This window comes from Yoonia sp. I 8.24 (assembly GCF_022096995.1).
Classification (GTDB): Bacteria; Pseudomonadota; Alphaproteobacteria; order Rhodobacterales; family Rhodobacteraceae; genus Yoonia.
Map to the genome: position 1 here is coordinate 57672 of NZ_JACXGQ010000007.1, position 56429 is coordinate 114100.

The following is a 56429-nucleotide window of genomic DNA, read 5'->3' on the forward strand; positions in this document are numbered from 1 at the left end:
CGGTGCTTGCAGCGGCCGAGCTTGACCAAGAGCTTGATACCCAACTCGTGATTGACGACATGTTCGAAAAAACCGGGTATGGTGATAATGTTTTGACCACAACAATTGGTGGCGACTCAGTGACATCGCGCTCCGTTTCTGTTTCGACACGACTTGATGTAAACACGTTCTATCTTCGTCTAGCAGGTATCGATACGCTTTCTGTCCCAGCCCAATCCGGCGCGATTGAAGGCGTAGGAAACGTTGAAATCTCGCTTGTCTTAGATATCTCCGGATCGATGGGCTTTGACGGCACTGACGCGGATGGGAATACCGTAGATCGCATTGATATTTTGCAACCTGCGGCGAAAAGTTTCGTTACTGCGATGCTGACAGATGAGCTCGAAGACCGCGTATCCATTTCCTTGGTTAACTACTCAGAAAACGTAAACATCGGTGATTATATTTTTGATAGATTGACGTTACAGCAACCAGAAACTTGGTACGAAATTCCCGCCGACGAATTCCTACCCGAAGATGAGCAAACGGGTGGTGTAACGACGAACTTAAGCCGCTGTGTTGATTTTGATGACGACGAATTTGCAACAACCGTATTTGATACCACGCGTGCATATTATCAGGTTGAGACATTTGATTATACCAGCAGCAAAAAGACCTCTACGATAAATACTCCCCGTTGCCCAACTGAAAGACCGGGCGACTTCGAACCGCAAATCATTCCGCTGTCACAAGACCTTACCGAATTGACGGATGCGATTGACAGCCTGGAGCCGACGCTCAACACTGCTATCCATAAAGGTATGAAGTGGGGAGTATCACTGCTTGACCCGTCAATGCGTCCAATTTTTGATGATACCAGCGGCGAAATTGACCCCGTCTTCGCTGGCACGCGTCCTCTGGACTACACTGCGTCTAGTGATGGCATATCAACCGTTAAATATGTTATTCTGATGACTGATGGGCAAAACGTAGCCGGAACCCGTCTTGATCCAACGAACTACGACTCGTACGAAGAACGCGCAGTATTTAGTACATATCCGATGAAATACTGGATAGAAAACTGGAACAAGATTGAACCGGAGGTCGACCGTCCGAACAACAACAATTACGCGAACCTACTGTACACAAAGTATTCCGCGTCGGATGCGAATACGCTACTTGACAACATTTGTGACGAAGCAAAAGCACAAGACATCATTATTTATACCATCGCGATGGGCGCTACGAGTTCGCAAATGCAGGATTGTGCATCGTCGGATGCGCATTACTTCAACACTCAGGGCGGTGAATTGGAACAGATCTTCGCTGATATTGCGGAACAGATCACGCAATTGCGGTTGAGTCTATGATGATGCGTTTAAGAAAATGGGTCAGGACATTCGTCGCTGACGACTCTGGGGTTGTCACCGTTGAATTCCTGATCGTGTTTCCAATCTTTTTTGGCTTCTTTCTGATGACCTATGAGATGGGCATAATTTCGGTGCGCAATGTCATGCTTGAACGTGGCATTGACATGGCCGTGCGCGAAGTACGGATCGGCGTGATGGCCGAGCCAACAAGTGCCCTTCTCAAGGAAAGCATCTGCGACTACGCAAAAATTCTGCCAGATTGCGAAAACCAGCTAGAATTGGAAATGCTTGTCCGTGACGTGCGTGCATGGGTGGATATTCCGACAGATGTTGCGTGCGTTGACCGAAGCGTGGTAACACAAGCTGCCGTTGAATTTTCAAACCTTGGAAACAACGATATCGTGTTTTTGCGGGCCTGTATTCGTATCGACCCTATGTTGCCAACAACAGGGATTGGTAAAGCCATTGTTGACGCGGCAGAAGGCGACGACGCGGCAGGATCATCATATGCATTGATCGCATCAGCCTCATTTGTAGTGGAGCCATTCGCAGATGAAGATTAAGTCACTCCTGCAAGATTTTCGTGATGACGAAAGCGGCGTTATCGCCATCGAGCTATTGCTCGTCGTTCCAATTCTTGTTTGGGCTTTACTGTCAACACTTGTCTATTTCGACGCGTTTAAGACTGAGTCAATCAGTACACGCATGAGCATGACAATCGCAGACATGTTCAGCCGTGAGGTCGAAGTCGACAACACGTTTATCAATGGCGCACATGACTTGCTTGAGGCGCTTACACCCTCTGCGGACGCACCAGACATGCGCATTACAGTCTATACATTTGACGAAAGCGACGACCAGTACGACCGTGTCTGGTCACGTAACAGGGGCAGCTACTATTCCAACCATACGAACGCCACGCTGCGCGCAGAATCTGATCGCTTGCCTATTTTGTCAGATGGTGACAACGCGATTCTTGTTGAAACACACACTGAATATTCGGCGCCATTTTCGATCGGGATCGGGCCGTTTTTAGAAACGAACTTGGACGATCTCAGCTTTGACACGTTCACAGTCATTCGCCCCCGTGACGGAAACGTTTGTTTCATACAAAACAACGGTGGCTCAGTCTGTAGTAACTAAAGCCTCGCGGCGGTGATACGTAGCGCGATTTGTTCCGCCATGAATTTAGCTTGCCCCGCCGACGTCACGCCACCAACACCGACCCGGCGTCCAAAACGCCACCAAAGCCCCGGAGCCCAAGCCCGGGGCTTTTGGTTTTTTAGTTTCAGGGTAAACCCGTTGGATGGCTTAAACGCGAACGCCCCACGATCAACGGCCACAATTTCATCCATACGTGCCAAGACAAACCCGTTAGTGGCCCGCAGTTCCGTATCAGTCAATTCGATTACCCAAAGCGTACTGCGGCGCATCGTTTCCGCCAGCCAAAGCATCGCGACACCAAAGGCCAGCATAAACACCAACCAAACCGGAGATGGCGGCTGCACAAGCGCCGTGTAAATCACCAATCCGCCCAATCCGAGCAAAACCCCAAAGGCGAAAATGCGGCGCACCGCAGAGGCTTGCACAGTCGCGTAAACATCGTTTGTTTCTGATTGAGACATCGTAAACCCCTGTTTTGTTAAACCTGATCTAACCGATGTCTCTGCGATTGCCTAGTTGCGCTGAGCGGCACGGAATGCAAAACATCTTACCATGCGTTTTATGCCTCTCTTCTTTGTCGTTCTGATCGGTTGTGCGGAATTTCCGGCGCTCGACGGCACGATCAGTGATGCCGCCCGTGCGGCCCCCTACCCGACGCTGACGCAGCTACCGCAAAGCACAACAATCGAAAGCGTCGTGGATGCAGGGCTTTCTGCCCGCGTTGCGGCCTTGCAAGCCCGTGCCGCCCGGTTACGCCAGATCGACATCGCCGCGTTGCAGTAGCCCGCCCGTTTCGCTAGTACGGCGGTAAGACAAACCAACGATGGACGGACCCCGATATGACGACACCACTACGCCTTGGAATTGCGGGTCTGGGCACCGTTGGTGTTGGCATCATCAAGATCGTCCAAACCCATGCCGATCTATTGGCGCAGCGGGCCGGACGCCCCATCGTGATCAGCGCGGTCTCTGCCCGCTCAAAGGATAAAGATCGCGGCGTTGATCTGTCTGGCTTTGCTTGGGAAGATGACCCTGTTGATCTGGCCAAACGCGACGATGTTGATCTGTTCATCGAGGTCATGGGCGGCCATGAAGGCCCCGCCAAAGACGCCACCGCCGCCGCAATCATTGCGGGCAAAGATGTTGTGACTGCCAATAAGGCCCTGCTCGCCATTCACGGGCAAGCGCTCGCAGAATCAGCCGAGGCCGCAGGGCGAGTGATCCGCTTTGAAGCCGCGGTTGCTGGGGGTATCCCCGTTGTAAAAGCCCTGACCGAAGGGCTTGCCGGCAACGAAATTTCGCGCGTCATGGGCGTGATGAACGGCAGCTGCAACTACATCCTCACCCGCATGGAAAGCGCCGGGCTGAGCTATGATGCGGTCTTTGAAGAGGCGAATAACCTCGGCTATCTCGAAGCGGACCCCGAACTGGACGTCGGCGGGATCGACGCCGGGCATAAGCTGGCGCTTTTGGCGTCCATCGCCTTTGGCACACAGGTCGATTTCGACGCGGTTGAGCTTGAAGGGATCGGCGCGATCACCATCGAAGACATCAACCAAGCCGCCGATATGGGCTATAAAATCAAATTGCTTGGCGTGGCACAATTGACTGGCCGCGGTCTCGAACAACGGATGTCACCCTGCCTTGTGCCCGATACATCACCTTTAGGGCAGCTGGACGGCGGCACCAATATGGTTGTGCTTGAAGGCGACGCAGTTGGTCAAATCGTACTGCGCGGTCCCGGCGCTGGCGAAGGCCCAACCGCAAGTGCGGTGATGGGCGATGTGATGGATATCGCGCGCGGGATGCGCATGTCGACATTCGGTCAACCTGCAAACACGTTGCGCAACGCGCGTGCGGCGCGTGCAGCGGTGCCGGCACCCTATTATTTGCGGATGCAATTGGTCGATAAGCCCGGCGCATTGGCCAAAGTCGCCCATGCGCTTAGCGAGGCAGGCATTTCCATCGACCGGATGCGTCAATACGGGCACCAAGAAACCGCTGCGCCTGTGCTGATCGTGACCCATAAAACCACCCGCACCGCGCTTGAAGAGGCCCTTGCCGATTTCGCGACAACCGGTGTTGTTTCTGGCACACCCGTCGCGATCCGGATTGAACAGGTCTAAACCCGCCGCAAACTCTACCCTTCCCCGCCCAGTGGGTTAGCGCAAACAGTCTTGCAGCCATGCGCTAGACACGGTTTAGGGGGATTATTCATCAAAGGATCCAGACCGTGACCAAAGCCGCAGATTTCAACGACCGCTCACTCTCGCTAGGGCTTGCCCGTGTTTCCGAAGCTGCGGCCATTGCCTGCACGCCCCTGATCGGCCGTGGCGATGAAAAAGCCGCCGACCAAGCCGCGGTTGACGCGATGCGCACCCAGCTTAACAAGCTTGATATTGCTGGTGTCGTCGTCATCGGCGAGGGCGAACGCGACGAAGCCCCGATGCTTTACATCGGTGAAGAGGTCGGGACCGGGACAGGCCCCGGCGTCGACATCGCGCTTGATCCGCTTGAAGGGACAACGCTGACCGCCAAAGACATGCCAAATGCGCTCGCGGTAATCGCCATGGGGCCGCGTGGGTCTATGCTACATGCGCCGGATGTCTATATGGATAAATTGGCGATTGGCCCCGGTTATGCCGACGGCGTTGTCACGCTTGATATGTCGCCCAGCGAACGGGTCGCCGCATTGGCCGCCGCCAAAGGCTGCACCGCGCGCGATATCACCGTCTGCGTGCTTGAACGGCCCCGGCACGAAGACATGATCGCCGAACTGCGCGGTACCGGTGCCGCCATTCGGCTGATCACGGACGGTGACGTCGCTGGCGTCATGCACTGCGCAGAACCTGACGTGACAGGCATCGATATGTACATGGGCTCTGGTGGCGCGCCCGAAGGCGTGCTGGCAGCCGCCGCGCTCAAATGTATGGGCGGACAGATTTTAGGTCGCCTGATGTTCCGCAACGATGATGAAACGGGCCGCGCGACAAAGGCCGGAATCACAGATTTTGACCGCGTTTACACCCGTGACGATCTGGTGACCGAAGACGTGATTTTTGCAGCCACAGGCGTGACCGATGGGTCGCTGGTACATGGTATCAAACGCGAAGTCGGCTACGTCACCGCCGAAACAATCTTGATGCGGTCCAAAACCGGCTCCGTACGGCGGATGATCTACCGCAACCCAGTCGCATAAACCCGCGTCTAAAAGCTATAAAAAACAAACCGGACATTCACGCACACCGCAGCAAGTGTCTGGTTTGAGCCCAAAATGACCGATGCTGCGTTGTGCACGAATGGCAGCTTTGGCAAATGACCTTTCGCTAGAAGCTTCAAATAACCGCTAGAATGCAACCAACAGCAACAAGAAGAAGGGCGCAAATACCTGTCTGCGTCCATATCGCTCGGTCAAGTTTTTGCGAGTATGTAAGCTGATCGCTGTCTGATAGTTTCAGCAGCCAGAGATAATGACGATGGGGCAATGTACTCCGTTTCTCATGCACTTCCAAGATTGATTGCCCTGAAATTCTTTCAAGATATCTGTCTTGTAGTAGTACGATAGTCGAAACCAATCTGAGTCGCGGCGGTTGCCATTTTGGACGTGCAAAGGAAAAACCTGACGCCCAAGCCGATAAGACTACACCAAATATGCCAACACATAACATCCAAGGCCAAGAACTATTTTCCATGTACTTCGATCGAACCCTTCTTTGCTTACTTTGCTTACTTTGCTTACTTTGCTTACTTTGCTTATAAAGAATGTAGTGAGCTAAAGCAGACTTAAATATAGAAGGAAATGAGAGCAGCAAAGTCCGCTTAGCGTTCTTTGCTACCAGCTACGCTAGAGGTCCGGTGTGGTGCCTTGGGGGACTGCCGAGAGCTCGTTTACATGAAAGGCTTTCAAAAACCCAAAAGACACGCTGCAATATCTGAAATGGACGTGGTGCTAGCGGCTGATTTTCATTACTGTCCCGCGGTATGACACAGTCCAAAGCATTTCTTGACGTCGCCCAATCTGCAACCGGACGGCGGTGGGTCGGCCCCTCTATCGAAGAAGACCGCCTTTCAGAGGCGATGACCCAATCCACGGGGCTGCCTGCCCCTTTGTGCCGAACCTTGGTGCGGCGTGGTGTGGCTGATGACGCGACCGAAGCCTTCCTCTCCCCGACCCTACGCGACCTTCTGCCGGACCCGCATGATCTGCGCGACATGGAAAAAGCCGCCACGCGGTTCCTGAAGGCCGTGCAGGCACGCGAACGCATTGCGATTTTTGCGGATTACGACGTCGATGGCGGCACCTCTGCCGCACTGCTAATCAATTGGCTGCGTGACATGGGGCTAGACAGCACGCTCTATATTCCGGACCGCATCGACGAAGGTTACGGCCCCAATGATGACGCGATGGCGATGCTGGCCAAGGACCACGATCTGATCATCTGTGTGGACTGTGGTACGCTTTCACACGGACCAATCGCTGCGGCCGCCGGGGCCGAGGTTATCGTGCTTGATCACCACCTTGGCGGTGAAACCCTGCCCGATTGCGTGGCGGTGGTGAACCCAAACCGCCAAGACGAAAGCGGTGATCTGGGGCATCTTTGTGCCGCTGCTGTCGTATTTTTGATGCTGGTCGAAGCCAATCGACAAATGCGGGCCGCCGGGGCCAAAGGGCCGGACCTGATGGCGATGCTTGATCTTGTGGCGCTGGCGACGGTTGCCGATGTCGCCCCGCTGATTGGGGTGAACCGCGCTTTTGTGCGCCAAGGTTTGACCGTCATGGGGCGGCGGCAACGGATCGGGTTGACCGCACTCGCCGATGTAGCAGGACTAGACCAAGCGCCGACCAGCTATCATCTTGGGTTTTTGTTAGGACCGCGGGTGAACGCTGGCGGGCGGATCGGGCAAGCAGATCTTGGTGCGCGGCTTTTGGCAGCGACAAACCAGCACGAGGCCGAAGCCATGGCCAGCAAGCTCGACCAGCTCAACACAGAACGGCGCGAAGTCGAAGCACAGGTCCGCGATTTGGCGCTTGAGCAGGCGACGGCCCGCGGGCTTGATGGGCCGCTGGTCTGGGCGGCTGGCGAAGGTTGGCACCCCGGCGTTGTTGGCATCGTCGCGTCGCGGCTTAAAGAAGCCACCAACCGCCCCGCGATTGTGATCGGGCTCGACGGGGACGAAGGCAAAGGGTCAGGGCGTTCTGTGTCCGGCATTGATCTTGGCGCGGCGATTCAACGCGCCGCCGCCGATGGGCTTTTGATCAAAGGGGGCGGGCATAAGATGGCCGCCGGCCTGACCGTCGCCCGTGACCAGCTAGACGCTGCGATGGAGCGCATTGGGGCGCTTTTGGCGAAACAAGGGGCCGCCGATATTGGCCCCGCTGATTTGCGCCTTGATGGGCTATTGATGCCGGGGGCTGCGACTGTCGAATTGGTCGAACAGATTGAAAAGGCAGGACCATTTGGCGCAGGTGCCCCTGCCCCTCGGTTTGCGTTTCCGGATGTGCAAATCCTATTTGCCAAACAAGTTGGAGCCAACCATCTGAAAGTCACCTTTGGGGACGGGCTGGGCGCGCGGATCGATTCTATTTGTTTTGGCGGCATGGATGGGCCGATGGGGTCGATGCTTATGGGGCATAAGGGCGCGCGGTTCCATTTAGCTGGTCGGCTCGAGATTAACACATGGCGCGGGCGGCAATCCGTGCAACTGCGCCTCGAAGACGCCGCACCCGCCCACTAAAGACATTCCGCGCAAAAAGTAAAAATAAATCAAAATACCTCTTGCGCCCTACGCGCAGTTTTTCTAAAAGCGCCACACACCAAGTGCGGTCCCTTCGTCTATCGGTTAGGACGCCAGGTTTTCAACCTGGAAAGAGGGGTTCAATTCCCCTAGGGACTGCCATTGGTGTGAAACTTCCCCCGCTCACAAATTGTCGTTTGCCTTATCCTTCCCAGGGTTTAGGTTTCTGCGTGATACATCACGAAGGAACAAACTGATGCCACTCAAATATCTGCATACAATGGTGCGGGTCAAAGACCTTGAAAAAACCATGGCATTCTTTACCCTACTTGGACTGAAAGAAACCAAGCGTCACGATGTTGAGGCTGGACGTTTTTCCCTGATCTTTATGGCCCCTGAAGGCCAAGAGGATTGCCCAGTAGAGCTGACATATAACTGGGATGGCGATGATGAATTGCCGTCCGACAGCCGCCACTTTGGGCATCTCGCCTATGAGGTCGACGATATTTACGAAACCTGCCAGCACCTGATGGATAATGGCGTGACGATCAACCGCCCGCCGCGCGATGGCCGCATGGCATTTGTGCGTTCTCCCGACAATATTTCTGTCGAGCTTTTACAAGCAGGCGACAACCTGCCAAGCGCGGAACCATGGGCAAGTATGGAAAACACGGGCCATTGGTAAGAGCCGCCCTCTTTGCCGGGTTTTGCATCTTTGCGAACCCGGCTGAGGCCTGCCGCCTTGCGCTCGTCTTGGCGGTAGATGTGTCGTCTTCGATCGATGCCGCCGAAGACAAATTGCAACGCGCGGGGCTTGCCGCTGCCCTGGTCGCGCCCGATGTACAAACCGCCTTTATGGCCAGCCAAGACCCGGTCGCCTTATTTATTTTTGAATGGAGCGGGCGATACAACCAAGATGATATCCTGCCCTGGACCATCATCACCGGCCCCGATGACCTGTATTATGCCGCGCAAACCATTTTGGATAGCAGCCGCGGTCATGACGACTTCCCGACCGCAATGGGATATGCGCTAGGCCATGCGGCGATCCAGCTACAAAACGCGCCAACTTGCGATTTTCATACCATCGATGTTGCGGGCGACGGTATTAATAACGAAGGGTTTGGTCCCGCGCAGGCTTATGCTGCCTTCCCATTTGATGGGATCACGGTAAACGGCTTGGTCGTTGAAAACAGCGCCGGCAGCGTCGATGCGGACCCACTGACTTTCTACCGAGATCAGGTAACCCGTGGGCCCGGAGCATTTGTCGAAATCGCCAATGGTTTCGCAGATTATGAAAACGCGATGCGTCGCAAATTGATCCGCGAGGTCACGCCGCTTATCGTGGGTGAGTCAGCGCATGAATTGCAAAGCATCGCGATTTTGTCGCCCTAATAAATATAGCGGATTTGCTCGGTCCAGTACCGTTCGACCCGCCGCAGTGATGCGGTGATCATGTCCAAACCGTCGTGATCAAGCACTTCACGGTCAACCAGCCCATCGGCATGTGTCAAAAACAGCTTTGCGACGATAGCGCGGACATTGCGCCCCTTTTCCGACAGGCGCACGCGTACGGACCTGCGATCAATTTCGCTGCGTTGGTGATGCATATAGCCAAGATCAACCAGCTTTTTCAGATTATATGATACGTTGGAGCCTTGATAATAGCCGCGTGTTTTTAATTCTCCCGCTGTGACCTCATTATCGCCGACGTTAAACAGCAAAAGCGCCTGAACCGCATTAATTTCGAGGATACCCACGCGTTCGAATTCATCTTTGATCACATCAAGCAACAAGCGATGGAGCCGTTCAACCAGTGTTAATGCGTCCAAATAGCTTGCCATGAAGCTGGCACTACGCGCGGCCGCAAGCCCTGACGGATTTGGACCATCAATGTCGGTATGAATGCTCATCTTGTCTACTCCGTCTTCAGCTTGGGTACTTGGCTAAAACAAAATAAAAAACATTCAGTTAAATGCTAAAATTGTAACGATTTTTCAAAATACAAACTCAAGGATGCTGCTCTCTGATCGGGCGCACCCCATCATCAAATTGCACATGACGTCGGCGAAAAACGCGCTCTGCGACGCAGCTTGGATCAGTGATGCGATCCATGCGGAAATGACGAAAACCGTTGCGGGTCGGATCCCAAGACACCAAATACCAAAGCGGCGGCAGGATCAGCATGGCTTGCGGTTCAACCTCTCTTTGCGTGACCGCCCCTTTTGCATCGCGATATTGAAACCGAAGATATTGCCGTTCAAGAAAAGCCGTTTCAAATGCGGGCAGTAACGCAGGGTCCATCGCGCCCATGTCCGCAATATTCACCTGTGGCGCAAGCGGCCCAACGTAAAGGCAATCCAAAAACCGGCGCAGGTCGCGGATTTTATCCGAAGGCAGCGCCTTTTCGATCTTCGCAAGCCCCGCGTCGGCAAGCCCCGCAAACGGCAGGTTCCCAGCCGCGCGCATCGATGCCACGCTGATCAGCAACGCAAAGACCTCTGCCACTGACAGCCGCGCCGTGGTCTGCAATGATTGCGGATCAAGCTGAAGCCCGCCGCCGCGCCCCGGTTCAGAATGAATGACGAACCCCTCATCGCGTAGCGCGCAGATATCGCGTAACACAGTCCGCCGCGAAGCGCCGACCTCTTGTGCAAGCTCAGCAATCGTTGCGGTGCCGTTGCGGCGCAGGCTGCGCACAAGTGTATCTTGTCGATGACGCGGGTTCATTTTTGCAGGTTACCAACAATTGGTGCCAAAATTTGGCACTAATTCAATTTAGATCTTCGTGCATGATGCAAGCAAGGAGAAATGACATTGCAAACTTATCCAACTGACTTTCCGGCACCGACCCAAATTCACGTGAATGGGGTGGACCTTGAAGTCTTTGAAGCAGGCCCCGAGAACGCGGGAAACCCCATTGTGCTGTGCCACGGCTGGCCCGAGCACGCCTATTCTTGGCGCTATCAAATCCCCGCACTTGTGGCCGCCGGTTACCACGTCATTGCACCCAATCAGCGCGGATACGGAAATTCATCCTGCCCAGATGCGGTCGAGGCTTATGACATCACGCAGTTGACCGGGGACCTGATCGGCTTGCTTGATCACTTTGGCTATGAGAACGCGATATTTGCCGGACATGATTGGGGGGCGAATGTCGTCTGGGGGTTGGCATTGTTGCACCCCGCGCGGGTGCGCCGGATCATCAACCTCGCCCTGCCATACCAAGCGCGCACCCCGGTGCCGTGGATCGCCTTTATGGAAGAGTTCTTTGGTGGCGACCATTATTTCGTCCACTTTAATCGCCAACCCGGCGTTGCCGATGCCATCCTTGACGCGAGCCGCGCGCAGTTCTTGCGCAACTTGTTTCGGAAAAACCTGCCCCAAGCGGCACCCGAACCGGGTATGATGATGATTAATCTTGCACAGGCAGAAACAGCGCTTGGCGAGCCTTTGATGGGCTCGGATGATCTGGAGGTCTATATCAATGCGTTTCACCGATCCGGTTTTACAAGCAGTATCAACTGGTATCGCAATCTGGACCGGAATTGGCACCAATTGGCCGATGTGCCCCCAGTGATCAAAGTTCCAACCTTGATGATCCATGGGGACCACGACCTGATCCCGCAGTCAGAAAACCTATCTGAGTTTGTACCAAATGTTGATGTGGTCAGCTTTGATTGCGGCCATTGCATTCAACAAGAAAAGCCGTCCGAGACAAATGCAGCAATGCTGGATTGGCTGGCCAAATCATAAAATCTGCGCCCGCTGGCCAAAACCGGCGGGCGTGACTTTATGCAGGGCGTGTCACCCCATGCGCGCCTTTGGTGATCTGCGCGATCAGCGCGGTATAACGGTCAGGCACAGCGAACTGCCCCCCGACCCATCCATAGATATCATGGTCATTTTCAGCCAGCAAAGCATCATAAAGCGCCAATTCCGCGTCAGACATATCGCCCAGATGCACATCAGAGAAGGCCGATAGGATCAAATCCATTTCTTTGATCCCGCGCCGCATTGACCGCATCCGCATCCGTTTGATCATGGCCTCACGTGTTTCGGTCATGACTGTTCCTTAATCGCTGTGCGCAGTCGTTTTTCGAGCTGCCCCAGCTTTTTCGCGGATTGGCTCATCTGCGAACGTAAAAGGCGTATTTCAGACAAAAGGTCAATCAGATCAGACGATATCAGCGTTGCGTCTTCGGGGGCATCGGGGCCTTCGCCTTCGCCCGTCAGAAGCCAGCTAAGCGACACCCCCAGCAAACCTGAAAGCATCTGCAAGCGGTTCGCGCGGGGTTCTTTCGTGTCATTTTCCCAGCCTTCAATCACCGAGGTTTTCACCCCCAAACGGCTTGCCAATGTCTTTTGCTTTAGTCCTGCCGCTTCGCGTGCGCCCGCAAGCCGATCACCAAATGTTGCCGCATCCTCACCGAACCAATCATCATTTACGTCTGTCATTTGCAATATCCTTGTTGCTTGCGCTCATAGGTTGCCCCATCCTATGACAGGCATAACCACAAATTACCACCGGATGACCACTATGACCTTTCTTTCAGCGACCCTTGACCGTGTGAAGCCGTCCCCGACAATCGCCGTCACCACCAAAGCCGCCGAACTCAAAGCGGCTGGGCGCGATGTCATCGGGCTTGGCGCCGGTGAGCCGGATTTTGACACCCCACAAAACATCAAAGACGCAGGCATTGCCGCGATCAATAATGGTAAAACAAAATACACAGCCGTCGATGGCATTCCAGAGTTGAAGCAAGCGATCTGCGCAAAATTTATCCGCGACAATGACCTGACATATACCCCCGCCCAAGTGACCGTCGGCACGGGTGGGAAACAAGTGCTTTACAACGCCTTTATGGCCACGTTGAACCCCGGTGACGAGGTGATCATCCCTGCCCCCTATTGGGTTAGCTACCCTGATATGGTGCTGCTTGCGGGTGGCGAACCGGTCACGGTTGCGGCATCGCTGGAAACCAATTTCAAAATCACGCCTGAACAACTAGAGGCGGCGATCACCCCCCAAACCAAATGGTTCTTGTTCAATTCGCCCTCAAACCCCACCGGTGCGGGCTATTCTTGGGATGAGCTAAAAGCGCTGACAGATGTCTTGGTGCGCCACCCGCATGTCTGGGTGATGACCGATGATATGTATGAACATCTGGCCTATGGTGATTTCAAATTCTGCACGCCCGCACAGGTAGAACCGAGCCTCTATGACCGCACATTGACCGTCAACGGCGTTTCCAAAGCCTATGCGATGACAGGCTGGCGTATTGGCTATGCCGCCGGACCAGAGCCATTGATCAAAGCGATGCGCAAGGTGCAATCGCAATCCACATCAAACCCCTGTTCCATCAGCCAATATGCGGCGGTCGAGGCTTTGAATGGAACCCAAGATTTCCTTGCGCCCAATAATGATATGTTCGTGCGCCGGCGTGATCTGGTTGTTGATATGCTCAATGCCGCGCCCGGCATTGTCTGCCCCAAACCCGAGGGCGCGTTTTATGTCTACCCTTCGATCGCGGGCTGTATTGGCAAAACAACTGCCGCTGGCACATTGATAGACAACGACGAAACCTTTGCGACCGCCTTGCTTGAAGAAACCGGTGTTGCGGTGGTGTTTGGCGCGGCCTTTGGCCTATCGCCAAATTTTCGGGTCAGCTACGCCACATCAGACGCCGCATTGACTGAAGCCTGCACACGCATCCAAACCTTTTGCAAAGGGCTTTCATGAACGATCTGCCGCCATACTACTTTCGGGTCCGCGACAACGGGGCGGCTGTGTTTCGGCTTGATACCGCAAACCGACAGCGCCGGATTGAGATGGAGCAGATCGCGGTCGTGAATACCAATCGCGGCGATTACAAAGCGCATGGCGACTATCGTTTGACCGCCGAAGATAGCGCGGCAATTGATGACTGGTTGGCACAGCGCCGCGCGTTGCTCGCCGCACGCGATATGGATGATATCCATCGCACGATTGATCAAATGAACATTGCAACGCAATGGGCGCAGTCAAAAGCCAGCGACGATCAGCTTGAGGCCGTCACTGATCGGTTCTTGCTCGCGATGCATGATCTGCGCAGCGTGCTGGTACGCAAAAAAGCGGATCGCCTCAAAAAGCCCGGCGATTAAACCGCCTGTGGCAAGGGCCGGCCTTCGTCCCATGCGATAATATTATCAAGCGCCATTTGGCCCATTGCTTCGCGCACTTCCAACGCGGCCGTACCAAGATGCGGCAACAGCACCACGTTTTCCATCGCACGAAACGCGTCGGGCACTCTGGGTTCTTGCGCAAAAACATCAAGCCCTGCGCCCCCGATCTGCCCCGCTTGCAAAGCGGCGATCAAGGCTGCTTCGTCAACCACATCCCCACGGGCAATATTGATGAAAACCCCGCGCGGCTTCATCTGCGCCAAAAGGGTTGCATCGATCATATGGGTATTCGCACCACCACCGGGTACGGTCACCACAACGATATCCGCCTGCGACATCAACGTAGCAAGGCTATCCACCTGCTGCGCCGGGAAATCAACGGTCTTTTCTGAGCGGTTGAAATAGACCACGGGCATCTCAAAACCGAAATGACAGCGCCTTGCCACGGCCTGCCCAATGCGACCCATCCCAATAATACCCACAGTCTTTCCGGTGACATGCGTGCCTAGCATCTGCGTCGGCGCCCAGCCGTCCCATTTGTCAGCGCGCACAAGACGTTCACCTTCACCCGCGCGGCGGCAGGTCGAGAGGATCAAAGTCATGCCAATATCGGCAGTGGCATCCGTGACCACATCAGGGGTGTTCGACAACGCCACACCCGCAGCCTTAGCCGCACCTGCATCGATATGATTATAGCCCACACCAAAGTTCGCGAGCACCCCACAGCGCAACGCGCCGTCAAAAGCGGGCGCACTAAAATCATCGCCCAATGTCGTCAGGATCGCGTCATAGCCCTTCAACGCCGCGTTGGCCTCGACCGTGGTCATGCCTGTAGCGACATCGCGAAGGGTCACATCATAGCGCGCCTTGGCCGCGTCAATCGTAGCCTGTGGAAACTTGCGGGTCAGCAGTAGTTTTTTCAATGTAGGCGCCCCCCCACGGGCACATTTTGATCCGGCCCAACCAAAACAATCGCGCCACTGTCATCCGGCATCCCCAACACGAGAACCTCAGACATGAATTTACCGATCTGACGCGGCGGGAAATTCACCACGGCCAAGACCTGTTTGCCGATCAAGGCTTCGGGCGTGTAATGCACCGTGATTTGCGCCGATGTTTTCTTTTCGCCGATGTCGCCGCCAAAATCGATCCAAAGCTTGATCGCAGGTTTGCGGGCCTCTGGATAGGCTTCGGCGCGCAGCACGGTGCCGACACGCACATCGACCTTCAGAAAATCGTCAAAGCTGATCTCATCCACGGCTCAATTCCTTTGACCGATCCGCAGCCGCCGTCACGGCACGCTGTAACAGCGCTGGAAAACCAGCGTCTTTATCCATCAAGACCTCAAGCGCGGCTTGGGTCGTTCCATTGGGCGAGGTGACATTGACGCGCAACTGGCTGGGGTCTTCCTCAGCGGTTTCGGCCAGTTCGCCTGCGCCGCCAACGGTCGCTTTGGCCAATGCCAGCGCTAAATCGGCTGGTAACCCTTCGGCTTCGCCTGCCGCGGCAAGGGTTTCAATCAGATGGAATACATAGGCGGGGCCCGATCCTGACACGGCGGTCACCGCATCCATTTGATCTTCGCTGTCCAACCGCACAACTTGGCCTACCGCAGCAAGCAAAGCGTCGGCCAGATCCATATCCGCATCATTGGTGGCGGTATTCCCAACAAGCGCTGTAATCCCGCGCCCAATCGCAGCCGGGGTGTTGGGCATTGCGCGCACAATCGGGGTGGTGGCGCCCAGCATGTCTTCGAAAAGGCCCAAGGGCGTCCCCGCCGCGACCGAAATCACCAATGTCGCGCCGCCGCCCAATGATGTGACATCTGGCAGCGCCTCGGCCATCATCTGCGGCTTGACAGCAACCACAACAATCGCAGGGGATTCCGGCAGGTCTGCGCCGATATTCACGCCCTGCATTTTCAACCAGTCCGACGGGTTCGGGTCGATCACCCAAACTGACGCAGCGGGCAATCCATTGCGCAACCAACCCGCAAGCATGGCCGAGCCCATCTTGCCACATCCCAAAAGAACAAGGCCGCGCTTTGCGACGTCATGCATATCCATCATCTGTACCTAACTGTTTGATTGGCACAAGATTACGCAAAGCGGCGCAGACGTGAAACCCCCAAACGCGCCAGACTTAGGCGCGCCCGTAGGCCCCACCAATGGCAATCCGCACCGCCTCTGCGGGGGTGTTATCCGCCCATGTGACCAGTTGAATGGCCGGGTAATACTGTTCGCAGGCATTCACAGCAGCGTTGATCATTGTGTCGATCTGATCGGGGCCGGCCATCTGATCACCCGCAAGCATCAAGCCATACCGATAAACCATCAGCTTTTGCTCATCCCACCAGGTAAATGATCCCGCCCAGCAACGATCATTGATCGTATTGAGCGTCTCATACAATGCAGGCAAACGGTCCGTCGGCGGCTCCATCTCATAGGTGCAAATCAGGCGCAGCGTTTCGTCATAGGCGGACCAAGCAAGCGTAATGGAGTAATTGCGCCATTGCCCACACACCAGCATCGCGATCTGGTCATCATGTACGCGATCGAACTCCCATTGGTGATGCTCTGCAATATGTTCCACCAGATCAATCGGGTGGGCATCTTCGGCCTCAAGATAGTGCTCGGAAAGTGCCATTGTGCCTGCCTCGCTACGTTGGCGCAAAGGTAATGGCAGTCACCTAGCGCTATGTACCTACTCAAGGGGCTGTGTTGTTCATGTTTATCCCCTACTACATATCGTTGCAGCGGATTCAGATTCTGTAAAGCAATTTGTCGGGGATAAGTCGCATCACGGCAGGATTTCTTGTGGATAGTTCGCATTTATTTCCAAGGTGCGTGCGTCAACTCACCGAACTACGCGGCTTGTGTCTTTACGACAGGTCAACACACGCGAGATAGTCTGCGTCACATTCCAAGAGGCCCATACATGTTTCATCGCGCGATCGCTCGTAACCCGGCTGCGAACCGGCCTGTCTCTCCGGCCCGGCCAGACAGCCGCAGCAAACACATGCAGACAGCAAAAAACTGCCCGACCGTGGGTCACCTTTCCGCACTGCAAAAACAGGCAAATAACGCGCCAACGGTCCAAAGACAGATCAAAATTCAAGGCGATGCGCGTAAATTCGAGACCAAAGGGGGCAAGGCGACACGCGACCTGATCGAAGAAATAATGCCGCAGTCCTATAATCTTGCCCGCGGCTGGATCAACGGCGTGTATAAGATGGCGGGCGACACCCAGAGCGACGGCTCGCCAATTGTACACAACTATGCAAGCGTGTCGGACCTGATCGTGGCGCTGCAGGGTCTCTATCCCAAAGTTGAAACCGCAGGCCCCTACGACCGGCCTAATTTTTCGTCCGCCGCTTATTTTCTCGCCAAGGTCGTAGCGTCGCTGAATAGAGGGCAGGATTTAATGGGGCTGGCGTTGGGAGACAACGATCTGGCGCTGCCGCACCGGATGTCGTTCCGCGATATTCGGGAAAGCACCAGACGCTTTGTAGAGGGCACCGAAACCCAAGGCGATCTGACGCGATGGACTGACAGGCTCATTCAAGCCACATTGGATCGCATCGCGATGAGCACGGATAGATTCTCGCAAATTGCAGCACGTCTGAGTGCGATTGGGCCTTCGGCACCGGAAGCAATCGGTCTAGGTAACATCATGGCGCACGAAAGCGACTATTTGGCCAAGGCGCAGGCCTCCGTGGCGTTTGCAAGCCAAAGCCGGGCAAAACTGACCGTAGCCGTCGCAGGTCAGAACGATGCCGCAAAGACAGCTGCGCTCAAAATTTTCCTCAAGGCATTCAACGAAATCCACGGCAATATTCCTGACGTCGGACAGCATGTCGCCATCAACATCCCCGTCAGCAGTGCAGGGCATGCACATTTCCTTGCGTCCGCGACGGCCAATGCAGCGCCACCCCCTTCTCCGGGAACGAAGGCGCTTTTGGCCCAATCTCCGCACCGTATCCCCGACGGCATCGCGACAACAAGCGACGGCAAATATATCATCGGCCCACAAGGTCAACTGATGGATAAGCTCGACATCGGTCAAAGCGCATTGGATGCAATAAAAAGTTTGGGTTCAAAGCCCACAAGCGTGACCCGCGAAAGCCGCAACCAAGATTCACACAAGCGCAGCGCGGAAGGCAGATTTGATCCATCGCTTGCGCAAGAACAGAAGAAACAACCCGCTCCACCTTGGTGAACGCCAGCTGTCGCCTAACAGAGCAACGCAGCAGCATTGGTGGTTGCAAATTCCCTGTGCCGCAATCAATCTGCTGCAAAAAAGGACCGCCACATGAACATCGACCTCCTCAAACGCCTGTGTGAAATCCCCGGCGTCCCCGGCAATGAAGACCGGGTGCGTGACCTCATCACATCCGAAATCGACGGGCTGTTTGATGCGGTAACAGTTGATCCGATGGGATCTTTGTTGTGCAAACGGGATGCCACTGGGGATGACCCGCTCAAGATTATGCTCTTGTGCCATATGGATGAAATCGGCTTTTTGGTCAGCCATATCGACAAGAACGGCTATCTTTACTTGCAGCCTGTTGGCGGATTTGATCCGCGCAACCTGTTTTCGCGCCGCGTTTTGGTGTGCACCGACGACGGCGACTATAAGGGTGTGATGAACCCGGGCGGTAAACCGGTGCATATTGCATCGCCCGAGGACCGCAAGAAAATCCCCGCTGTGGGCGAATTTTTTGTCGATCTCGGCATGGGGGCCAAGGCCCATGACGTGGTGAAGGTCGGTGATTTTGTCGTGATGGATGAACCGTTCTTGGAAATGGGCGACAAATTCGTGTCCAAGGCGCTTGATAACCGGATCGCCTGTTGGCTCGGGATCGAGGCAATCCGGCAACTGGGTGACAAGGGGCGCGGCGCTGAAATTCATGTCGCCTTCACCTGCCAAGAAGAAGTCGGCCTGCGCGGCGCGCGCACGGCATCCTTTGCGATCAAGCCTGACATCGGGCTGGGCATCGACACCACGCTGGCCTGCGACACGCCGGGTATTCCTGAAAAAGACGCAACCACCCTACAAGGCAAAGGGTTCGGGCTGCATATCCGGGATAGTTCGTTTATTGCCGACAAAGTCTTGGTCAAGGAAATCGAAGCCATCGCTGTCAAAAACGACATCCCCTACCAGCGGACCATGCTTGCCGCTGGTGGCCAAGATGGGGCCGCCGCACAGCAAGCGGCCGCAGGCGCACGCGCGATCGGGATCGTGGTCGGCACGCGCTATATCCACACGGTGACCGAGATGGTCGAAAAGGGCGACCTGCAAGCCGCGCTGGATGTGTTGGTGGCGTATTTGTCCGAGTTTTGAACCCGCCCAAAATCACCGTTGATCTGGTCCGCGCAATGATTGCGGACCAGTTCCCACAATGGGCGTCCCTGCCTATTCGCCCTGTCGCCACATCGGGATGGGATAATCGCACATTCCATTTGGGTGATGAAATGTCCGTGCGCCTGCCAAGCGCGGCGCACTACGCGGCCCAAGTGGACAAAGAACAGATCTGGCTCCCGCGGCTTGCGCCACACCTGCCGCTGCCAATCCCGGTGCCTATAGCGATGGGGCAACCCTCATGCGGCTACCCCTACCGCTGGAGCGTGATGCCTTGGCTTGCCGGAACATCAGCGAACGATGCCGAAGAGACAGACAAACATGCAATTGCGGCCCAACTTGCGGCATTCCTGCGCGCCTTACATGCAGCCCCTGTCCTCGGCGGACCACCTCCCGGTGCGCATAACTTCTATCGCGGCGGCGATTTGAAAATTTATCAAGATGACGTCACGCGTTGCATAAACACGCTTGGCGACCGCGTCGATGCTGCCCAAATCAGGGCAATATGGGATAGGGCGATTGCAACATCATGGGCCGCAGCTCCTGTCTGGCTGCATGGCGATGTCGCCCCTGGCAATTTTTTGATTGCAGATAATCAACTGAGCGCAGTGATTGATTTTGGCGGCTGCGGGATCGGCGATCCGGCCTGCGACCTGACGATCACTTGGACCTATTTTGACGGGCCTGCGCGGGCAGAGTTCATCCTCCACATGGGCTACGATACAGACACTTGGGCCCGCGCCAAAGGTTGGGGCATATGGAAAGCGCTCTTACGCGTTTGCGATGATCACGCACCCATAGGCGTCTTGGTGGCGTATTTGTCCGAGTTTTGAATGTCACAAAAACCACTGGTCCGCGCATTCATTGCGGGCCAGTCTAGTCTTCACTACGGGTGGGCGCTGGTATGAACTGAATGCCGCCAGTGCTTTCAGAACGAGTAAGCTGTCGGAGTAGATCCTGACGCTGCACCGGATTCGCAAATTCAAGAATTGCGTCAGCCTTAAGAGCACCAATGGTAACTGGATTGTCGATCTCGCGTTCGAGCTGATCAATCTCGTTCGCATAGCCGATAAAAATACCAATAAAGCCTGCGCCTAGTGCTACTTGCTGAACAAGATCTTCAACGGCAACTTCTAATAACATAGTTGCTGCACTCAATTGCACGGCAAATTCTTCCCCTACCTTCACCTGTGGGTCGTCAGACCCCGAAAGTGGTATGCTTGCTCGCGCTAGCTCTAGCGCAGCGATGTGTTGTTTGAGATAATTCTGCGAGAAAACGTCTTCTACAGTCATATCGTCGTCAGCACGCAGGAGTGTCGCAATCGCCTCAAGCTGAGCGGGGGAATAAACGGAAAGGTAAGATTCAGCCGTATAACCTAAGAAGCGATCAACAAATGGCGCAACGTCTTCATCCGGAACCAAAGCTGCAAACCGGTCTTGATCAATCAGTTCGATGCCCAAACCTGCAAGTGGTTCAAAATAGACATCGGCGAATGATTCATTTAATCTCCCTCGAAAGGAATCTAATCCCTCTGGGCCCAATTGACGTTGTGCAATGAAGCGCGCGTCGCTTTCAGGCGTGGCAAACGCCGCGTGACCACAAGTCAAGGTCAATACCAAGCACAGTGTTCTGGGAAAATTCATAAATGCGCCTATAGACAGCTAACTCATTTCCCCTCAAGCGCCGCAATCCGTGCTGCCAGCGCTTCGTTTTCTTCGCGTGCTTTTTGGGCCATGGCCCGCACGGCGTCGAATTCTTCGCGCGTCACGAAATCGCGGTCGGCAAGCCAACGATCCATCATGGATGACATCGCGGTTGAGGCTTCGTCTTTGGCACCTTGGGCCACGCCCATTGCGTTGGTCATCAATTGGCTGATGTCGTCGAATATTTTGTTCTTGGTTTGCATCGTCTTCTCCGATCAAGTTGCTACCTATATGGGGCCTGAACAGCCTGTGATCAAGCGCCCAAGCTGGTTGACTTCGTCGCAGCAGCATTAGAGGAATAGCCCATGTTTGCAGCAATCCCCTTTCCCGATATCGGGCCCGAAATCGTCTCGGTCACTTTGTTTGACCGCACCTTTGCGCTGCGTTGGTACGCGATGGGGTATATTGTTGGCATTTTCTTAGGCTGGCAGCTGATCAAATACGCGCTGCGCCGGGCAGACATTTGGCGCAATGACCCGCCGATGCAGACCAGCCAGCTTGAAGACTTGCTAACCTATATCGTGGTCGGCGTGATCGCGGGCGGGCGGCTTGGTTATGTTTTGTTCTATAAACCCAGCGATTTTCTCGCCCACCCGCTTGATATCATCAAAATTTGGGAAGGTGGGCTCTCGTTTCATGGCGGCTTCTTAGGTGTCATCGTTGCCGTTTATCTGTTCAGCCGCCGCAATAAGATTGTCCTGTCGGAACTGGCCGACATCATCGCTATCGCCGCCACCCCGGCCATTTTGCTGGTGCGCTGCGCGAATTTCATCAATGCGGAACTATGGGGGCGCCCCACAGACCTGCCGTGGGGGGTGATCTTTCCGGGGCCTGCCGCGCAATCATGCGCCACCATCCTTGAAGACTGCGCGCGCCACCCCTCGCAGCTGTATGAGGCCGGGCTCGAAGGCTTGCTACTTGGCACCGTATTGATGGTTTTGGCCTTCCGTTTCGGCGCGCTAAAGAAACCTTGGCTTTTGACGGGCGTGTTTTTCGCAGGCTACGGCATGGCACGGTTTTTGGTCGAATTTGTGCGCCAACCAGACGCGCAATTCCAAAGCGTCGGCAATGAATTGGGGCTTGCGTTCCTTTACAACGGCTGGGGGTTGACGATGGGGCAAACATTGACCTTGCCAATGATCTTTATCGGGCTTGCGCTTGTGGTCCGGGCCCGTCGGTCGTGACCCCGCTTGGCACGCAGATGATTGCCCGGATCGGCCGCAGTGGACCGATCACATTGGCCGACTATATGGCTGATTGCCTGATGCACCCTGATCACGGATATTACGCAACCCGCGACCCGTTTGGCACAGCGGGCGATTTTACCACCGCCCCTGAGATCAGCCAGATGTTTGGCGAATTAATCGGGTTGTCTCTGGCGCAAAGCTGGCTGGATCAGGGCGCGCCGTCGCCGATGACACTGGCCGAGCTTGGCCCCGGACGTGGCACATTGATGGCCGATATCTTGCGGGCGACGAAATCGGTGCCCGGCTTTCACGCGGCGCTCACGGCGCATTTTGTTGAAACCTCGCCCGTGCTGCGCAACGCACAAGCTGCGGTCGTCGCCGATGCTACTTGGCACAATGATGTGACCACGCTGCCCGATCAGCCGCTCTGGCTGGTCGCAAATGAATTCTTCGATGCGCTGCCCATCCGGCAATTTGTTCGTGATACCGACGGCTGGCGCGAACGGATGGTTGGTGTGACTGATGACGCGCTGACGCTTGGGCTGTCAGCTGCGGCGCCGATTGATCTGCTTGACCACCGGTTGGCCGATACCAAAGCGGGCGATTTGGTCGAGCATTGCCCCGCGCTATCAGGTATCGTGCATCAAATCGCGGATAAGATCGCGCGTTTCGGCGGTGCCGGGCTGATCATTGACTACGGAGACTGGCAATCGCTGGGCGATACGCTGCAAGCACTCTCGGCGCATGAAATGGTCGATCCGCTGGCGCAACCCGGCCAAGCTGATCTGACCGCACATGTCGATTTCGCTGCAATTGCGGCCCACGCGACCCCCACCAAATACAGCCGCCTGACCCCACAAGGCATCTTTCTAGAACGGCTGGGGATTACGCAACGCGCCCAAAGATTGGCGCAGAAGCTACAAGGCGACGCGCTTGACGCGCATATCAAAGCACATCGGCGCTTGACCCACCCCAGCGAAATGGGCGACCTTTTCAAAATCATCGCCCTTTACCCGGCCACCGTAACACCGCCCCCCGGATTAGAACCATGACGCTTGATATCATTACCAGTCCTGATCTTGATGGGGTGACCCACGGCTTTTTTGGTCGCAAAGGTGGTGCATCGTCGGGTGTGTTTGCTGGTCTGAACTGCGGTTATGGCAGTTCAGACCAGCATGAGGTCGTCAGCATCAATCGCGCGCGGGTCGCGGATGCAATGGCGCTCGCGCCGACGCAAATGGTTGGGGTGCACCAAGTGCATTCAGCCGATGTGGTTGTTGTCGACGCCCCCCTTGACCCTCAGCCCAAAGCCGACGCGCTTGTCACCGCAACCCAAGGGGTGGCCCTGACGATCTTGACGGCTGATTGCCAGCCCGTGCTTTTCGCCGATCATAAGGCAGGCGTTATCGGCGCCGCCCATGCCGGATGGAAAGGCGCGTTGAATGGCGTCTTAGAAAACACTGTCACGCAAATGGAAACCCTTGGCGCGCGGGCCAAAGATATTACGGCAGTGATTGGCCCCTGCATTAGCCAACGCGCCTATGAAGTCGGACCGGAATTCATGGATCAGTTCACCGCCAAGGACCAAAAATTTGATCGGTTTTTCGTCGCTGGTAAAGGCGACCGGATGCATTTTGATCTGCCCGGTTTTGGGCTACATGTTTTGCAGGCATCCGGGGTCAGCACCGCGCGCTGGACGCACAATTGCACCTATGCAGATCCCGAAAGGTTCTTCAGCTATCGGCGCAGTGTGCACCAAAAAGAAGCCGATTATGGTCGGCTAATCGCGACAATCCGGCTGTAGCCTAGCGGATTATTCACGACTACGCCGTAAAAATGCCCATTTTACAACCAATGCTAATAGGCGTTGGGTCGCATGAGCTGCCCCGCGTAACCTAGGAGCATCTCTATGGAGCGACACAATTCCACAATTTGACACAACCTTTCCGTAGCGGCGCGCAAAGCGCAGGCGAAAGTGATCACGCGACGAACCTAGTACCTTCACCCGCACCTCGCAGGCGGAAAACGGCCCAAGAAAATCAAATATTTTGACAATTGGACCGCTAAAGACTTTGAACGACCTAGGAAATTAACCAATCATCAGAGCAGCTTGGCTTGCGAAATCAACTTCTGAAATGATGGGCATGTAAATGAAGACATCCTCTGACACGGAGGCAGACACAACGATTCAGACGCCTCTGACATCAGGGGCTTCGACGGCACGCCGTGGTTCGCAGCACCAAAACAAAACACCCACACGCAAATATGAAATCATCTATCGGAATGCGGCGGGTGAAATTGTTGAAATGGCGCGCGTGGCCCCCGCGCAGCCGACATTTGAAAACGCATTTGGCGCGCTTGGGCGTGGGGCAATGGTTTCGACCAATAATGGCCCGATGACCGTCGAAGACCTATTGCCGGGCGATCGCATTCGGCTTGCCAATGGTGAACTTGAAACTTTGCTATGGCGCGGATCGATGGTGATACGTCCCGACGATCCACATATAAATTCGGAACATAGCTGCCTGACCCGCATCACAGCCGAGGCGCTCGGACCAACACGCCCGATGCCTGATCTTGTCCTTGGGCCAACGGCACATTTGTTGCACCGCGCAGCTGGCGTGCGGACCCTGACCGGCAAGCGCGCCGCCTTTATCCCGGCCCGTGATTTTGTGGATGGCAACCAATTTATTGCGCTGCGCCCGACAATTCCCGTGCAGGTCTATCAGCTTGGCTTTGACCGGCAAGAAAGCCTGCTGGTCAATGGAATCGAGATTGAAAGCCTGCACCCGGGTACATTCTTTGGACTGGGGCTGCGCGGCGACATGCTGACACAATATCTGGCGCTTTTCCCGCATAAGCGTGATTTGCAGGATTTTGGCGAAATGCGAAACCCGCGCCTTCGGATGCGCGATTTAGAATTGCTTGGGTAGCCGCGCCCAAAACCGCAAGTTCAGCAAGACCGAGGCCACAGCGAGCCCAACAACCAGCCCAAACCATAGCCCAATTGCGCCGTATCCGAACCAGAACGCCAAAGCATAGCTGGTTGGCAGACCAATAACCCAATAGCTGACCGTCGCCATCACCATAGGCACCGCCGTGTCTTGGACCCCGCGTAGCAGCCCCAATGCCATCACCTGTGCGCCGTCAACAATTTGGAACAAGGCGGCAACAAAGACCATCTGCACACCGACTGACAACAGCAGGCCGCGTGCGGGTTCATCTGGATCAATAAACAGGCCAACCAAGAACTCAGGAAATAGCATAAACAGTGCAGATGTCGCTAGCGCAAAGACCCCCGACATGGCGCTCGCGGCAATGCCGCCCCGGCGCAACCCGATGGGATCTTTGCGGCCCAGCGCACGGCCCGCACGCACGGTCGCCGCTTGGCTAAAGCCGATGTGCACCATAAACGTCAGGCTTGCCAATTGGATCGCGATCCCATGCGCGGCCAGTTCAATCGCGCCGATCCAGCCCATCATCACGGCACTTGCGCTAAACAGCCCGCCTTCGGCCAAAGAGGTCAGCCCGATTGGCCAGCCAAGCATAAAGACTCGGTTCAAAATCTCGCGGTCGCTGCGCCAAAAATTCTTGAACAGTTGAAACTGCGGCAAGACACGCAGCGTATAGCCTACCAGGACCAGCATCGACACGATCGTCACCGTCACCGATGCAATCGCGGCCCCGCGAATCCCCAATTCTGGCGCGCCCCAATTGCCAAAGATAAGCGCGTAATTGACGAAAACGTTCAGCACCGCCGCACCAATCGTCGCCCAAAGTAGGATCGCGGTATGCTCAAGCGCCGAAAGAAATGATTTCAACGTCATCACGATCAGCGCCGGGATCATCTGCCAAATCGTGATCTGTAGATAGAAATGCGCCAGCTGCGCCACATCCGCGTCTTGGCCAATGGCGATCAAAATATCTTCGGCCCACAGAAACGGCAGGGTCACGCAAAGCCCGTAGAATATGGAGAGCCAAAGCCCCATGCGCGTGACACGGCGCACTTGGGTTTCGTCATCCTCTTCCGCCGCTAGGGCCACCAATGGCGTCACCGCTTGGGCAAAGCCCGCGCCGACAATGAACACCACGAACAGCAGCGTCCCCGCAATCGTCGATGCCGCAAGCGCAGTCACATCATACCAGCCCAACATGATCGTATCCGTCATATGGATCGCAAACTGCGCCACATGGCTGAGGATCAAGGGCATGCCCAATTTGGCAACCGCTTTGACATGTTCCGGGTATGATTGGGTTTGGTGTTTCATTTGCAAATGCTTAGGGGGGATTTGACACCCCGTCCATAGACATCCGTCCGCAGATCATGACAAGATCAGCACAGGTTGGAGGGCACAATGGGAAACGACATCCATACACTGATCAGCGACGCGCAAGAATTTTACACACGCCTTGCCGCAAACAACACGCGCGACTGGTGGGCCGCAAACCGCGCCACCTACGATGACCGTCTTAAACCCGGTGCACTTGCACTGCTGGGTGATTTGATCGCACCGCTGTCAGAGCTTGTGGGCACAGCCGTTACACCCAAACTCTTTCGCCCGCACCGCGACGTGCGCTTTTCCAAAGATAAAACGCCCTACAACACCCACCTGCATATGATGTGGAAAATCCAGTCGGACGCGCCGCAAAACCCAGTGTTTTTCTTTGGTATCGGGAAAGATTATGTCAGCGCGGGTGCGGGGCTCATGGGGTTTGAAAAACCGATGTTGAGCAACTGGCGCGAGATGCTGGATTTGGACACCAAACGAATGCTAGGTGTTTTTGAAGGGATCGAGGAAACCGGTTTTGAATTCCGTGAACCCGCGTTGAAACGGGTGCCATCACCCTATGACAAAGACCACCCTGCCGCGCGTTTCCTGCGGATGAAGGGTATCGTTGGCAGCCGGCCGGTGCCCGCAGATGCCCCCCTTGTGCCAACGCTAAGCGACACATTCGCGGCACTTTGGCCGCTAAACGCCTTGTTGATTTCAATCGCCGAAGCTTGACCGCGGTGGATCAAGATCCACCCTACGCCCCGTCACGCGCGAGCCAGCCCCGGTAGTGAACGACCGGAGCACCGGTAAAGGGCGCATGAAGCGCCACGTCAAAATGAAACCGCCCGTCTTTTTCATATTCACGCGACACGCTTTTGGGCAGTGCAAACCCCGGTAACGGGATCGGTCCGATACGTCCGGCAGTCACGGGGAAATGCAGCTGACCATCCGCCACATGCAGCCCAAGCGTAAATGTAAACGGCCCAAACCGTTCGGTCAGCGTGTCCTTGTGCTGCCGCAGGTACGATCGAAACTTTTGCCCGTCAAAGTCACGCTCCCACCGTTCACCGCCATTAAAGGGCGTCATCGTGACCGTTACCGGAATATCGGCGGCGTCGGCTGGAAACCGAAACAACGCACCAAACAGCCGGGACAAGACAGATTTTCCACGCGTCACCGATCCGCGCCCAACCCAGCGTCTTGGCCCGTAAACATCGTGTAAGTCGCGCACCTGCGCCGGTAACATTTCATAGTCTGCCTTCAGGTGGCGGGCGAACAACGGGTGGATATCTTCGGTCACTCTTTCGGTTGTGACCGCAAGATCAGACATCCCCTGCGCGATCGCATCTATCGGCACAATGGTCACGGCAGGCCTTGCCCCCTGCGGGATCGCGTCGATATCGCGCAAGACGACACGCGCAGCCACTGCCGGGATAAATGGCCCCTCACCGTCCGTGGCGACCAGACGCCAAATGCGGCGCTTCCAGCCGTCATCCGTTTGCACGGTCACGGCCACGGACATGCCGCCTTCGTCCGTGCCAAAGCCGTACAGCAGCTTGGCAAACCAAAGCAAAAGGCTGACCAACCAGCCCGGAATTGGAAATCGCCAGAACCCGCGCAGCCATGAAAACAAGGCCAGCGCCCAGTTCATCACGCCCAGCTCAAGCCCTGCCCGAAACAGGACCGAGCGCGCGCCAAAGGCGTCAGCGAAGAGCCTGTGGTCGGGGACTTCGATCATCCAACCGGGGCGCACGATCCCTTGGCCGATGTCAAACTTTGCGGGGCGTGACCAACTGCGCATCGGGACCTTTGCGCCATCAATCGGCACGTCAAAATCGACCCCACATTGGTGCAAAATACTGGCGACAACGGACCGCCCGCGCGGCGCGCGGTTGCCCGGCAGGATCGCGGTGCTGATCGTGTCGATCTGCGCGCCATCCGCCAGCGCCGCAACCGCCGCCGAAGAAATCGCAGGCACGCTTGAGACACCTGAAAGGGCGAATACCCCCGCCGCTTTTGCCTCTGCATCCAAAGCTGTAATCCCCGCGCAAAACGCAGGATCATCGGCCAGATCAAGGTAATGCACCCCCTGCGCAATGCAGGCCCGCGCAAATGCATAGGGATCATCGCCATATGCATGAAATGGCCCGGCGGCATCCACAACGGCGTCAGGCGTTGCGGCCCAAAGCGGGGCAAGATCACCTGCGCGGTCGACGACCAATGGCGTTGCGCCAAATTGCGCGGCAAGCTGTGTGGCCTTTTCCAATGACCGCCCAGCGACAACCACATCATGCCCATCGCGGGTCAGCAGATCGACCAGTTTTGCGCCGAAAACACCGTAGCCACCTAAGACGACAATCCTCATGGAGTCTCACCAACGGGTTGCGCAACGACGCGGCACTTACGCAAGTCAAAACGGCGCGTCAGCGTGGCGGCTTTCAATGCTTTAACAAGGGCGTCACTTAAGAAAAACGTTCTCAATAATGACGGATCAATCCATAAATCAACACCTTCCAAAGCTAACTTATTAACGGCGATATTCCCGTCCTCAAACCCTGCCCGTGGCCTCCAGAATCTGATTGGTTTTTGCGTTGCCCCTGTAGATAGCCCCGTTGCATCTGGCGTTTCATTTGGTTCGAATACATTTTTCGTTTCACCAAACGCGAGATAAAAATAATCACCCTCAACCCGCGTTTTTTTGTCGTGTTGAAAGATTTCGACCGGATATAGTGCAGTTTGCCCAAGATTGAACTGGCGCAACACGTCCGCGCACGCCGCTGAAACAACCCAAAAGCCGCCTGCCATGAAAATATCGGGCAGTTTTTTGATGTGAACATCGCGGTATTCCCCATGAAGTCGCTTGGGAAATCGGTCTGTCGGCATCGGCTGACCTTTCCTGCTATTCTCCATGGTTTCGATAATGGGATCGGGATCGGTTTCAAGCTCATCACAAGTAATCGATTTGACCAAGGTCGAGTCACTCATCGCGCGACTAACCCAAACGGTTTCTTTTTTCATCTAATTCATCTTTCAAATTTCCGCGTTGATCGCGGCAAAAATCTCATGACAACAATCTCGCGCGGAATTTCGGATCGGGCAAGGCGCACATGTCTCCCTGTCCGAACATAGCGTAGCGATTGCGCGCGACACGGGCGTAAAGCCAATTGCGGATCGGGCGCGGGATAATCCGCAGCACGGCAAACAGATGCCCCATCCCGCCAGACCGTTGGCCCACACGGATCAGCGCATCAAAATCGCGCCAGACGGTGCCGTTCTCAATAAACAGCCATGTATCGGGATCAAGCGGATCCAACCCATTGTCACGCATCAATGCCGCCCCGGTTTCAGATTGGATCGGGGCGATTTTAATCTCGCCGGTGCGGTCCAACAGATGGATCATCCGCGCGCCCCAACTGCACAATGTGCAAGAGGCGTCCATGACGGCGATGGGATGATCTTGGGCTGTCATATTGCATCCACTTCACGCAACTTATGGGATGCATTGGTCACGGGCACAATGGGTCAGAATAGCGCGGGCGGCACGCCTTTAGGTCGCATCCGCCGGGATCTGACGTGGCGATCCGTTTTCGTCCAAAGCAACAAAAACAAATTCGGCCTCTGTCACCTTTGCTCCAGTTTTACCGTACCGCGACCGCGCCCAGACATCGACATGCACTTTCATCGACGTCCGCCCAACATGGGTGAGATCGGCATAAAGCGTAACCTCGTCGCCGACCTTTACAGGGCGCAGAAAATGCATCCCTTCAACGGCAACCGTGGCACTACGCCCTTGCGACACACGGCCCGCCAAATTACCTGCCGCCAAATCCATCTGCGACATGATCCACCCCCCGAAAATATCACCGGCAGGATTGGTATCCGCAGGCATCGCAATCGTGCGAATGACAAGCACCCCATCGTCCTGTTGGCGGCCATGCGAAGCGCGGCCTTTAGCCTGTTCGAGCGTGATTTTCGTGTCTGTGGTCATTGGTGTTGCCTTTTAGGTTGGAATGAAAACAGTACTAAGAATTCGCTTGGATAATCACAATGCCACTAAGAGGTTCCGACTTCCATGCGACGAGCGCCAAGCAATCGCGATTACATGGGTCCTGCGCGAACACCTGAAAACCAAATCACGCAGTTGACAATGAACAATCCCTCCGGTTGAGTTAACACTTGAACTTGCACACAACTTCCTACTCTATGCCTTGAAATCACGATAGCGCCAGTGCCGGCGCCTAGCACACATCAAAGGTCCGTTGTTCATGACATTTTCCCGCATCTCAATTTTGGCGACCACCGCAATTGTTTTCACTGCAACAGCCGGACAGGCAGAATGTGTCACTTTAGATCGCTCTCAGACCTATTCACTAACACGGCATGATCCGTATTTCAGCGTCACGAACACTGTTTCAAATGACGGTACGGTCAGAGAAATCCGTGAATCCCAAATGAACGGAGTAACTGCGCACGTCGAAACGATATATTGGAATGGTGTCATTGCCATCGACCGCCAATCAGACACAAGCCATATTCAAGTTTTTATGGACTCAAGCGCTCAATCGGCGGACCTTAGTCGTGCTTCGCAGGCATATTCCTACCCGATGACACTTATGGTGAATGGCGCGACAGTGGATCACGGGACGTTCACAATGGAAACCATTGAACAAACCTCGCTTTACATTGGCGACTGCGCCTATCCCGTCATGATTGTACGCACGACAATGGAAAGACAAAACGGGTCTCCTATAAATGAAGAAGCTCTTCTCAGCGTGGAAGCGGGAATGCTATTGGGCAACGTGGCCATGACCGCCGACTGGCAGCCTCGTCATGGCGTCTTTTTTGATGAAATCGCCGTAAAATGATCAACGCGAGGCATTACCCTAACACATCGCGCCATGAATGCTTGGGCGCAAAGCCAACCATCTCTTTCGCTTTATCGTTGGCATAGAATGTCTCGTCCGGGCGCAATTTGCGTTTTTGCGGCACCCCTTCGTAGAACTGCGCGATGACCGCGTCCGTTGTGATCCCCACGGACATATCATCGTTCGCCACGTTGAATACCTGATAGCCAAGCCCGTCTGTTTTCAGACAGCAATCCACCATATGCCCCAGATCGCGCGCGTCGATGTAGGCAAAGATATTGCGCCGCCTGCTGGCGGGGTTTTCCATAAACGCGGGGAAGTTTTGCGCGTATTCATGCGGCTCGATCACATTATTAATCCGCAGCCCATAGATATCGATCCCCGTGCGGGCCTGAAACGATTTGGCGGTGGCCTCGTTACAGACCTTTGACATGGCGTAGCTGTCGTGCGGCACCGTGGGGTGGTCTTCATCGATGGGAATATAATCTGGCTTTATTTCACCATCGGCAAAACAGACGGCATAAGTGGTTTCAGAACTGGCAAAAATCACCTTGGGAATGCCAAGTTTTACCGCCGCTTCGATCACATTATAAGTGGTGATTGTGTTCTGGCGAAAGCATTCCCCATCGGTGCCGATCATCACACGTGGCACAGCGGCGAAATGCACAACGGCATCGTATTTTGGCACGCCCGTACCCGCATCCAACTCATGAAAATCTGTGAATTGCGACATCGCCCCAATCACTTGGCCCGCGTCGGTCAGATCAATCAGCAATTCCGACACATCCAAGCCCGACGGCACAATATCCGCATTGACGACCGTATGGCCCTGCCCCTGCAAATAGGTAATCGCGTGCTTACCTGCCTTACCGCTGCCGCCCGTGAAAAAGATACGCATACAAATCCCCCCTTGCCCGCGACATTAACCGCGCCACCCGCAACCGCAATGGAAGATTAGGAATCGTACAAACGCTCATTCGCTTTCCATGACGTAAAAAATGGCGCGCCTGCAGCCTCAAAAGCATCATGCAATGCGTCTGACATGGCGTATTTTATTTCAGGAGTACTATATCGTTTTTCGCGCCAGAGGTGGCGACCCGCGGTAACGGCTGGATCAAACGTCAATCGATGTTCTTTCTGATTTGACCAACGGATTTCCATATAGTCGCGCGTACCCGGAAAAGGGTCAGTCTTTATCGCGACCGTTGAACGCTCGTCGATGATACTATCAATTGTTTGCGTAACGTTCAGGAAATAATAGTTCCCCTCTGCTGGGGTGCCATCGCGAAACGTCACGTCGATCGGCACGATCTGGTGTGTGTCCGGCTCAATGCGGTCAAGAACGTCTTTGACTGATTGATTGATGACTATGGCTCCACTATGGACACACCACGTTGGCGCAAAGCTTTTCAACCTCTCAGGAAAAATACTCAGCACGCAGTCTTCTGGAATTTCTTCGCGAGACAGTGTGCGTGTTCCGCGCGCAAATACGCTAGAGATTTCACCGGCGCGCTTTATCCGGACCATTTCTTCTTCGGTCGCCCGAATGCCCGGCCGACTTTGACTGCCCAGAACTCTTTGCCGCCAGCGCGTTAGCTCACTTGGCATATGAAACCGTTCTGAGTCTTCATAGGGGATTTCGACGATGTAAGGCACGGATGCAGAACCTGTGTTGTTGACCCCAAGTCCCAAAACCAGACGCGTATGGGGTGTCACCCGCAACCCTAACGTTCCCGCCCGCAACCGCAATGGCAGATAACACGCCAATCCGCGCCCTTTGCCAATTGCCCCAACCGCCTCCGCCTGCCATTATGCCCCAAACCAAAAGAATGAGCAGTAACATGGCCGATGATCTTCTGTCTGGGGGCACAACAGCCCCCGAAAGCTATAACGCAAGCAGCATCGAAGTGCTTGAGGATATGGAGCACGTGCGCCTGCGCCCAGGCATGTATATCGGCGGCAAAGACGAACGCGCGCTGCACCATATGGTCGCGGAAATCATCGACAACTCGATGGACGAGGCCGTCGCAGGCCACGCCACATGGATCGAAGTTGAATTGCACGAAAACGGCCATGTCACCGTGCGCGACAACGGGCGGGGCATTCCAACCGACCCGCACCCCAAGAACCCCGATAAATCCGCGCTCGAAATCATCTTTTGCACGCTGAACGCGGGCGGTAAATTCTCGGGCGATAGTTACCAGACATCAGGCGGTCTGCACGGGGTTGGGTCATCGGTTGTGAACGCGCTGTCAGATCACCTAAGGGTCGAGGTCGCGCGCAACAAAGAACTGTTCATGATGGAATTCTCACGCGGGGTGCCACAGGCCCCGCTTGCGAAAATCGGCGCGGCCCCCAATCGGCGCGGCACGGCGGTGACATTCCACCCAGATGAACAGATTTTCGGGAAACTCACACTCAAACCCAAGACGCTGTTTAAAATGGCGCGGTCCAAGGCCTATCTTTTCTCGGGCGTTGAAATCCGTTGGAAAACCGGGATCAACGATGGGGACACCCCGCTTGAGGCGACATTCAAATTCCCCGGCGGGTTGGCTGACTATTTGACCGAAGTCTTCGCTGGCGCGACCACCTATTCCGAAACGCCTTTTGCAGGCACCGTGTCCTTTGCAGATAAATTTAACGTGCCGGGCAAGGTCGAATGGGCAATCAACTGGACCCCCACGCGCGACGGGTTCATCCAATCCTACTGTAACACCGTCCCCACGCCTGAGGGCGGCACGCACGAGGCCGGGTTCTGGTCCGCGATCCTCAAGGGAATCAAAGCCTACGGGGAATTGGTCGGCAACAAAAAGGCGGGGACCATCACCCGTGAAGACCTGACAACAGGCGCAGGCGCGTTGGTCTCTTGTTTTATCCGCGAACCCGAATTTGTGGGACAAACCAAAGACCGGCTGGCGACAACCGACGCGCAACGCATGGTCGATGCCGCCGTCCGCGACCACTTTGACAACTGGCTGGCCGCCGATACCAAATCCGCAGGCGCGATCCTTGATTTCCTTGTGCTGCGCGCCGAAGAGCGGCTGCGCCGCAAGCAAGAAAAAGAAACCTCGCGCAAATCAGCGACCAAGAAATTGCGCCTGCCCGGCAAGCTAACCGACTGCACTTCCAAGGACCGGATCGGGACAGAGCTGTTTATCGTCGAGGGCGATTCAGCGGGCGGGTCTGGTAAGGGCGCGCGCGAACGCAAAACCCAAGCGCTTTTACCGCTCAAGGGGAAAATCCTCAACGTGCTGGGGGCAGCATCAAACAAGCTGACCACCAACGCCGAAATCAATGACCTCTGCGAAGCCTTGGGCGTTGGCATGGGCACGAAATTCAACGTCGATGATCTGCGCTATGAAAAGATCATCATCATGACCGATGCGGATGTCGACGGGGCGCATATCGCGGCGCTGCTGATGACCTTCTTCTTTACGCAAATGCGGCCCCTGATTGACCAAGGGCACCTGTATCTGGCCTGCCCACCGCTTTACCGCCTCACCCAAGGGGCGCGGCGCGTCTATGTCGCCGACGACGCTGAAAAAGACGCCGTGTTCGAAAAAGGTCTGGGCGGCAAAGGCAAAATTGACGTGCAGCGGTTTAAGGGTCTGGGCGAAATGGACGCAAAAGACCTCAAAGAAACCACGATGGACCCCGCCACCCGCAAACTCATCCGCGTCACCGTCCACGATGATGAGCCGGGAGACACCGCCGATCTGGTCGAGCGCCTCATGGGCAAAAAACCCGAACTGCGGTTCCAGTATATTCAGGAAAATGCACAGTTTGCAGAGGAGTTGGATGTTTGAGTAGTCTAGATGATCAAGTTTACTGGATAACAAAAGGACACTGATAATTGTACATAGCGTTTTTGGACGAAGCTGGACACACGAGTAAAAAGAGCTTCACGGTATGTGGGCTCACAGCAATCAAGGCTACAAACGCTCAAAAATTAGCTCACGATATTGAAAAACTACGCAGATCAACCAGCGCCTTCGCAGATACCGATTTACTCAAGTTCGAGTCAAATTCGGCACCCAAAGACTGCAAACGTGAAGTACATACCAAAATAAAATCTGATGTTATTGATACTGGAGTGGCCGTCGACGCGACATTCATGGGCTACGCCTACTTCAACCAAGCCTCGTTCACCTTTGATAGCGACAGAAACCGATTATTTGGCTTCAATACGCTAATTGCTCAGTTCGGCAAATTTTTGGAAGAAAAATCTGACTATGGAGTTGTTATTGTTGATCGCCTAGATCTCAGCAAAAAAAGCATCATCGGCCTTAAGAGCGGTTTTGATTACCTAAAGGAAAAGTTCCAAAAAGGAAATGAAGTCGGTGACAAGTGGCGCAAACACAATAGGATCATATCGTTTTCTATGACTTGTGATGGATGTTCACATTTAAGCACGCTAAATGACATTCTCACTGGGTCGCTCATGTATCTGGTGAATGGAACCAACCCAACCGCGAGAACCGCACTTCAGGATAAGCTTGAAAAGCTTATGTGGAAAGATGCTGCTGGAAGGTACAAGAATTACGGCCTCAAGATGAGCCCCACTGATAGAAGCAAGCTCGACAGCTCAATTTCCGCTGAATACGATCTCTTACAAAGCTTCCTAAATTCCAAGTATGGGCACACATAACCCAGAATGATCGGAAGGGCCGATTTCAGCGAGGGCAGAGCTTGGACCTCGGGGTGGGTGCGAAGCGCCCTCCCCGTGGGGGCGGATCGGCGCTGCCCGGCGATGCCGGGCGGGATGTGGATTAGGCAAAGCGGCCCATTCTAAACCATCCCACAGCACGCACAGTTAACCGCACAAGCGCCAGACAGATGTCCGACGTTTTGCCGACGCAAATCCGACGTAGTGCCGACCAGCCAAAGCCCATAAAAATAAGCCGTTAAGCCACGATTCGCCCGCAGCACCACGTAGGGTGGGTTTTAACCCACCGCCCCTTACCGCAGATCAATCGCACCTAACGCCGCGCGAATAACGCTATTCGTATCGTCACTATCCGCAGACACGGCCAAGCCAACCAAGGCACCCGGCGTTCCACCAAATGCGCGCGCGTAATCCGCGGCCAAATCAACGCTTTCACTATGCGCCCCAGTGCCCGCTTGGCGCAGCGCAATCGTCGCGCCTTGGCCCGCAGGACCATAGGGCGACGGGATCATTTGACCGCGCGCGTGGTTCCCGCCCCATGCATATTGGATGATGCGCACCTCATCATTCCCAAGCAAACTTCGGATGTTAGCCCCTTCGCTGGCGGCGGCAGATGCCTCGGGCAGGAACACAAAATAGACCGAAACGTTGCGATCATCCCCACCCTTTTGAGCAAGGCTTGTCGCAGGCACCGATTGATCCACACGCCAGCCCCATGCAGCATTGCGCGCGCCCCACTGGCCCCGCGCAACCCGCGTCCACGCCAAAGACACAGAGCCTTCAGACACAATTCCAAGGTCCGATCCAAAGCTGTAATCGTTGGAACTAAAAAGCTGCAACCGCTGTTCAGCCCAACCGTTAGAGAACGGCACAGGCTGCGCAATGGCAGGGGTGGCAAGGGCAAGGCAGGCAGCAAAGGTCAGATAACGCATGAGAAACTCCAATCATTCAATTGGCCACATGCATACCCCCAGCCTCACCTGCGCCCACGCGCAAATTCACAATCTCACGCGATTGTCAGCCATTGCTACTGTTGCAACAATTCGATGTATTCGGTCAGCAGCAGTAACTTCGTTGGGACTGGCGTGCCCAACCCGTCGTTTTCGACAATCACCGTCGCACCTAGGTCGCCAGCGCCAAATTCGGGCATAGCAGCGCTAAAGTGCGCATCGCGTTGCAGACCATCGATGGTGCTCATGACTTGGTTGGTCGGGAACTCTCCGCCGTTGCGTGATGTGATCGTGGTCAGGTCAGGCGGCGCTGTTTCCAGCCCCCGCGCGTAGGGCCCATCGCCACGCGCATCCGCCCCATGACAGCCCGCGCATTCGGCTGCGAAAATCTGCGCGCCACTTTGGGGTTGATCGACACAAGCCGCCAATGTGAGCGCCGCAAGGATCATCATATACCGCATCTGCAATCTCTCCTGTTTTCATCACGCTAGCAGGGCTACGCGCGAAGGTATTGATCTATATCATCTCAAGTGTGCCGGCGGTCAGCCGCACCTGTCGGTCCATCCGTGCGGCAAGCGTCAGGTTATGGGTCGCGATAACAGCGGCCAGCCCCGTATCACGGACCAGCCCCATCAGCGCATCGAACACCTGATCAGATGTATCGGGGTCAAGGTTGCCTGTCGGCTCATCCGCGAGCAAAAGGGCCGGCTCATTCGCCAGCGCCCGGCAAAATGCGACCCGCTGTTGTTCACCACCTGACAAGGCCGCCGGGCGGTGTGACGCCCGATCCGCAATGCCAACCCGACCGAGTAGATCAAGTGCGCGCGCGTGGGCTGCCGCATCACTTACCCCATTTGCTAACTGTGGAATCACGATATTTTCCACCGCGCTAAATTCGGGCAGCAAGTGGTGGAATTGATAGATAAATCCAACAGTGCCACGGCGCACGGCTGTGCGTTTGCGATCAGACAGATTTGTCATATCGGTGCCGCCAATCGCAACTTTTCCCGCGTCCGGCGTATCAAGCAGCCCTGCGATATGCAGCAGGGTTGACTTGCCAGCCCCCGATGGCGCCACCAGCCCCACGACCTCGCCGGGTTTAACCGCAAGCGACACACCTTGCAGCACGCGGACTTCGCCGGGTTTGCCTGCGTTATAGGTCTTGGTCAGATCGCTGACCTCAAGCGTGAAATCATTCATAGCGCAGCGCCTCAACCGGGTTCATCCGGGCGGCACGGCGCGCGGGAAAGATTGTAATGATCCATGATAGACCCAGTGACAGGGATACGGATTTCAAGACGTCCGACAGGTGCAATTCTGCGGGGATCGCGTAGATTCCGCGAATGGACGGATCCCAAACACCGCCGCCCGCGACATAGTTCACAAAGCTGAAAATCGTATCGATGTAGACCGCAAACAGACACCCAAGGATCACGCCACAGATCGTCCCGACAGTTCCGATCCCGGCGCCGCAGATAAAGAAAATCCGCATGATCGACCCTTCGGTCAGCCCCATTGTACGTAAGATGCCCACATCGCGGCCCTTGTTTTTGACCAACATGATTAGCCCTGAAATAATGTTCATCGATGCGACAAGCACAAGGATCGACAGAATGATGAACATCACATTGTCCTCGATGGTTAAGGCGCGCAGGTAACGGCGCACGCGGTCCTCCCATGAATAAGCCCATGTGCCTTCACCAGCAGCATTAGCGATCGACTGCTTCAAATCTTCTGACAGGGTGATGTCATCAAGCTGCACGGCCAATTCATCGGCCACGCCGTCGCGGTTAAAGATAAACTGCGCGATGTCTAACGGCAGATAGGCGCGCACCTCGTCGATTTGGTAGCGCCCGGTTGAGAAGATGAAAACGACATCATAGGCATTACGCCGCGTCGATTGCCCCATTGGCGTTGACGCCCCGGCGCGTGTTGTGATTTCAATCCGGTCGCCAATTGTCACCCCAAGATTCGCCGCCAATTCTGAGCCAAGCGCGATCCCATTTGGCAGGTCTTCGATGTTGCCGTAGCTGCGGTCGCTTTCAATGATCGCGTCTGATCTTTTTAGATCCTCAAGTTTGATCCCATAGATATCCGCAAGGCCCAGCCGCCCAGACGCGCTTGCCATGGCTTGCCCACGGACAAGCGGGAACACGTCAGTCACATGATCTTCGGCGCGGATACGGTCTGCGACCACCTCAAAATCATCGATGGTGCCACCGGGTTGCTGTACGGTCACATGCGCATAGGCCCCCGCGATCGTATCCACGAATTCCGCGCGAAACCCCGACCTCACAGCAAGGGTCGCGATCAGCGCGAAGACAGCCAAGGTCACCCCGATCAGGCTGATCCAGGTCATCACGCTGATACCGCCTTCGGCACGTTTGGCACGGATATAACGCCAGGCGATCATCCATTCGAATTTAGCAAAAGGTCGGGTGGACATTTATGACGTCTCTTTCTTGGAACGATTACCAATGATTGCCGGGGTTTTGAAACTGCGTTGCATCACGGCCCTTAGCCGATGATTTGCTTTGTGCGGCCCAAAGCAGCCCACGTTTGACCATCTCGAATGCCGGACCACTCGCAATCACGGATGCCTGATGGCCCAGCGCATTATAATACACGCGGCCCAGCCCCCATTCGCGGGTCCATACGACAGGCATATCCACGGAGCCATTTGCGCTGTGATACCATGTCACGACATCCGTGCGCGTGGTCGCGAGCACCTTGTTGGCAGGATCGACGTGCAAATAGTATTGTTCGGTTTCGACATCAAAATCGCTGATCCCAGCAACCAACGGATCGTCGGAAATGATGTTTACACGGTGTTTCACGCCGTCGCCACCCGGATGGCCAACCCAATTGGCTCCGGTCATGAACTGCCACAAGGGCGATCCGCGAAACGCGTCGCACATGCCGCCGTGGCAGCCTGCAATGCCTGTGCCCGCGGCGACGGCCTCTGATACATTTGTAGCCGCATCGCGTGATAGATCGCTCATGGTCCAGACGGGCACAATCAGGTCATAGGTTTTCAGCTTCACGCCATCATCAAAACAATCGAGACTATCTGTGACAGTCGTTTCAATCCCTGCATCGTTTAGGACTTTATCAAAAATCGCCGCGACTTTATCTGGCTCGTGGCCGTCCCAACCGCCCCACGTAATCAATGCAGTTGTCATCGCTTTGCTCCCGATAGCGGGCGAATGTGGCTTTGTACCTCAGGTCGGGGCGTTGGCCGCGCAACCGGAGGATCAGCCTTGATCCGCGCTGGTGTCTGTTTCGGCGCGACTGTGCGACGGTTGCGCCGAAACGGCAAGGTCAGCAATGATAAAACCGCGCCGATCAGCGCCCAGCCACCAACAAACCCGCTGCCTGCGGCGGCGGCCCCAGCGGTGCTGATCGGAACGGCCGGGGTGAAATCCAGCCAAGCCGCCTGAAACGTTTGAACATCAGCCATTCTATGCGGCATCAACATGCGTTGCATCGCAGAAGCATCGCGTAAGGCGGCCAGATTGTCACCCAAACGCACATGCCGCGCAATGGTGCGGCGCCACATCGCCTCTTGCCCTTGCATCAACGGCACTTCGGCCATCGCTTCTAACATCGCTTCGCGCCCAAACCCGTCTTCAAGCGCAGTTGCGTCGAACTCTTTGACCTGACGGGACAATTCATCGACCTGTCCGCCAAGGCGCTGCATGTATTGCTGCGAAAATTCGGGATATTGGGACAATCCCGCAGCCCCAGCAACCCCGCCCAAAAGGCAAAGCACCCGGATCATATCCGGCTTTCCGTCAGTTCAGTGTGTGTCATTTACTGCCTCAACACATTATTTTGGACGCAGCATACCATCAAATACGCGCGCCGTTAACGCATCATGTAAAAAATGGGCGTCGATCCGCAAGGACCGCGCCCATTTCCAAGTTCACATCGTGGTGTTTTACCTATGCGATGCCGTCGTAAATCGCGACGATTTTGGCGATTGCGTCTGCGGCAGGCATCTCCGACGCCTCGCCGGTGCGGCGGCAGGTGACCTCGACAACGCCATTTTTGATCCCGCGCGGACCAATCGTAATACGCCACGGCAGGCCAATCATATCCATCGTGCCAAACTTGGCCCCTGCCCGTTCGTCGCGGTCATCATACAGCGGCTCTAGTCCGGCAGCGGTGAATTGTTTGTACAGGTCTTCGCAGGCCGCATCACAGGCTTCATCGCCCGAACGCATGTTCAAGATACCAACATGGAACGGTGTGACACCTTCGGGCCAGATGATACCCTTGTCATCATGGCTGGCCTCGATGATTGCGCCCAATAACCGGGACACCCCGATGCCGTGCGATCCCATATGAACAGGCACCTTACCGCCCTTACCATCATCGACCATCGCGCCCATGCTTTCGGAATACTTGGTGCCGAAATAGAAAATCTGGCCAACTTCAATCCCGCGCGCCGTGCGCTTGCGGTCTTCGGGAACCTCGGCGAACATAGCCTCGTCGTGGGTTTCATCGGTGCGTGCGTAGCGGCTGGTGAATTCTTCAAGGACGGCGGCACATGCGGCCTTGTCATCATAGTCGATCTCACGGTCACCAAACTTCAGATCGGTGATCTCGCTGTCATAGAAAACTTCAGATTCGCCGGTTTCGGCCAGCACGAGGAATTCATGCGTGTCATCACCACCGATAGGGCCGGAATCCGCGCGCATCGGGATCGCCTGAAGCCCAAGCCGTTCATAGGTGCGCAAATAGCTGACCAGATGGCGGTTATAAGCGTGCAGCGCATCCTCTTTGGTCAGGTCAAAGTTATACCCGTCTTTCATATAGAATTCGCGGCCACGCATGACGCCAAAACGTGGGCGGACTTCGTCGCGGAATTTCCATTGAATTTGATAAAGCGTGAGCGGCAAATCTTTGTAGCTGGTCACATGCGACCGGAAGATATCTGTCACCAGTTCCTCGGCCGTCGGGGTAAACAACAATTCACGGCCGCCACGGTCTTTGATGCGCAGCATTTCTTCGCCGTAAGCATCATAACGACCAGATTCACGCCACAGATCAGCAGATTGAATTGTCGGCATTTGAATCGCGATGTGACCTGCGCGCGCCTGTTCTTCGTGGACGATATTTTCGATTTTGCGCAGAACTTTGAAACCTAGTGGCAACCATGAATAAATGCCCGCGCTGGCTTGTTTGATCATGCCTGCCTGCAACATATAGCGGTGGCTGACGATCTGTGCCTCACGAGGGGTTTCTTTAAGAACGGGAAGGAAATAGCGGCTCATGCGCATCGGTTCGGCCTTTATGGGATATTCAGTTGCTTTGGGTGTAATCTGCGTGGACGGCCCTCGCAAGCGCAGACATATGCGCAAACGGGTCGCAATTGCACGTTATTTCATCCACAACCCTTGCAAGAGTGCGCGTCATACCGCATCTAAATGACCAAGCAACAAGAGGTATCACATGGCGCTGCCGGTCCAACAACAAGCAAAATACTGGGGAATCGCAACCGCGGTTTTGTTGGTTATCCTGTGGTTTTTGGGCGATGTGATTTTGCCTTTTGTGTTGGGCGGCGCGATTGCCTATTGTCTTGATCCCATTGCAGACAGATTTGAGGCGATGGGGCTTAGCCGCTCAGTGTCTGTGACCATCATCACTTTGGTCGCGGCGCTGGTATTCATTCTTTTGATCTTGCTCGTGATTCCGACGTTGATCGAACAGACAGGCCAACTGGTCGACACCGCGCCAGAGCTGTTCAATCGCCTGCAAGCGGCATTGACCGAACGCTTCCCATCACTGTTGGATTCGGAAAGCACGATTCACAAACAGCTGCTCGCAATTGGCGAGGCAATCCAATCGAAGGGCGGCGAATTGATGAATAGCCTGCTGAGTTCGGCGATTGGCTTGCTCAATGTTGTCGTTCTTTTGGTCATCGTGCCAGTTGTCGCATTTTACCTTCTGCTGGACTGGGACCGTATGACCGCGCGTGTGGACGAACTTTTACCGCGTGATCACGTCGAAACCGTGCGTAAATTGGCACGTCAGATAGACAACACGTTGGCGTCTTTCATCCGTGGTCAAGGTACCGTGTGTCTGATTTTGGGTACCTATTATGCGGTCGCGCTGATGATTGCCGGGCTCAAGTTCGGGTTGATCGTTGGATTTATCGCGGGGCTTGTGACGTTTATTCCATACGTGGGTGCACTGGTTGGTGGTGTTTTAGCCGTAGGGCTGGCGCTGTTTCAATTTTGGGGCGGCACCGTCCAAATCGATGGCGTTGATGTCGTCGAGACCACCAATTGGCTGCGTATCGGCATTGTTGCGGCGATCTTTGGGCTTGGGCAATTCCTTGAAGGCAACATCCTGACCCCAAAACTGGTCGGCGGCTCTGTTGGACTGCACCCGGTTTGGCTGTTGTTTGCCCTGTCGGTGTTCGGATCACTGTTTGGCTTTGTCGGCATGCTTGTCGCTGTGCCAGTAGCCGCAGTCATCGGCGTGCTAACCCGCTACGCGCTTGAGCATTACAAAGGCGGCCGTCTTTATCGCGGTCTATCGTCGGACGAATAATGATGGCAGAACAACTGACATTTAACTGGCCAACAGGTGTTGCGCTGGGGCCAAATGATTTCTTTGTCTCGGCCGCGAATGCACAAGCCTTTGCCATGCTGACGGCGCCGCAATCTTGGCCGGACCGCAAAATGGTCATCGTTGGACCAAAAGGCAGCGGCAAAAGCCATCTGGCACGGATTTTTCAAATTCAATCTGCCGCGCAAACGGTGAACGCCGCAACGATGCCTGTAGATTTTCAACCAAGCGCTGATTGCGTAATTGTCGAAGATATGGAGGCGCTGCCAGACGCCTCGCAAGAGGCGATGTTCCATCTGCACAACCACTTGCGCAATACCGGCGGCACGCTGCTGATGACCGCCCAAGACGCGCCGACCCGGTGGCAGATCCCCCTGCCTGACTTGGCCAGCCGGATGCAAGCCACCACAATCACGCAAATCGATAACCCCGATGACGCCTTATTGTCAGCGCTGATCATGAAGCTTTTTGCTGACCGTCAAATCATGCCCGGCCCACCGTTGGTGCAATATTTGACAACGCGGATTGAACGCTCATTCGCTGCGGCAGCTGATATTGTTGCGCGACTTGACGCGGCGGCCTTGGCCGAGGGGCGCAAGATCAACAAGGCGCTCGCGGCGGACCTTCTGGACAAGTAGCCGGTAGAGCGCAATAATTGTCACAATGCCGCAACAACTGCGGCGCATAAGGCCGCTATGAATACCACAAATTTTCTCGAAGGCGCGTTTCCCGCGCCGACCGAACTCGACATTGATCTGGCGACACCAGCCCGTTTTGTGAACCGTGAACTCAGCTGGCTTGGCTTTAACTGGCGCGTCTTGGAAGAGGCCGAAAACCCACGCGTGCCGCTGCTCGAACGGCTGCGTTTCCTGTCAATCTCGGCGGCCAATTTGGACGAATTCTTTAGCGTGCGGGTCGCGGGCCTGCGCGAATTGGCGAATGCGGGCAATGTCGCCCCGGGCCTTGATGGGCTGACCCCTGCCGAACAACTTGTTCTGATCGACGCGGATGCGCGCAAACTAATGGCGCGCCAGCAAACCGTGTTTACGGCGTTGCAGGCCGAAATGGGCACGCAAGGTATTCATCTGCTTACGCGTACCGATTTGACCAAAGACGAAATCAAATATCTAGAAGATGTATTCCTCGAACAGGTATTCCCGGTCCTGTCGCCGCTGGCAATTGACCCCGCGCATCCGTTTCCGTTCATCCCCAACGAAGGGTTTGCGCTCGCACTGCAGCTTGAACGGACCGGAGATAAACGCAGCCTGCGCGCGCTTTTGCCCGTCCCCGCGCAGATCGATCGTTTCATCCCTCTTCCGACCAAAGATGGGCAACGCTTCTTGCCGCTCGAAGAACTGCTTTTGCTACATATCGGTCAGCTTTTTCCGGGCTATAAGGTCAAAGGGAACTGCGCCTTTAAAGTCCTGCGCGACAGCGATCTAGAAGTCGAAGACGAGGCCGAAGATTTGGTGCGCGAATTTGAAACCGCGCTCAAGCGCCGCCGCCGTGGTGAGGTTGTCCGGCTCAAAATTTCCGCAAAGGCCCCAGCCGCCTTGCAGACCCTTGTGATGTCCGAATTGCACGTCACATCTGAAGCCGTCGTCGAAGTTGACGGGATGATCGGCATCGCAGACCTAAGCGAACTGGTCTTGGACAACCGCCCAGACCTTCTGTGGCCGTCATTCTCGCCGCGTGTGCCTGAACGGGTCCAAGACCACGATGGCGATATGTTCGCGGCAATCCGTCAAAAAGACATGCTATTGCACCACCCCTATGAAACTTTTGACATGGTTGTCAGGTTCCTTGCGCAGGCCGCGCGCGACCCCGATGTCGTTGCGATCAAACAAACGCTTTACCGCACCTCTAAACGGTCCCCCATCGTCGAGGCCCTGTGCGAAGCTGCCGAAGATGGTAAATCCGTCACCGCCTTGGTTGAACTCAAAGCCCGCTTTGACGAAGCTGCTAACATCCGCCAGTCGCGCCGTCTTGAACGGGCTGGTGCGCACGTGGTTTATGGATTTTTAAACTACAAAACTCATGCAAAGATCAGCACCGTTGTGCGCCGCGAGGGCGACAAGCTGGTGACCTATACGCATTTTGGCACAGGCAATTATCACCCAATCACCGCGCGGATTTATACCGATCTCAGCTTCTTTACCTGCGACGCTAAATTGGGGCGCGACGCGACCAAAGTGTTCAACTACCTTTCGGGCTACGCCCAGCCCGAAACGCTGGAAAATCTGGCGATTTCACCGATCAGCCTAAAGCAATCTTTGCTTGATAGTATCGCTGCAGAGGCAGAAAACGCCCGCAACGGGAAGCCCGCCATGATCTGGGCCAAGATGAATTCACTGATAGAATCCGATGTGATCGACGCACTTTATGCGGCCTCACAGGCGGGGGTAAAAATCAGCCTCGTGATCCGTGGCATCTGTGGGCTACGCCCCGGCGTCAAAGGGCTGTCCGAAAACATCAGGGTGAAATCCATCGTCGGACGGTTTTTGGAACATTCACGTATCGTGTGCTTTGGCAACGGCTGCGATTTACCCTCTAAAAAGGCACGTGTGTTCATCAGCTCTGCTGATTGGATGGGCCGCAACCTGAACCGCCGTGTTGAGACGTTGGTCGAAATCAAAAATGCGACCGTCAAAGCGCAAATCGTCGGGCAAGTCATGGCCGCCAATATGGCCGATGTCGCGCAAAGCTGGGTCATGACCGCCGACGGCAGCTTTACCCGCGCAGAAATCGCCGAAGGCGAATTTGCGTTCAACTGCCACCGCTTCTTTATGGAAAATCCGTCCCTGTCGGGGCGCGGATCAGCCGGTGCATCCGACGTCCCAAGATTGACCCATACGGATGACTAGGTAGCTTTTCGTTTTCGGGCGCTGCACCTCGGCTTGTTTGGGTTGCGTAGCGCCTGAAAACAAGGCAGCTAGCAATTGACTGGCAGGCGTATCGACTTCATGATGAACGCCGCGCAATACGGGGACATCATGACACAGCAACCCGAGACGATTGATTGGGGGCCGTTTGGGCGCCCGTTGTTTGACGATGCCGCCGCCAGAGGGTTGAGCCGCGTGGGTGTGATTGATGTTGGCTCGAACTCTGTCCGGTTGGTGGTGTTTGACGGTGCTGCGCGGTCCCCAGCTTATTTTTACAATGAAAAGATCATGTGCGCATTGGGCGCGGGGCTGTCGGAAACCGGGCACCTTAATCCACAAGGACGCGTGCGCGCCCTATCCGCGATCCGCCGGTTTGCGGCCCTTGCCGAAGGTATGGGCATTCTGCCCCTGACCGCCGTCGCCACTGCCGCCGTGCGCGAAGCCAGCGATGGGCGCGATTTTCGCGAAGAGGTTTTGCGCGAAACCGGTGTGAAACTCTGGATTATCGACGGCAAAGAAGAGGCCCGGCTTTCGGCGCAAGGCGTGTTGCTTGGCTGGCCCGGCAGCTACGGGCTGGTCTGCGATATTGGCGGGTCTTCGATGGAACTTGCTGATCTATCTGATGGGCGCGTCGGGCAGCGTGTGACCTCGGCTTTGGGCCCACTCAAGCTGCGCGAGATCAAAGGTGGCAAGAAAGCCGTCAAAGCATTTGTCCGCGAAACCATTGCCCGACTTCATAATGAAATGGGCAATGAAACCGGCATGCGCCTGTTTTTGGTCGGCGGATCATGGCGGGCCATCGCGCGGGTTGATATGGAACGGCGAGGTTATCCGCTTACGGTTTTGCATGAATACCGCATGTCATCGCGTCAAATCAGCAAGACGGCCAATTATATCGATAAATCAGACCTGCAAGAGCTCCGTACACGCTGCAATATTTCGGAAAGCCGCGTAGCGTTGGTTCCGCTAGCATCGGTGGTGCTACGCGAATTGATGCGGGTGTTTAAACCCAAAGACGTTGCTGTGTCGTCTTACGGTATCCGCGAAGGGATGCTGTTCGAACAGATGCCGCGGGACCTGCGGGAACGGGACCCGCTGATTGAGGCGTGCCGCTTTGCCGAAGCGAAAGATGCGCGCATGCCCGGTTTTGGCAGGTTACTCTATGACTTTGTAAAACCGCTGTTTCCGCGGGCCAATTGGCAGCGCATTCGAATCATCAAGGCCGCCTGCTTGCTACATGACGTCAGCTGGCGCGCGCACCCCGATTACCGCGCCGAAGTCACATTCGACAATGCCACCCGCGCCAATCTTGGTGGGCTCAAACACTATGAACGGGTATTCTTGGGCTTGGCGCTGATGCACCGCTACACCAGCAAAACCGACAAAACCCGGTTTGCGCCACTTTTTGCCATGCTAGACGATACACAAATCAAAGAGGCACAGATTTTAGGGAAAGCCATGCGTTTGGGCGCAATGCTCTGGCTGTCGGCGGATGAACCGCCGGGCAAGCTAAAATGGAACTCGCGCAAACGCGCGTTGACGTTGGTGCTAACCGAACACGCGCGCCCGCTGTTCGGAGAGGTTGCGGAAAACCGCTTAAATGGGCTGGCTGCCGCACTTGACGCGACAGTCGCAATCAAATTTAAAAAATAGAATACGCGATGGCCATGATTTTGCCATTGGGTGTGCATCTGTTAGACAAGTTATCCTTTTAGGACTGTTGAATTACATGCGTTTGAGGGGCTCTACGTGGCGGATACAGATCAAAGCTTAAAAGTAGCATTCCGCTATGACATGGCAACAACAACGCACCAAGGTGCACGCGACTATCAAGAAGATGCGCTTTTGTCCCAAGCGGCGGGGCCCAATGTTCTTGGCAGCGTGGTGGTTGCCGATGGGCTTGGCGGTCATGCTGCGGGTGACGTCGCCAGCGGCATTGTCAGCGCCGAAGTGTTTCGCCATATCACCGCGCAAAGTTCCGACCTGCTGGCCTGCAAGGCAGACATCCCAGCCCTACTGACCACCGCCGCCCAGACGGCGAATACACAAGTCGGCGCGCATGCAACAGCCCACGCTGAAACATACGGTATGGGGTCGACGCTGTTGGCCACGATCATTGTCGATAACGCCTTGTCATGGGCATCAATCGGGGATTCACCACTGTATCTATATCGTGACGGCGCGTTGCAACAACTCACCACGACCCACTCCATGGCTCCGCAGATTGATATGCTTGTCAAAATCGGCGCGTTATCAGAGCAAGAAGGCCGCAATCATCCCAGCCGTCATACATTGACCTCTGTCATTCGGGGCCGCGACATCAAGGCGATCGATTGCCCTCAAACGCCTACCATGCTGCGCGATGGCGATGTCGTCATCGTCTCAAGCGACGGGCTGCAATATTTGTCAGACCCGCAAATCAGCGATATTTTGGCGACTACATCCCAACAACCAGCCCAAAAAATCGCAGATGCGCTTTTGGCAGCACTCGAAAACCTAGACGACCCTGAGCAAGACAATATCGCCTTTGCCGTCATTAAATGTGCGCAAGGCTAGGCGCCTTTATTAGGCAATTCCAAAACCACAGGAAAATGATCAGAGGCCTGCAATAGCGCTGCCTGTAGTGGCTTATTTTCATAGCATTCGGGGTGATCGAACGGGTGCCATATTTGCCAGTCAGGATTCAGAGCCTGCAGCCCAGGTGACACCATGATGTAGTCTAACAGGGCCTGAAGATAGGGCTGCCCTTTACGTTTGAACCGCGAGGTTGTCGGTGCCGCACCCAACCTGCGGCTTAGCGCCTGCCGCGCGTGCGGATCATACATTTTTGCAGCGCGCCCTTCGCCCAAAACGACTTCGACGCTTGAGCGGCCAAACAGTTTTTCATATTCATCCAGCCCCGGCCCGTCATTAAAATCACCCAAAATGATCAGGTCATCGCCCTGCGCAAGGTGGGTATCCACACGACCGCGCAGCCATATGCATTGGGCCAATTGTTTGCGTCTGTTTTCAATCGAGATGCGGATGGCTTCGGCGTCAGAGGTCGCGCCATGTGGGGCCTTTGATTTCGCATGCACACCAATCAGGCGCAACGGACCCGCAGGCCCATCAAGCGCCAATTCAAGTGGCGGTTTCGACCAGCGTATCGGGTCAGGCGAGGCATCAACATCCAAATCCATCGCAAAGGTCTGATCAAAACGCGGGTATTTATCGTCGCTCAGCGGATCATGGGTGACTTGGATGACATTCGGATCATATAGTAGCGCGATTTCTTGCTGGGTATGATTGGCGAAACCGAGAATGGCCGCGCTGGTCCGCAGCCCAAACCGGTTGGCAAATGCGCCAAGCGCGCGCACGGCGCTGCGTGTTCGGCTGGTGTCAGGGGCTTCGATGATCATGACCGCATCTGCGTCAAGCGCTTGAAATACTGCGCCAAGCGCCGCCGTTTGCTGCGCCTTGGTAACATCCCAGCGCGCCGACCAGCTGTCGTCGTCAATCAATCCGCCATCATCATCAAATAAGCGGTCAAACCATTCGACATTATAGGTGGCGATCCTCATCCGCGCGCGCCTTGGATGTCTTCCCACGCACGGTTGATGGCCACCATCCGACGTTCCGCCAATTTAACCGCTTCTGGTGGGACGCCGCGCGCGATCATCTGGTCGGGGTGGGTTTCGCGGACCAAATTACGCCAGGCTTTGCGCACTTGATCCATTGGCGCATCAGGGGCAACCCCAAGCACGTCATAAGGATCGCGATCCGCGTCTTTCACAAATTGCGCACGAATGCCGCGAAAACGCCGTTCGTCGAACCCAAAGATTAGCGCAACATTGTGCAAAAAATCATCCTCGTTCGGGTGGTAGAACCCGTCCGCCATCGCAATTTGAAATAGCCCTTCCATCAGATGGCACAGCGGCGTGTCATCATCGGCAAACATTGCTTTGATTTGACGCGCGTATGCCTCGTAACCCGCCACATCTTGACGTGATAGGTTAAAGACCCGTGCGGCGTTATCTTCTTCTTCGGGGGGGATCGTGAACACCTCGCGAAAGGCGACAACCTCGTCGCGGGTCACCTGCCCGTCTGCCTTCGCCATTTTCGCTCCCAGGGCGATGACAGCGATCGCAAAGGCAACCGTGCGGTCGGGTGCCGTGCGCAATTTCTCAAAAACGGCTGTCAGCCCCTCGCCGGCAGTCAATGCAGCGAGCGCGTCCGCGATACGTGCCCAGATCGACATATGCGTTCCTTTCAGAGCTGTTTTTGCATCAATACCAAATCGATCCAACGGTCAAACTTGAACCCGACTTGCGTCAGGGTTGCAACCTCTTCGAACCCAAGTGCGGCATGAAACGGCACAGCACCGGGGTTTTCAGCACTGCATCCGGCAAACATTGTATGCATGCCTGCGTCTTTGGCATGTGCGCAAAGCGCGGCCATCAAGTGCCGCCCGCCGCCCTGCCCCTGCCCGTCGGGATGCAGCATGATCGTATGTTCACAGGTAAACCGATACCCGGCCCCACCGCGAAACTGAAAATAGCGCGCAAAACCCAATATGCGATTTCCCTGTTCCCAAACGAAACATGCATTAGCGGTTAGTGACGCGACTTCCGCGACCGATTTTTCGTCTGGATTAAACGTAATTGTCGTTTCACGAATGGCAAAATTCCAAATCTCGGCGATGTGCCTCGCGTCATCTGCGGTGGCCAGACGGATCAACCGAGCACCTTTGTGCCATCGGGCCCTTCAAATGTTGCGCGAAACCCGACAAGGCCAGTTTCAAAGCGAATGCGTGGATCATCAAGCGCCACCTTACACCCAATTTCGCGTGCCAAAGGATTTGAGATACAAAAATCAACGAGTCTCAATCCCGTTTGCGGGAGCGACGATGAGGGGTGAACCGCGCCCTCTGCCCAGCGCAGCAATGTTGGAAACGCCCCACCATAGGGCAAGCCGCCGTCATCGGGCACCGTGATATCCCAATGTAAATCGCCGCGTTGCAGTGCCTGTGCTGGGCCAGAAATCGCCTTATACACTGCCAAGTCATCAGCCCGACAAATCCAATTTGCCACACGCGGGGGCCCGTCAAATTGATCAAGCCCAAACCAGCAGTACCCGGCTTCGGCTACACAAGCCGGATCTTTTGCGATCACTTCAAGATACAGCCCATCTGCCAGCCCAAGTAGCATGTTATGGGTCCCGTAACGCGGATGAACCCCACCGGGTTCCAGCGTGACCCCCAATTGAGACTGCACCCAATCCACGCCCTGCTGCAAATTTGAAGCGGCTACCGCAATATGATCAAGCGTAAACATGATGTATCCAACTCGTTAATAAGTATTAACGTCAAGAAAACCCCATTTTTCTCATGATGCAAGCCCAACAGGTATTAGATGATCACGCAGATATTACAAAATTAGTCAGGATACACAAATATGGCACTTCGCACCGCACCGTGACAGTTTATGCGTGCCGTCGGGATCTTTGGCGTTCGGCCGCTTCGGCGATGCCGTACCAAGATCAAGCGTAACGCGTGGTTTTTTCCGGCTCATAGAGCGGCCGGTCGTTTTTGGCGATACGCGCTAAAAGCTGTTTGGCTTTCTTACCGTCGACGACAGGACGGGCGGTGGTGGCAGGCGTGCCAACACTCTTCATCGCCCCTCCTCCTCCGGCGACACCTTTCACGTAGGACGTCAACAAAAGGGTTTCGACAAGCGCCCCATTTGCGGAAATAAGTTCGTGCTGGTCACATAAGATATGCACATAAGTGATATCCTCGGTTGGGGTCACCACATCAATCCCGTCGCACCCAGCGAGCTTTGCGGCGGGCACAAGAACCTCTCCTGCGTCAACCATGCGCTGTGCAACGGGCGAGGCGATCAGCATACGGTGCTGCCGCGACACAATCAAATCTGTTGCAGGGTGTCCGCCCCCTAAGCATCCCGCCTTGAACCGAATGGGCTGCTGGTTGCGGTGCGCGTCAATAAAATCTGGCGTCAATCTAGTCTGACCAATCCAGCGGATCGGTTGAAACCCATGATCCGCTGTCCACACCTGATCACCTACGACGAGGTCTTGCGCACGCACGTCGCCCTTATCAGTTGAAACGCGCGTCCCGCCTTCGATGCACAACACAGAATCGCCATCATCAATCGTCGCATAGGTAAGGTTGCCAAAAATGTCCCACTGATAGCTCTCACCCACAGCCACATCTGTGTGCTCAAGAAAGTTGTCAGACAATGCCGTACCAGGCAGGCTTGCGGTATAGGCCGCACCTTCTGACACCGTAAATGCGGGGATATTGTCAGCACTATAGAATGACAGAACCGTACCGCTATCAACATTGGTGAGCGCGATACCACTGCCTTCGTTACTGTCGCTGTTCGCGTTCTTTATCCCAACTGAGATAACATAGATCGTATACGTGGGATCATCTGGGTGCGGCACCCCGGTCAATGTGCCAAGGTTCACCTCTCCTCCGGCGATCCCTGCATTCGTGTGTAATGTTCCGTCGTCATCATAGACTGACACAACGTAGTCATTTGGATCTTCACCAGGCGCAAGTGTGATTTCGACAAACTCACCCGAATTCGCGACACCTGAGCCCCGAAAATGCAGTTCCGAAATAAATGCCATTTGTCGACTCCACACTCTGAGACAATGATCTCTGTGCAGCTAGCCTAACGGCAAACCAGCTATAGCGCGATAAGTATATCGCGACAGCCGGTTTACCCTGCTTAGCCCTTGGCCGCTGAAAGCAATTCCAAAATCTCACTTGCGGCTTTGGGGATATTGGTGCCTGGCCCAAAGATCGCTTTGACCCCGCTATCATACAAGAACTGATAATCTTGTTGCGGGATCACGCCGCCACAGATGACGATAATATCTTCGGCGTCGGCATCCTTGAGAGTTTGCACCAATTGCGGCGCAAGGGTCTTGTGCCCGGCCGCCTGTGAGCTGATCCCAATGACATGCACGTCATTGTCGATCGCATCTTGCGCAGCCTCGGCAGGGGTCTGAAACAACGGCCCCACATCGACGTCAAAGCCGATATCGGCGAAGGCAGTCGCGATCACCTTGGCGCCGCGATCATGCCCATCTTGACCCATTTTCACGACCAACATACGTGGGCGTCGGCCTTCGGCCTCGGCGAAATCTTCGACGTTGCGTTGAATTTCCGCAAAGCCTGCGTCGCCCTCATAGGCTGCACCGTAGACACCCGCCAAGGTCTTGACCTCGGCGCGGTGACGCCCAAATGTTTTTTCCATCGCCATGCTGATTTCTCCGACTGTGGCGCGCGCACGCGCAGCTTCGACTGCTGCAGCGAGCAGGTTACCGCCTTCATTGGCGCAGCGTGTGACTTCGGCCAATACGGCGTCACAGGTGTCCTGATCCCGCGCCGCTTTGGTTGCGTTGATCCGCACAATCTGGGATTCGCGCACGGCAAGGTTATCAACGTCCAAAATATCGATCGGGTCTTCTTTGTCTTTGCGGTATTTGTTCACGCCGACGATCACCTCATCGCCGCGGTCGATATCGGCCTGACGGCGTGCGGCAGTTTCTTCGATGCGCAGCTTTGGCATGCCCGATGCGACGGCTTTGGTCATGCCGCCCATTTCTTCGACTTCCTCGATCAAGGCCCACGCCTTTTCGGCCAATTCATTGGTTAGGCTTTCAACGTAATACGACCCCGCCAGCGGATCGACGACATTGGTAATTCCGGTTTCTTCTTGCAAAATCAGCTGGGTGTTACGGGCAATGCGCGCGCTAAATTCCGTCGGCAGCGCAATAGCTTCGTCAAGCGCGTTGGTGTGCAAGGACTGCGTGCCACCCAATGCAGCCGCCATCGCCTCATAGGCTGTGCGGATCACGTTGTTATATGGATCTTGTTCTTGCAGTGACACGCCCGAGGTCTGGCAGTGCGTGCGCAACATGGATGATTTAGGATTCTTAGGTTCAAACTCTGCCATGATCTTAGACCACAGCAGACGGGCGGCACGCAGCTTTGCGGCCTCCATGAAAAAGTTCATCCCAATGGCAAAGAAAAACGACAAGCGCCCAGCGAATGCATCCACATCCATGCCGCGCGCAATCGCAGCCCGCACGTATTCGCGCCCGTCCGCCAACGTATACGCCAGCTCTTGGACAAGGTTCGCGCCCGCCTCTTGCATGTGATAGCCAGAGATCGAGATTGAGTTAAATTTCGGCATCTCATTTGACGTATATTCGATAATATCCGCAATGATCCGCATCGAAGGTTCAGGCGGGTACACATAGGTATTACGCACCATAAATTCTTTGAGAATATCGTTCTGAATAGTCCCCGAAAGCAGCGCCTTATCGTGCCCTTGCTCTTGGCCCGCAACGATAAAATTCGCTAAAATCGGGATCACGGCACCGTTCATGGTCATCGATACGGACACTTTATCAAGCGGAATACCGTCAAAGAGAATTTTCATATCCTCGACGCTGTCAATCGCAACGCCCGCCTTGCCAACATCACCTTCGACGCGCGGGTGGTCGCTGTCATAGCCCCGGTGCGTTGCCAAATCAAAGGCAACTGAAACGCCTTGCTGGCCCGCATCAAGCGCCTTGCGATAAAAAGCATTCGATTCTTCGGCCGTCGAAAACCCTGCGTATTGACGGATCGTCCAAGGGCGGCCTGCGTACATCGTCGCCTTCACGCCGCGCGTATATGGTGATTGGCCGGGAATGCCGCCCATATGCGGCAGATCGGCCGTGTCATCAACCGTATAGAGCGGTTTAACGGCGATCCCTTCAAGCGTATCCCATGTCAGCGCATCAAGCGGCTTGCCACGGAGTTCTTTGGTGGCGATCTGTTCCCACGTTTTCTTATCGGTCATTGTGGCCTCCGGCTTTGCGCGAAATTTATTTCGCTGATTTGCGCTTCGCCCTTAGTATTTGGGCAAGCAGGCGCTATATCTATTGGTATGAAGTTACTGACAAACATTGGGCTTTGCGCCTTGTTCATCGTTTTTGGTGTGGCCACATCCGCCCAAGAGCAAACTGTGCTAGAGCGTTGGGAGGCAGACCGCACCGCGATCTTTGATGCCAGCGAAATCACGCTGGATGATTTCCACTGGCTTGCGCGGCCGCTGATCGTCTTTGCTGACAGCCCCAATGACCCGCATTTTCGCCAGCAAATGGACCTGCTGGCGCTCGGGCTTGATGATCTGGCCGAACGCGATGTGATCATCATCACCGACACAGACCCCGACGCGCAAACATCGGTGCGTTTGGCACTGCGCCCGCGCGGGTATTCGATGGTCTTGTTGGGCAAGGACGGGCGCGTCTCATTTCGCAAACCTTCCGCGTGGAATGTACGCGAAATTTCACGCACCATCGATAAGATGCCCCTGCGCCAACAAGAGGTCGAAGATCGACGTCGTATATCGGCGCAGTAAGTCACTTATTCGAACTCCATGATCACTTCATCAACCGCGAGGCTATCACCAGCCGCCGCATTGATTTTCTTGACCACACCTTTGCGTTCAGCACGCAGGATGTTTTCCATTTTCATGGCTTCCAC

At 55.3% G+C, this 56429-nt stretch carries 61 protein-coding genes and 1 tRNA gene (2 of these 62 cut by a window edge); 30 read left to right on the plus strand and 32 right to left on the minus strand.

Annotated features, from left to right (window positions below):
- The 3 genes in view from Yoon_RS14115 to Yoon_RS14125 are tightly spaced (each overlapping or abutting the next) and all read left to right on the plus strand, a layout consistent with a single transcriptional unit that may run on beyond the window.
- Positions 1–1349: the 3' portion of a Tad domain-containing protein gene (locus Yoon_RS14115; protein WP_238113030.1), read on the plus strand. Its footprint begins 196 nt before the window's first position; the window shows 1349 of its 1545 coding nt (coding positions 197–1545); its start codon lies beyond the left edge, outside the window; it ends in the stop codon at positions 1347–1349.
- A complete protein-coding gene (locus Yoon_RS14120) occupies positions 1346–1912 on the plus strand; it encodes a TadE/TadG family type IV pilus assembly protein (protein ID WP_238113032.1) in 567 nt (188 codons plus the stop codon). The genes Yoon_RS14115 and Yoon_RS14120 overlap by 4 nt, the downstream gene beginning before the upstream one ends.
- Positions 1902–2492, plus strand: a complete 591-nt coding sequence (locus tag Yoon_RS14125; protein ID WP_238113034.1) for a TadE/TadG family type IV pilus assembly protein — start codon at positions 1902–1904, stop codon at positions 2490–2492. The genes Yoon_RS14120 and Yoon_RS14125 overlap by 11 nt, the downstream gene beginning before the upstream one ends.
- Here the strand turns inward: Yoon_RS14125 and Yoon_RS14130 are convergent.
- Positions 2489–2974: a hypothetical protein gene (locus Yoon_RS14130; RefSeq protein ID WP_238113036.1), complete on the minus strand. Its 486-nt coding sequence runs from the start codon at positions 2972–2974 to the stop codon at positions 2489–2491. The genes Yoon_RS14125 and Yoon_RS14130 overlap by 4 nt on opposite strands.
- A gap of 91 nt (positions 2975–3065) precedes the next feature.
- On the opposite strand from Yoon_RS14130, the gene Yoon_RS14135 reads away from it, so the two are divergent.
- The 7 genes from Yoon_RS14135 to Yoon_RS14165 all read left to right on the plus strand — a co-directional run bounded on the left by Yoon_RS14135 (position 3066) and on the right by Yoon_RS14165 (position 9644).
- Positions 3066–3296: a hypothetical protein gene (locus Yoon_RS14135; protein ID WP_238113038.1), complete on the plus strand. Its 231-nt coding sequence runs from the start codon at positions 3066–3068 to the stop codon at positions 3294–3296.
- A 56-nt stretch (positions 3297–3352) separates the two neighbouring features.
- A complete protein-coding gene (locus tag Yoon_RS14140; protein WP_238113039.1) occupies positions 3353–4639 on the plus strand; it encodes a homoserine dehydrogenase in 1287 nt (428 codons plus the stop codon).
- A gap of 107 nt (positions 4640–4746) precedes the next feature.
- Complete coding sequence (glpX, locus tag Yoon_RS14145) at positions 4747–5712, plus strand: class II fructose-bisphosphatase (RefSeq protein WP_238113041.1); 966 nt, start codon at positions 4747–4749, stop codon at positions 5710–5712.
- 782 nt (positions 5713–6494) lie between these two features.
- Entirely contained in the window at positions 6495–8249 is a 1755-nt protein-coding gene (gene recJ, locus Yoon_RS14150) for a single-stranded-DNA-specific exonuclease RecJ (protein ID WP_238113043.1), read from the plus strand.
- A gap of 87 nt (positions 8250–8336) precedes the next feature.
- Positions 8337–8411, plus strand: a tRNA-Glu gene (locus Yoon_RS14155).
- 94 nt (positions 8412–8505) lie between these two features.
- Positions 8506–8934, plus strand: a complete 429-nt coding sequence (locus tag Yoon_RS14160) for a VOC family protein (protein ID WP_238113045.1) — start codon at positions 8506–8508, stop codon at positions 8932–8934.
- Positions 8901–9644: a DUF1194 domain-containing protein gene (locus Yoon_RS14165; RefSeq protein ID WP_238113046.1), complete on the plus strand. Its 744-nt coding sequence runs from the start codon at positions 8901–8903 to the stop codon at positions 9642–9644. The genes Yoon_RS14160 and Yoon_RS14165 overlap by 34 nt, the downstream gene beginning before the upstream one ends.
- On the opposite strand, the gene Yoon_RS14170 is transcribed toward Yoon_RS14165, so the two are convergent.
- Positions 9641–10162: a MarR family winged helix-turn-helix transcriptional regulator gene (locus Yoon_RS14170; RefSeq protein WP_113775665.1), complete on the minus strand. Its 522-nt coding sequence runs from the start codon at positions 10160–10162 to the stop codon at positions 9641–9643. The genes Yoon_RS14165 and Yoon_RS14170 overlap by 4 nt on opposite strands.
- 97 nt (positions 10163–10259) lie before the next feature.
- The gene (locus Yoon_RS14175; RefSeq protein ID WP_238113047.1) at positions 10260–10979 is read right to left on the minus strand and encodes a YafY family protein; all 720 of its coding nucleotides are present in this window, start codon (positions 10977–10979) and stop codon (positions 10260–10262) included.
- Positions 10980–11060: 81 nt separating this feature from the next.
- Here Yoon_RS14175 and Yoon_RS14180 point away from each other — a divergent pair, with 81 nt between their 5' ends.
- Positions 11061–12005, plus strand: a complete 945-nt coding sequence (locus Yoon_RS14180; RefSeq protein ID WP_238113048.1) for an alpha/beta fold hydrolase — start codon at positions 11061–11063, stop codon at positions 12003–12005.
- Positions 12006–12042: 37 nt separating this feature from the next.
- Here the strand turns inward: Yoon_RS14180 and Yoon_RS14185 are convergent, their stop codons facing one another.
- Both Yoon_RS14185 and Yoon_RS14190 read right to left on the minus strand, forming a co-directional pair.
- Positions 12043–12315, minus strand: coding sequence for a succinate dehydrogenase assembly factor 2 (locus Yoon_RS14185; RefSeq protein ID WP_238113049.1), 273 nt, complete (start codon positions 12313–12315; stop codon positions 12043–12045).
- Complete coding sequence (locus tag Yoon_RS14190) at positions 12312–12707, minus strand: helix-turn-helix domain-containing protein (protein ID WP_238113050.1); 396 nt, start codon at positions 12705–12707, stop codon at positions 12312–12314. Before Yoon_RS14190 ends, Yoon_RS14185 begins: the two co-directional genes overlap by 4 nt.
- Before the next feature lie 82 nt (positions 12708–12789).
- Between Yoon_RS14190 and Yoon_RS14195 the strand changes: the two genes are divergently transcribed.
- Together Yoon_RS14195 and Yoon_RS14200 are read left to right on the plus strand one after the other, a co-directional pair.
- On the plus strand, positions 12790–13992 hold the full coding sequence (locus Yoon_RS14195; RefSeq protein WP_238113051.1) for a pyridoxal phosphate-dependent aminotransferase: 1203 nt from the start codon (positions 12790–12792) through the stop codon (positions 13990–13992).
- Positions 13989–14393 (plus strand): hypothetical protein, encoded by a 405-nt coding sequence (locus Yoon_RS14200; RefSeq protein ID WP_238113052.1) that lies wholly within the window; start codon positions 13989–13991, stop codon positions 14391–14393. The genes Yoon_RS14195 and Yoon_RS14200 overlap by 4 nt, the downstream gene beginning before the upstream one ends.
- Here the strand turns inward: Yoon_RS14200 and Yoon_RS14205 are convergent.
- The 4 genes from Yoon_RS14205 to Yoon_RS14220 all read right to left on the minus strand — a co-directional run bounded on the left by Yoon_RS14205 (position 14390) and on the right by Yoon_RS14220 (position 17060).
- Complete coding sequence (locus Yoon_RS14205) at positions 14390–15337, minus strand: D-glycerate dehydrogenase (RefSeq protein ID WP_238113053.1); 948 nt, start codon at positions 15335–15337, stop codon at positions 14390–14392. The genes Yoon_RS14200 and Yoon_RS14205 overlap by 4 nt on opposite strands.
- Complete coding sequence (locus tag Yoon_RS14210; RefSeq protein WP_238113055.1) at positions 15334–15672, minus strand: tRNA-binding protein; 339 nt, start codon at positions 15670–15672, stop codon at positions 15334–15336. Before Yoon_RS14210 ends, Yoon_RS14205 begins: the two co-directional genes overlap by 4 nt.
- Positions 15665–16480 carry a pyrroline-5-carboxylate reductase gene (proC, locus tag Yoon_RS14215; protein ID WP_238113236.1) on the minus strand — a complete coding sequence of 272 codons (816 nt, stop codon included), beginning with the start codon at positions 16478–16480 and terminating at the stop codon, positions 15665–15667. Before proC ends, Yoon_RS14210 begins: the two co-directional genes overlap by 8 nt.
- Before the next feature lie 76 nt (positions 16481–16556).
- Positions 16557–17060: a YbjN domain-containing protein gene (locus Yoon_RS14220; RefSeq protein ID WP_238113057.1), complete on the minus strand. Its 504-nt coding sequence runs from the start codon at positions 17058–17060 to the stop codon at positions 16557–16559.
- A gap of 291 nt (positions 17061–17351) precedes the next feature.
- Between Yoon_RS14220 and Yoon_RS14225 the strand changes: the two genes are divergently transcribed.
- From Yoon_RS14225 to Yoon_RS14235, 3 genes are all read left to right on the plus strand, one after another.
- Positions 17352–18632 (plus strand): hypothetical protein, encoded by a 1281-nt coding sequence (locus Yoon_RS14225; RefSeq protein WP_238113058.1) that lies wholly within the window; start codon positions 17352–17354, stop codon positions 18630–18632.
- Between the two features lie 93 nt (positions 18633–18725).
- Positions 18726–19757 (plus strand): M42 family metallopeptidase, encoded by a 1032-nt coding sequence (locus Yoon_RS14230; RefSeq protein WP_238113059.1) that lies wholly within the window; start codon positions 18726–18728, stop codon positions 19755–19757.
- A complete protein-coding gene (locus Yoon_RS14235) occupies positions 19754–20608 on the plus strand; it encodes an aminoglycoside phosphotransferase family protein (protein ID WP_238113060.1) in 855 nt (284 codons plus the stop codon). Before Yoon_RS14230 ends, Yoon_RS14235 begins: the two co-directional genes overlap by 4 nt.
- Positions 20609–20651: 43 nt before the next feature.
- Here the strand turns inward: Yoon_RS14235 and Yoon_RS14240 are convergent, their stop codons facing one another.
- Together Yoon_RS14240 and Yoon_RS14245 are read right to left on the minus strand one after the other, a co-directional pair.
- Positions 20652–21419, minus strand: a complete 768-nt coding sequence (locus Yoon_RS14240; RefSeq protein WP_238113061.1) for a hypothetical protein — start codon at positions 21417–21419, stop codon at positions 20652–20654.
- Between the two features lie 23 nt (positions 21420–21442).
- Entirely contained in the window at positions 21443–21682 is a 240-nt protein-coding gene (locus tag Yoon_RS14245) for an accessory factor UbiK family protein (RefSeq protein ID WP_238113062.1), read from the minus strand.
- Positions 21683–21784: 102 nt separating this feature from the next.
- On the opposite strand from Yoon_RS14245, the gene lgt reads away from it, so the two are divergent.
- The 4 genes from lgt to Yoon_RS14265 all read left to right on the plus strand — a co-directional run bounded on the left by lgt (position 21785) and on the right by Yoon_RS14265 (position 25599).
- On the plus strand, positions 21785–22663 hold the full coding sequence (gene lgt, locus Yoon_RS14250) for a prolipoprotein diacylglyceryl transferase (protein ID WP_238113063.1): 879 nt from the start codon (positions 21785–21787) through the stop codon (positions 22661–22663).
- Positions 22660–23718, plus strand: a complete 1059-nt coding sequence (locus tag Yoon_RS14255; RefSeq protein WP_370642181.1) for a class I SAM-dependent methyltransferase — start codon at positions 22660–22662, stop codon at positions 23716–23718. Before lgt ends, Yoon_RS14255 begins: the two co-directional genes overlap by 4 nt.
- Positions 23715–24470, plus strand: a complete 756-nt coding sequence (pgeF, locus tag Yoon_RS14260; RefSeq protein WP_238113064.1) for a peptidoglycan editing factor PgeF — start codon at positions 23715–23717, stop codon at positions 24468–24470. Before Yoon_RS14255 ends, pgeF begins: the two co-directional genes overlap by 4 nt.
- Positions 24471–24816: 346 nt before the next feature.
- On the plus strand, positions 24817–25599 hold the full coding sequence (locus Yoon_RS14265; protein ID WP_238113065.1) for a Hint domain-containing protein: 783 nt from the start codon (positions 24817–24819) through the stop codon (positions 25597–25599).
- Here Yoon_RS14265 and Yoon_RS14270 read toward each other — a convergent pair.
- A complete protein-coding gene (locus Yoon_RS14270; protein WP_238113066.1) occupies positions 25582–26934 on the minus strand; it encodes an MATE family efflux transporter in 1353 nt (450 codons plus the stop codon). The two genes, Yoon_RS14265 and Yoon_RS14270, sit on opposite strands and share 18 nt — an antisense overlap.
- An 87-nt stretch (positions 26935–27021) precedes the next feature.
- Here Yoon_RS14270 and Yoon_RS14275 point away from each other — a divergent pair, with 87 nt between their 5' ends.
- Positions 27022–27672 (plus strand): DUF2461 domain-containing protein, encoded by a 651-nt coding sequence (locus Yoon_RS14275; protein ID WP_238113067.1) that lies wholly within the window; start codon positions 27022–27024, stop codon positions 27670–27672.
- Between the two features lie 22 nt (positions 27673–27694).
- Here Yoon_RS14275 and Yoon_RS14280 read toward each other — a convergent pair whose 3' ends face one another.
- The 4 genes from Yoon_RS14280 to Yoon_RS14295 form a co-directional block, all read right to left on the minus strand.
- Positions 27695–29305: an SDR family oxidoreductase gene (locus tag Yoon_RS14280; protein ID WP_238113069.1), complete on the minus strand. Its 1611-nt coding sequence runs from the start codon at positions 29303–29305 to the stop codon at positions 27695–27697.
- Complete coding sequence (locus Yoon_RS14285; RefSeq protein WP_238113070.1) at positions 29302–29958, minus strand: hypothetical protein; 657 nt, start codon at positions 29956–29958, stop codon at positions 29302–29304. The genes Yoon_RS14280 and Yoon_RS14285 overlap by 4 nt, the downstream gene beginning before the upstream one ends.
- Before the next feature lie 43 nt (positions 29959–30001).
- Positions 30002–30409 carry a thiol-disulfide oxidoreductase DCC family protein gene (locus Yoon_RS14290; protein ID WP_238113071.1) on the minus strand — a complete coding sequence of 136 codons (408 nt, stop codon included), beginning with the start codon at positions 30407–30409 and terminating at the stop codon, positions 30002–30004.
- 78 nt (positions 30410–30487) lie between these two features.
- Positions 30488–30928, minus strand: coding sequence for an acyl-CoA thioesterase (locus Yoon_RS14295; RefSeq protein WP_238113072.1), 441 nt, complete (start codon positions 30926–30928; stop codon positions 30488–30490).
- Positions 30929–31205: 277 nt separating this feature from the next.
- On the opposite strand from Yoon_RS14295, the gene Yoon_RS14300 reads away from it, so the two are divergent.
- Positions 31206–31805 (plus strand): hypothetical protein, encoded by a 600-nt coding sequence (locus tag Yoon_RS14300; RefSeq protein ID WP_238113073.1) that lies wholly within the window; start codon positions 31206–31208, stop codon positions 31803–31805.
- Positions 31806–31818: 13 nt separating this feature from the next.
- Here the strand turns inward: Yoon_RS14300 and Yoon_RS14305 are convergent, their stop codons facing one another.
- Together Yoon_RS14305 and Yoon_RS14310 are read right to left on the minus strand one after the other, a co-directional pair.
- Positions 31819–32703: an NAD(P)-dependent oxidoreductase gene (locus Yoon_RS14305; protein ID WP_238113074.1), complete on the minus strand. Its 885-nt coding sequence runs from the start codon at positions 32701–32703 to the stop codon at positions 31819–31821.
- A gap of 56 nt (positions 32704–32759) precedes the next feature.
- A complete protein-coding gene (locus Yoon_RS14310) occupies positions 32760–33461 on the minus strand; it encodes an imm11 family protein (protein WP_238113075.1) in 702 nt (233 codons plus the stop codon).
- 185 nt (positions 33462–33646) lie between these two features.
- Between Yoon_RS14310 and parE the strand changes: the two genes are divergently transcribed.
- Together parE and Yoon_RS14320 are read left to right on the plus strand one after the other, a co-directional pair.
- Positions 33647–35611, plus strand: a complete 1965-nt coding sequence (gene parE / locus Yoon_RS14315) for a DNA topoisomerase IV subunit B (RefSeq protein WP_238113077.1) — start codon at positions 33647–33649, stop codon at positions 35609–35611.
- A 47-nt stretch (positions 35612–35658) separates the two neighbouring features.
- The gene (locus Yoon_RS14320) at positions 35659–36453 is read left to right on the plus strand and encodes a DUF3800 domain-containing protein (RefSeq protein WP_238113079.1); all 795 of its coding nucleotides are present in this window, start codon (positions 35659–35661) and stop codon (positions 36451–36453) included.
- 311 nt (positions 36454–36764) lie between these two features.
- On the opposite strand, the gene Yoon_RS14325 is transcribed toward Yoon_RS14320, so the two are convergent.
- The 7 genes from Yoon_RS14325 to proS form a co-directional block, all read right to left on the minus strand.
- On the minus strand, positions 36765–37403 hold the full coding sequence (locus Yoon_RS14325) for a DUF3047 domain-containing protein (protein WP_238113080.1): 639 nt from the start codon (positions 37401–37403) through the stop codon (positions 36765–36767).
- Positions 37404–37498: 95 nt separating this feature from the next.
- A complete protein-coding gene (locus Yoon_RS14330) occupies positions 37499–37882 on the minus strand; it encodes a cytochrome c (protein ID WP_238113081.1) in 384 nt (127 codons plus the stop codon).
- 55 nt (positions 37883–37937) lie between these two features.
- Entirely contained in the window at positions 37938–38621 is a 684-nt protein-coding gene (locus Yoon_RS14335) for an ABC transporter ATP-binding protein (RefSeq protein WP_238113082.1), read from the minus strand.
- Positions 38614–39867, minus strand: a complete 1254-nt coding sequence (locus Yoon_RS14340) for an ABC transporter permease (protein WP_238113083.1) — start codon at positions 39865–39867, stop codon at positions 38614–38616. The genes Yoon_RS14335 and Yoon_RS14340 overlap by 8 nt, the downstream gene beginning before the upstream one ends.
- 25 nt (positions 39868–39892) lie before the next feature.
- Positions 39893–40603: a ThuA domain-containing protein gene (locus Yoon_RS14345; protein WP_238113084.1), complete on the minus strand. Its 711-nt coding sequence runs from the start codon at positions 40601–40603 to the stop codon at positions 39893–39895.
- Entirely contained in the window at positions 40600–41202 is a 603-nt protein-coding gene (locus Yoon_RS14350) for a DUF2937 family protein (protein WP_238113085.1), read from the minus strand. The genes Yoon_RS14345 and Yoon_RS14350 overlap by 4 nt, the downstream gene beginning before the upstream one ends.
- A gap of 163 nt (positions 41203–41365) precedes the next feature.
- Complete coding sequence (proS, locus tag Yoon_RS14355) at positions 41366–42706, minus strand: proline--tRNA ligase (RefSeq protein WP_238113086.1); 1341 nt, start codon at positions 42704–42706, stop codon at positions 41366–41368.
- 172 nt (positions 42707–42878) lie between these two features.
- On the opposite strand from proS, the gene Yoon_RS14360 reads away from it, so the two are divergent.
- The 5 genes from Yoon_RS14360 to Yoon_RS14380 all read left to right on the plus strand — a co-directional run bounded on the left by Yoon_RS14360 (position 42879) and on the right by Yoon_RS14380 (position 49438).
- Positions 42879–43982, plus strand: coding sequence for an AI-2E family transporter (locus Yoon_RS14360; protein WP_238113088.1), 1104 nt, complete (start codon positions 42879–42881; stop codon positions 43980–43982).
- On the plus strand, positions 43982–44638 hold the full coding sequence (locus Yoon_RS14365; RefSeq protein WP_238113090.1) for a DnaA ATPase domain-containing protein: 657 nt from the start codon (positions 43982–43984) through the stop codon (positions 44636–44638). Before Yoon_RS14360 ends, Yoon_RS14365 begins: the two co-directional genes overlap by 1 nt.
- Positions 44639–44695: 57 nt before the next feature.
- Positions 44696–46864 carry an RNA degradosome polyphosphate kinase gene (locus tag Yoon_RS14370; protein WP_238113091.1) on the plus strand — a complete coding sequence of 723 codons (2169 nt, stop codon included), beginning with the start codon at positions 44696–44698 and terminating at the stop codon, positions 46862–46864.
- Positions 46865–46993: 129 nt separating this feature from the next.
- Positions 46994–48535, plus strand: coding sequence for a Ppx/GppA family phosphatase (locus tag Yoon_RS14375; RefSeq protein WP_238113094.1), 1542 nt, complete (start codon positions 46994–46996; stop codon positions 48533–48535).
- A gap of 96 nt (positions 48536–48631) precedes the next feature.
- The gene (locus Yoon_RS14380) at positions 48632–49438 is read left to right on the plus strand and encodes a protein phosphatase 2C domain-containing protein (RefSeq protein WP_238113095.1); all 807 of its coding nucleotides are present in this window, start codon (positions 48632–48634) and stop codon (positions 49436–49438) included.
- Here the strand turns inward: Yoon_RS14380 and Yoon_RS14385 are convergent.
- The 6 genes from Yoon_RS14385 to scpA form a co-directional block, all read right to left on the minus strand.
- Positions 49435–50442: an endonuclease/exonuclease/phosphatase family protein gene (locus Yoon_RS14385; protein ID WP_238113096.1), complete on the minus strand. Its 1008-nt coding sequence runs from the start codon at positions 50440–50442 to the stop codon at positions 49435–49437. The genes Yoon_RS14380 and Yoon_RS14385 overlap by 4 nt on opposite strands.
- Positions 50439–51119 (minus strand): molecular chaperone DjiA, encoded by a 681-nt coding sequence (locus tag Yoon_RS14390; protein WP_238113097.1) that lies wholly within the window; start codon positions 51117–51119, stop codon positions 50439–50441. Before Yoon_RS14390 ends, Yoon_RS14385 begins: the two co-directional genes overlap by 4 nt.
- Positions 51120–51130: 11 nt before the next feature.
- Positions 51131–51598 (minus strand): GNAT family N-acetyltransferase, encoded by a 468-nt coding sequence (locus Yoon_RS14395; RefSeq protein WP_238113098.1) that lies wholly within the window; start codon positions 51596–51598, stop codon positions 51131–51133.
- The gene (locus Yoon_RS14400; RefSeq protein WP_238113099.1) at positions 51595–52194 is read right to left on the minus strand and encodes a VOC family protein; all 600 of its coding nucleotides are present in this window, start codon (positions 52192–52194) and stop codon (positions 51595–51597) included. The genes Yoon_RS14395 and Yoon_RS14400 overlap by 4 nt, the downstream gene beginning before the upstream one ends.
- Before the next feature lie 205 nt (positions 52195–52399).
- Positions 52400–53515 carry a Hint domain-containing protein gene (locus tag Yoon_RS14405; protein ID WP_238113100.1) on the minus strand — a complete coding sequence of 372 codons (1116 nt, stop codon included), beginning with the start codon at positions 53513–53515 and terminating at the stop codon, positions 52400–52402.
- Between the two features lie 101 nt (positions 53516–53616).
- Positions 53617–55743 (minus strand): methylmalonyl-CoA mutase, encoded by a 2127-nt coding sequence (gene scpA / locus Yoon_RS14410; RefSeq protein WP_238113101.1) that lies wholly within the window; start codon positions 55741–55743, stop codon positions 53617–53619.
- 87 nt (positions 55744–55830) lie between these two features.
- Here scpA and Yoon_RS14415 point away from each other — a divergent pair, with 87 nt between their 5' ends.
- Positions 55831–56304, plus strand: a complete 474-nt coding sequence (locus Yoon_RS14415) for a DUF4174 domain-containing protein (protein WP_238113103.1) — start codon at positions 55831–55833, stop codon at positions 56302–56304.
- 5 nt (positions 56305–56309) lie between these two features.
- Here Yoon_RS14415 and Yoon_RS14420 read toward each other — a convergent pair whose 3' ends face one another.
- On the minus strand, positions 56310–56429 hold the 3' portion of the coding sequence (locus Yoon_RS14420; protein WP_238113105.1) for an acetyl/propionyl/methylcrotonyl-CoA carboxylase subunit alpha. It continues 1878 nt past the right edge of the window; the window shows 120 of its 1998 coding nt (coding positions 1879–1998); its start codon lies off the right edge, out of view; it ends in the stop codon at positions 56310–56312.

Coding starts and splice junctions, on each gene's coding strand:
- Yoon_RS14120 (WP_238113032.1), top strand. CDS start 1,346: ATGATGATGCGTTTAAGAAAATGGGTCAGGACATTCGTCGCTGACGAC.
- Yoon_RS14125 (WP_238113034.1), top strand. CDS start 1,902: ATGAAGATTAAGTCACTCCTGCAAGATTTTCGTGATGACGAAAGCGGC.
- Yoon_RS14130 (WP_238113036.1), bottom strand. CDS start 2,974: ATGTCTCAATCAGAAACAAACGATGTTTACGCGACTGTGCAAGCCTCT.
- Yoon_RS14135 (WP_238113038.1), top strand. CDS start 3,066: ATGCGTTTTATGCCTCTCTTCTTTGTCGTTCTGATCGGTTGTGCGGAA.
- Yoon_RS14140 (WP_238113039.1), top strand. CDS start 3,353: ATGACGACACCACTACGCCTTGGAATTGCGGGTCTGGGCACCGTTGGT.
- recJ (WP_238113043.1), top strand. CDS start 6,495: ATGACACAGTCCAAAGCATTTCTTGACGTCGCCCAATCTGCAACCGGA.
- Yoon_RS14160 (WP_238113045.1), top strand. CDS start 8,506: ATGCCACTCAAATATCTGCATACAATGGTGCGGGTCAAAGACCTTGAA.
- Yoon_RS14165 (WP_238113046.1), top strand. CDS start 8,901: ATGGGCAAGTATGGAAAACACGGGCCATTGGTAAGAGCCGCCCTCTTT.
- Yoon_RS14170 (WP_113775665.1), bottom strand. CDS start 10,162: ATGAGCATTCATACCGACATTGATGGTCCAAATCCGTCAGGGCTTGCG.
- Yoon_RS14175 (WP_238113047.1), bottom strand. CDS start 10,979: ATGAACCCGCGTCATCGACAAGATACACTTGTGCGCAGCCTGCGCCGC.
- Yoon_RS14180 (WP_238113048.1), top strand. CDS start 11,061: ATGACATTGCAAACTTATCCAACTGACTTTCCGGCACCGACCCAAATT.
- Yoon_RS14185 (WP_238113049.1), bottom strand. CDS start 12,315: ATGACCGAAACACGTGAGGCCATGATCAAACGGATGCGGATGCGGTCA.
- Yoon_RS14190 (WP_238113050.1), bottom strand. CDS start 12,707: ATGACAGACGTAAATGATGATTGGTTCGGTGAGGATGCGGCAACATTT.
- Yoon_RS14195 (WP_238113051.1), top strand. CDS start 12,790: ATGACCTTTCTTTCAGCGACCCTTGACCGTGTGAAGCCGTCCCCGACA.
- Yoon_RS14200 (WP_238113052.1), top strand. CDS start 13,989: ATGAACGATCTGCCGCCATACTACTTTCGGGTCCGCGACAACGGGGCG.
- proC (WP_238113236.1), bottom strand. CDS start 16,480: ATGGATATGCATGACGTCGCAAAGCGCGGCCTTGTTCTTTTGGGATGT.
- Yoon_RS14220 (WP_238113057.1), bottom strand. CDS start 17,060: ATGGCACTTTCCGAGCACTATCTTGAGGCCGAAGATGCCCACCCGATT.
- Yoon_RS14225 (WP_238113058.1), top strand. CDS start 17,352: ATGTTTCATCGCGCGATCGCTCGTAACCCGGCTGCGAACCGGCCTGTC.
- Yoon_RS14230 (WP_238113059.1), top strand. CDS start 18,726: ATGAACATCGACCTCCTCAAACGCCTGTGTGAAATCCCCGGCGTCCCC.
- Yoon_RS14240 (WP_238113061.1), bottom strand. CDS start 21,419: ATGAATTTTCCCAGAACACTGTGCTTGGTATTGACCTTGACTTGTGGT.
- Yoon_RS14245 (WP_238113062.1), bottom strand. CDS start 21,682: ATGCAAACCAAGAACAAAATATTCGACGACATCAGCCAATTGATGACC.
- lgt (WP_238113063.1), top strand. CDS start 21,785: ATGTTTGCAGCAATCCCCTTTCCCGATATCGGGCCCGAAATCGTCTCG.
- pgeF (WP_238113064.1), top strand. CDS start 23,715: ATGACGCTTGATATCATTACCAGTCCTGATCTTGATGGGGTGACCCAC.
- Yoon_RS14265 (WP_238113065.1), top strand. CDS start 24,817: ATGAAGACATCCTCTGACACGGAGGCAGACACAACGATTCAGACGCCT.
- Yoon_RS14270 (WP_238113066.1), bottom strand. CDS start 26,934: ATGAAACACCAAACCCAATCATACCCGGAACATGTCAAAGCGGTTGCC.
- Yoon_RS14275 (WP_238113067.1), top strand. CDS start 27,022: ATGGGAAACGACATCCATACACTGATCAGCGACGCGCAAGAATTTTAC.
- Yoon_RS14280 (WP_238113069.1), bottom strand. CDS start 29,305: ATGAGGATTGTCGTCTTAGGTGGCTACGGTGTTTTCGGCGCAAAACTG.
- Yoon_RS14285 (WP_238113070.1), bottom strand. CDS start 29,958: ATGAAAAAAGAAACCGTTTGGGTTAGTCGCGCGATGAGTGACTCGACC.
- Yoon_RS14290 (WP_238113071.1), bottom strand. CDS start 30,409: ATGACAGCCCAAGATCATCCCATCGCCGTCATGGACGCCTCTTGCACA.
- Yoon_RS14295 (WP_238113072.1), bottom strand. CDS start 30,928: ATGACCACAGACACGAAAATCACGCTCGAACAGGCTAAAGGCCGCGCT.
- Yoon_RS14300 (WP_238113073.1), top strand. CDS start 31,206: ATGACATTTTCCCGCATCTCAATTTTGGCGACCACCGCAATTGTTTTC.
- Yoon_RS14305 (WP_238113074.1), bottom strand. CDS start 32,703: ATGCGTATCTTTTTCACGGGCGGCAGCGGTAAGGCAGGTAAGCACGCG.
- parE (WP_238113077.1), top strand. CDS start 33,647: ATGGCCGATGATCTTCTGTCTGGGGGCACAACAGCCCCCGAAAGCTAT.
- Yoon_RS14325 (WP_238113080.1), bottom strand. CDS start 37,403: ATGCGTTATCTGACCTTTGCTGCCTGCCTTGCCCTTGCCACCCCTGCC.
- Yoon_RS14330 (WP_238113081.1), bottom strand. CDS start 37,882: ATGCGGTATATGATGATCCTTGCGGCGCTCACATTGGCGGCTTGTGTC.
- Yoon_RS14335 (WP_238113082.1), bottom strand. CDS start 38,621: ATGAATGATTTCACGCTTGAGGTCAGCGATCTGACCAAGACCTATAAC.
- Yoon_RS14340 (WP_238113083.1), bottom strand. CDS start 39,867: ATGTCCACCCGACCTTTTGCTAAATTCGAATGGATGATCGCCTGGCGT.
- Yoon_RS14345 (WP_238113084.1), bottom strand. CDS start 40,603: ATGACAACTGCATTGATTACGTGGGGCGGTTGGGACGGCCACGAGCCA.
- Yoon_RS14350 (WP_238113085.1), bottom strand. CDS start 41,202: ATGATCCGGGTGCTTTGCCTTTTGGGCGGGGTTGCTGGGGCTGCGGGA.
- proS (WP_238113086.1), bottom strand. CDS start 42,706: ATGCGCATGAGCCGCTATTTCCTTCCCGTTCTTAAAGAAACCCCTCGT.
- Yoon_RS14360 (WP_238113088.1), top strand. CDS start 42,879: ATGGCGCTGCCGGTCCAACAACAAGCAAAATACTGGGGAATCGCAACC.
- Yoon_RS14365 (WP_238113090.1), top strand. CDS start 43,982: ATGATGGCAGAACAACTGACATTTAACTGGCCAACAGGTGTTGCGCTG.
- Yoon_RS14370 (WP_238113091.1), top strand. CDS start 44,696: ATGAATACCACAAATTTTCTCGAAGGCGCGTTTCCCGCGCCGACCGAA.
- Yoon_RS14375 (WP_238113094.1), top strand. CDS start 46,994: ATGACACAGCAACCCGAGACGATTGATTGGGGGCCGTTTGGGCGCCCG.
- Yoon_RS14385 (WP_238113096.1), bottom strand. CDS start 50,442: ATGAGGATCGCCACCTATAATGTCGAATGGTTTGACCGCTTATTTGAT.
- Yoon_RS14390 (WP_238113097.1), bottom strand. CDS start 51,119: ATGTCGATCTGGGCACGTATCGCGGACGCGCTCGCTGCATTGACTGCC.
- Yoon_RS14400 (WP_238113099.1), bottom strand. CDS start 52,194: ATGTTTACGCTTGATCATATTGCGGTAGCCGCTTCAAATTTGCAGCAG.
- Yoon_RS14405 (WP_238113100.1), bottom strand. CDS start 53,515: ATGGCATTTATTTCGGAACTGCATTTTCGGGGCTCAGGTGTCGCGAAT.
- scpA (WP_238113101.1), bottom strand. CDS start 55,743: ATGACCGATAAGAAAACGTGGGAACAGATCGCCACCAAAGAACTCCGT.
- Yoon_RS14415 (WP_238113103.1), top strand. CDS start 55,831: ATGAAGTTACTGACAAACATTGGGCTTTGCGCCTTGTTCATCGTTTTT.